Origin of the sequence: Rhodohalobacter barkolensis, from assembly GCF_002834295.1 — a bacterium.
Taxonomy (GTDB): Bacteria; Bacteroidota; Rhodothermia; order Balneolales; family Balneolaceae; genus Rhodohalobacter; species Rhodohalobacter barkolensis.
In genome coordinates this window covers 346,028-403,698 of record NZ_PISP01000002.1, presented here as the reverse complement: position 1 = coordinate 403,698, position 57,671 = coordinate 346,028, and the positions used below count along the sequence as shown (strand labels likewise).

Genomic DNA, 57,671 nt, shown 5'->3' with positions numbered 1-57,671 from the left:
GAACGATTGTCATCAATGGGTAAACTGCCGGCTAACTTCTCTACTACAGATCCTTCCGGCGGACTCCATTCTTCACTAGAGGAAATTTCATTAAAATACTCTTCGACGATTTCAGATATACTTTTGCCCATGGCTTTAGCGTGGCGTTTAGCTCTCTTTTTAGTCTCCTTATCTATAGAAAGAGTCAACTTTTCTTTCATGGCAATTCATCTGATCGGTTATGTTTACGTATTAAACGTAAATATTATACGTATCATGTGCAAAACTTTGCCTTTTTCCAAGGTCAAATAACGGGTTAAGGATTTGGAAGCCAAATCACTCAGTCGACCCCTTACTCCTTTTGGGCAATTCGAATACAGAAACGGAAATAACTACGATAATAACGGAAACAAAGCCAATGAAGAGTATCTTTCACATCAGAAACAAATTGCAGAGTTAGAGGAGAAGTACTGAGCCTCTGAAGAGATCCACACTATCATTGTGGTAGCATCTAAGGTTACCACATCGTCAAAGCTATCGAATCAGAAGTAGTTGATCCATCAAGGGTTCACCACAGAGGTACAAAAAGCTACATGGGAATGCTGTTTGATGATAATAATCGACAACCTATTTGCAGACTTCATTTCAATAGTGAAACAAGTAAGTACGTCACCCTATTTGATGAAAACAAAAACGGTCAGCGAGTAGATATTGAGTCTCTCAATGATTTATACAAGTACTCTAAACATTTAAAGAAGGCAACCAAGAGCTACTAAGTGTTTAACATCTCGCACATGTTTTATTCTCTCTTGGAGAAAAATTTAACAAGGGTAAATCAATTTCCCTTGTAACTACCTTGTAACCAATAAAAAAGTGCATAAAAAAACGGCTAAAAAATAAAGCCCTGAAAGTCTATAAATAATTGACCTTCAGGGCTTTACGTTATTGTACACCCGAGAGGATTCGAACCTCTAACCGCCTGATTCGTAGTCGTTACTATATATGCAGGTTTGTACCCTATTAACGTTGATTTTGGGGGTATTTGGTTGATTGGTGGCCCCCACACTGGCCCCCATAAACTTTTCCTAGAAAACCCCTGATCACAAATCAGGCGGTTTTCCGCGAATATGATATGTATTGAATGGTTACACATGTACCGGTTCAAATTAGTCCTAAAATCTTTTCCTTTTTGTTCCCTTACATTTTGTAAGTAAAAACAATTAATATGATTTACTTATATTCCACGAGATCAATCATTCAAATAAACATTCAGGGGTATGTTAATTGAAGAAAACTATACAGATATGGAGGCTATTGTTCACGACGTTCAAGAACTTTTAACAATAATCGAGTTAACTGAACCTCAACATCCTCAGGCAGCTCACTTTCTTTTATCTCGCTTGCTTTCGATTCTATCCGTTCTAAAAGTTTGAATGCATAGTCAATGTTTATCGACTGGGATGAACCCTTCTTTGGGTTCTCCCCGGTTTTAAACGGTTCCCCTTCTCCGGTTAATAACCACGTTCCCGAACAACCTGTCCCCTTCACAATCTGAGCAACAATATCCGCGCTTGGACTTTTAATTCTTCCCTTCTTCAGTTCTGTGATCAACGAATAGTTGCGGACACCGCATTTCTCTAAAAATTCTTTATCAGTTGAGAACATTGAACTTAGTTCAATTATCCTGCCAGATATATTAGTATTCACCAAAATTTATGTTGATTTAATTAGTAATTACTAATTATCATCCAATTAGCTCACTTACAAACTGTAAGTAATCTGTAATTACTAAAAAAAAATGTTAAATAAAACTCGGCACGAAGAATTTAAAACGGCACTTTCCCTTTTCAGGCTCACCATTAAGGATTTTTCAAGCCAGTTGGTGAATCCCAATTCAGGAAAAATTGGCGTCAGCCATGCAGCCGTTATTCAGGTTAGCAAATATCAAGAACATAACGAGTGGATCGATAAAGAGATCGACAAGTTAATTGCTAAAGCCCGAATACATTTCCCAGAATATTACCAGAAACGTAAACACATACTTAAAGCGATATAGGCTCATGAACACACAATTCACACAGCTTATTGAAGTCATAGAAAACTTAGAATCTCAGGTCAAGGAACTTGGAAAGCTTGCTAATGAAACACTCCCCAAACACGAATGGCTCACTACTCAAGAGTTTGCTGAATTGACCGGACTTAAGCGGAAAACCATCTGCAACTACATTGGACGAAATAAAATCAAGTTTGTTAAGAAAAACGAACAAGGCAGACACCTCATTCACATCATGGAGTTAGACAAATGGACAAAGTAAATCGATATCAACGACAAGCAGACAATACCGGCAGTAACTATCTCACTCTGCTTACCCATATTGTTCAAAGTATGAGAAAGTACTCCGGGTCAATCCACATCAATCAAGACTTAGCGGAGTTAATTGCCTGGGACATCGCGCGGCTTCTACCCGTTGACTTCTCAATTCCTGAATCGACTCAGCTAACTGTTAAGGAAGTGATGACGTTTGCCGAGCAGAGCCGAAAACACTCCGTATTATCGGAAAAGTTAAAACCTACAAGAGTCACGGATAACCGAACTGAAACAACCTAAAGTAACACAATCGATTTTTACCATGAATATGACCGATTCAAACATTGCCATTCGCAAGATGATGGCATGGCATGAGCTGCGAAATAAAATACTTACCAAAGAATCCTTCACTCATCGAGAGTATAAAATGATTGGCAAGTTGTTGGCTGCTTGTGAAGGAAGCATCTACCCATCTCTAAGGCAGATCAACAACTATAAGCTCAATTTCCAGCAAATGATCTGCACCGATCAGAAGGAAGCCTTTTCCAGTTTTAATGAGTACGCTGAAAAAGTCGCTGAAATGGAAGAGAAGTTTATCAGGCCATACGATAACATCTTTAGGCCCTCCTAACCAATAATCGCACTAAACATTCAGCCTGGGACGACCATAAATCATGATTTCTACAAGACTCCAACAAATACTCGATGAAATTGAGTCTAGAGGTTTAAAAGTTGAACACCGTGGAGACTACATTCAGACGCAATGCCCCTGCCCTTTTCATGACGATAGAACACCTTCTGTTACCTGGAAAAAGCAACCGGATGGAAAAATTTCGGTTACTTGCCATGCCGGTTGTGAAGGCAGTGAGATTTTAAAATCCCTGGGCTTCAACTTTGAAATTCTCTATCCGGAATACCGAAATAGACAGACGAAACCGCAGAAAAAAAGAATTGTCGCCACCTATCCATATACCGATGAAAACGGAGAGCTACTATTTGAAGCCGTTAGATTCCATCCAAAAAGTTTTCGCCAAAGAGTTAAGCAGCCAAACGGTGAATATACGTGGAGCCTGAAAGGTGTCAGAAGAGTCATCTACAATCTTCCGGATGTAATCAGAGCTATTGAAGAAAACCGGCCTGTTTTCCTGGTTGAAGGGGAAAAAGATGCGGATGCACTCGAAAAACGCGGACTTGTTGCTACGACTACCCCCATGGGAGCCGGTAAGTGGCAAGACTCCTATAACGAATTTTTTAAAAATGCAGATGTAATCATTCTTCCAGACAATGATGATCCGGGCCGTGAACATGCGGTATTGATTACAGAGAAAATTGGTGGAATTGCCAAGTCCATACGGATACTTCAACTACCGGGACTTAAAGAGAAAGAGGATGTATCAGACTGGCTCATGGAAGGTGGGACCAAAGATGAACTCCTGGAGCTTGCATTCAATACGGATGTAGTTAGCACAAGGAATGAAGCAGTGGCCATTGTTGGTGTCGAGAATAACAATGATGAAGGCCCTTCTGTAAGGCAACTCAACAATCATTTTTTTGAGGAGAACCACAGCATCTATTCAACCGGTGAAGATCAAAGATTGGTTGCTGATTTCGCCATTGATATAAACTCAATTGTAAAGGATGATCGGGAAGGACGGATCTTCTATATCAATATTCGGGAGTTGAATCGTGGAAAGTTGATCAAAACAGACACCATTGAAGTTCTTCCGGAAAGCCTGGATGATGTACGCAGTTTTTATAAAGCGATCCGGCCTTATACCATGGGGGAGATTATCCAGGCACGTAACGATAAAGTGAAGCCTCTTTCCATTTTTAAATGGTTGCTTTCTGGATTTGACAAACCAATTGTCCGCCGTCCGGATCACGTTGGATTCATCCAGCCTACTGACAATGACAACCGTCCTTACTGGCTGTTTGGTAACGCGCTGATCTGCCCTCCCTATAAAGATCAACCGGCCAAAATTATTGAGCCAAATGAATCCGATGAGTTCATCGTCAATAACCGAGTTGGTTTTACTCTGCCTCTCTATCAATCTATGAAAGAGAAGGAGCAGCTTGCACCAATCATAAACACCAACACTATGGAAGCTGAACAGTTCATGGGAGAAGTAAAGGCTAAATTGATTGATCTGATCGGAGGTGGAGATAATACCGGTCGAGCCAAAAATTATGCGAAGTTGATTCTAGCTTATGTAGTCTACCACCTCTATGAAAAGGATCTCTACTATGCCAATGACATGAACGGGCATACGATCATGCTTTATGTCTATGGTCCTAAAGGAACCGGTAAAACTACCTACTTCAATACCTTTTTGAGAGCCTTTTTTGGGTTGCATAAAACCAAAGAGATGAAGGGGAATTCCGTAACTATTGCAGCCATTGAAAACCAAATGGGCCACTTTAGCCAACTGCCGGTCTGCTATGATGAGTACAATCCAGAATTTTCAAAAATTGACTACCAAAACATCAACGGTTACTACCACAAAACAAGCCGCACTGTCTCAGATGTTGACCGGGCCGGGAGAAACAAATTCACACCGATCCGGAGTACTCTCTCTCTTACATCCAACTTTCGCATCAACCTGGATGTTGATCAGGCTGATGCGACCGAAAGCCGTGTTGTCTATTTCGAGTACAAAAAGGAGTATCGATCCAATAACTCAGATCTGTTTGAATGGTTTGAAGATAACCTGGACAATTTAAGCCGGATCACGACTCACATTCTATTGAATCAAACGGATGAGCTTCGAAAGACAGTCCGAAGTAATGTGCGACAATTGTACCAAGCTTATAAAACCGCCCTTGATAAGACTGTAGCAAAAGAGCCCAAAAGCTACATAGCCGAGCACCGTTTAACAGATAACTATACACGATTGTTGGGCTGTTATGAGCTGATTTTTGGTACCGATGAGAATTTACGGGCGTTTATATACGAGGAATTACTGGAACGTTTTGCTGCTGCAAAAGCCAATGAAAAAGAAAACGCGCTCATTAATCAACTGATCTACCTGGCATCATCCGGACGGATTAAAGAGAGCTGGCAGTACAACTACAACAATAGTCGAGAAGAAATGTATGTAAACATCAACCAACTGTACGAAGCGTATGCAGAGTACAAGCGTGAAAATGCGATCAACAGCAACCAGTTTAAAGAGATTCTAAAAGATTATTTCAAGCAGTGCGGTGGTTTTGAAGTTGGAACTCGGAAATGGTACGGACGATACTACCCCCGCGATAATGCTGCTCCGGTTGACGTTAAAAAGGCCGTTCACAGCTACATTCTTACATACCGGCAAATCGGTAAGTCGGACAATGAATTGATAAACCTTTTCCCTCCCGGACAGGATCACACTGCATCCTTGCAACAATTTATCGATGCTAATGAAAAAACAGAAACTTCTGTAAACCCAATCATAAAGGATGAAATCGCTCCATTCTGAACCTAAATTTTTTTACCCATGATTTTTGAATGTGCAAACGAATTTCTAAAAAGCCCAAAATTTTCTAACCCTGACCCTTTTTTATAGCCGTAAATAACTATATATCAATGCCTTATTTAAGGTTAGATACATGGTTAGAAAAGGGTTAGAACAAGGTTAGATCAAGGTTAGATTGCCTTTTTTAGGGTTAGATTTTTTTTGAGTTTCTAACCCAAAATCTAACCCTAATTTGAATAGTAAAATCAATTACTTACTAAAAAGGTTAGAAGGGTTAGATTTTACTGACCGAGGATAAAAAACACACGCATTTTTAGCGTGACAAAAAAGTGTCATTTTAAAAAATTAGTTCAACTGAGAATTTTTCTTAAATATCATTACCTACAAAAAACCATCCACAGACCATGAAAAGTAGAAACAGACTCACCATTGATGAACTCGTGCAACTGGAAGTGTTTACGATGAAAGAAGCCCAGGTATATGTAGAGGAGCTGACCGGAATGAAGAAGAGCATGTTTTACGACTGTGTACGTCCGCTGCTAAAACCCAAGCCCATTGCCCGGAATTTCAGAACCCAGCGGCCCGGCCATTTGGTAGTCAAAAAATCAGATGTGGATTGGATTATTGCACAGATGAAGAGTAAGGTTTTGGAGTAACGTTCTGGCGTTTAATCGGCGATTCTGGGCATTAAAATTTAGGATTCAGAATCCCATTCGAGTCCGCTTGAAACGCTTTTAAAGTGTAGTTTATGGAAAGATTAGAGATAAATTTAACGTTCTAATGGTATGATCCTATGCCTACGCTAGTTGTTTTTGTTAGCTTTACATAAAGTAGTTCTTTTAATGGATAAATCTTTAGACCAGGCACTGGTTTTATCATTTGATAGCAGCAGGATTCTAACGATTTTCTTTTATATATCTATTTAGTCTATTCCAAGTCTCTTATGCATTTCATCCATTTCTTTATTGAAATCAATTTTTTCAAATGCTGCTTTTCGTTTCTCTTCAGGCAAGCATTGAATACAACTTGGGTACTGTATACCTTTGTAGTATTCTTTACATTGGGGACATAATTCCATGCTGTGCATATCATAGCTGTAAGCACACCTTTTACATGCAGTAATTGTATCTTCAAGAGAAAGATATTTTATGTTGTCATCTAAGCTAAGCAATAATGTTTCTTTCCTAATTTCTTCGTTATATCTGGTTTTAGCCTTTTCTCTCTGGAACCAATACTTTGTAGTCGGTAGATGATGCTTATTTCTCCATTGATCTTTTGATATAAAACACTTGTCGCGAACTTCAGTTGCTTCTTCATTTTCAAAAAAAGTTGCAAGAAGGTTATCTACCGGTTTATATATTGTTTCATCAAATTCGTCTAGGCATACTGTGCAAAGATATCGAGGAGTTTTTCTCGATCTTTCGTTAGGATATCTGCTCTCACAGTTTGGACATAAAGGGACTGGTATATAGTCATAGTTCTTTTTAATGTGTAAGCTAAATTCATCTTTATCAACAGTGGGATTAGACTCAATAAAAGATCTAGTATATTCTTTGGTTACAACTTTTTTATGTTCGTTGTATTTTATTGGATGAGAAAGATGTTGTATCGTCAATGTTTCTTTGCTGCTGCATATTTCGCATTTGTCTTTGATTACTTTAGCTCTTCTTTCTTTCCAATCTTTTGTACGCCACGATCGTTTATCTTCTTTAAAGTCCTTCCAGAATAATTCTTCAGCATGTTCCAATGAAATCCCTCCATTAGCCAACTTCTTCCTTAATTCAATAAGTTCCTTATATGTTAACATAATCAATGATATAGCTAGCGAGGTTTAATTGCTGAAAGTAGGATAATCCACTATTGATATTGAGACAGCCCTATAACGGCCCAGCGTTTAAACGGTGCAGGGATTATGATTTCTTTGAAGTAGTGAAATTAATTCCTAGCAATCAAGTTTCCATCGAACTCCGTCTGCGTCCGATTTGAAGCGCCCGTCATTTACCGATAGTGAATCAAGTTTACCATCTTTTATTTTTCATCCGTTGACTTGATATCTTCAGATTGAAGCTTCTTGTCTAATGACTCAATGTTTTCAGGAAGTACAAATAGGTATTCTATAATTGAATCCAGTAGATCAAGTAACATTGCAGATACAGTTTCATCAATATCTAATGACTCATCAAAATGTGCTGCAATATTGCGCCCTTTTCGTATCCCATTAGTTAAATCTGATAGAGTTTTATTGATATCAATATGGTTTGGAAGTTCACTTAATTGTTTTGCAAATTTTCCTTTTCGTTTGTCTTCCGGGAGTAAAGAAAGTGTAATACCTTCGAGCGCACGTCCACACATTATTGCAGCAGGAATCCACTGCTTAGCATTATAGGCATCAATAGCTTCCAAGTATGCTTTTTTCACTCTTCCTGAAAAAATTTCGGAATTTTCAATTACGCCATGTATTGGTTGGCGAACAAGTTTAGGAGTCGGGTGGATGAATAATTTATAATTTGGCTTATCTTCTTCACCCACTTGAATAAATCGAGCCTTAAAGTCGCATGTTGGGCATTTACCACGCATGGAAACACCTTGAAGGTGCGATTCCTTCTGATCAGTCAAGTTCGCAATAGGTGCAATGCTGAAAGTACCTCTTTCACCACATTCTGGGCAAATAGTATTGATTGAGACGGGATACTTCCCAAATTTATTATTCTTTCGCCAACTCCGAGTTGTACTTTTTGATATCTGATACATTATCCAAATTTGTTAGTATCTGTTAGGTACATAGCGACCCAGCGTTAAAGCGGAGAGCCGAGTTGCTAAATTTAGGTCCCGAACCCTAAACGAGTCCGCTTAAAACGCCTTATTATAGGGCGATTTATGAATAGTTTAGAACTGATTCAAAAGTTCATTCCAAATATACACCAGCACACCCTTCAGCGGAAATGCAACCTTTCATTCTTACAGTTGTGGTATCTCCATCATTAAAATTTTTTTCTATATTCAAAGAAAATGAACGACCTGCTCGTCTATAGTTAACTATTATGTTTATGTCGCTATATCCACCTGGCATGCCATCATCAAGAGTGAATTTTTGTGAGTCACCAACATCGATTTCAAGATTATTAAACTCATAATTAACGAGGCGGACACCGGTAATTGGATAACTATCAGTATTTTGATTCACAACCTTCAAATAGGGAATTTGTGATTCTTCACTAATCTCTTCTTCGGTATCTTCATTGCTATTGACTGACGATTCACAGGCAGTGAGTGCTATAAATAGTCCTACAATGATGAAAATAGTCCGCCATTGAACTTTGAAATTTACGTGCGTCAAACTTATATCCATGATACTGTTCACATATTTAATTTTTGTTTCGCCCTATAACGGTTTGGCGTTTGTGCGGCGTGGCAATCAATAAAGCTATTAGCAACAATCGTTTAGACATCCACAGAAAACGCTTGTTAGCGGTCAAATAATTGTTTTTATTACGGATAAAAGATTAATGAACTCTTGCTTTAATTCTGCTTCTCAGCTGTGGTTCAGAAACTTCAAGAGCCAAGTCAATAATATCTTGAATATTTTTACGACTGTAATTAGTACCAAGCCACCAACCTGAGACTACTTCAACTGAATTATCTTCAGCTAAATCAGGACGTCCCGGATAAAGTTCATATTTATCTTTTGCCAAATACCTTCTTTTCCTTCCATGTTTTCTCGAAGCAAATCTTTCAAGAAAAGTATCATCTTCTTTTGCTAATAATTCAAATAGGGTGGTCATTACTTCACGAGCAGAACCTGCTGAAAAATCTTGATCCTTAAATGTTAAACTGTAGTCTTCAACTTTTCGAGTTCGAGATTTTTTGGATGATGGTTTACTACTTTTTGTAGATCGTTCTGATATGTTACGAACAGTTTTCTTTTCAACTCTTGGTGTTCCATGAGAATTTATTTGTTCATCAAGAAACCTACTGCAAACATCCAAATCGGGCTTATAACCACATAAATCTTCTACTTTTTCAGCTAATAACTCTAATAGTATTGAATCTTGTTCTTGAAGTATAGATTCCCATGCTTTAGGTAGATTATTTGCTATAACTCTAAACTTTGAGACATTTTGGTAATCAGATCGGGCTGACTTTAATGCTTCTCCCGATGTAACATTCTGGTATTTTAAGTATCGAACAAGTCGCTTTTCAATTTCATCAAGACTTCTTTCAAGCAAATCTATTTTATAAACTCTTCTTTCATCATAACGCCCTTGTTCACCAGGTAAGTAAAAACTCCATTCTTGACCATCAGTTAAAATTGCCATCGGAACTCCAAGATGAAATGCATATTCAAATAATTGGCGGTCAGCACCATCTGATAACCCAACATTCTTTACTTCAAGAAATACAGCCGGCTTATTTTTTGGATGACACAATGCATAATCAACCCTACGATTTTCTACCGAAAATTCAGGAACTACTATTGACGTATCAAAGACTGGCCAGCCAAGTTCATTTAAAGCTGGTAAAAGAATCCCTTGAGAAACTGATGCCTCTGAGGTAAATGATCCTTGTCGGAGCCCATTTTGCACTTTTTTTAAGTGATCAGATAGTCCCATGTTTTTATATAAACTTAGAAAAATTTGTGAATTAATTTATTGACCGCTTTAGACATTATTCATACGAGTATGCAAAAAAGCGCTGAACTTGTTTAAAATGTATTATTGAAACGACAATATCGATATCTGCACCCGATGATATATCACATCCGTATAGTGCGCAGATTAACACCAATGACACCCAATGACCTATCCGCGTCTTAGTTACAGTGCTTGTTAGCAGGCAGGTTCATTAGTTTATTTAAAGCTCTTATGGGCATTATTAAATATTGTTTTCCAAAAATTGTCTTGGTCTATTTGGGGATACAATTCTTCTATGGCTTTACTTACTTCATAAGCAATGACAGCTTTATAGAAATCATTTATTTCACCCGCCACCTTTTTATATTGTTGCCACATATTCTTCAAATAACTTTCTGCAACTTGTTGCATTATTGAAATATTTAAACTGTCAAATTCAGAAAGAACAGAATTTATCTCTGGTTTAAAACCTGTTCGCATCAAAATCCCCCCTGTTCTTTGTTTTGCTTCTGGACTGTCAGCAAACTGTTTTACTTCTGTAAAAAAAGTATCGTTAGAAGTTTCGTTACCATAAAGTTGCTTTAATGTAGTATTTGCCTGTTCGAATCCAAGACTGGCAGCTTTTTTCAAGTCTTTTTTTGCTTTTTCATGTTCTTCACTGTTATAAAAATAGACTCCTCGCAAAAAATAAGGTTGGGGATAATCTGCATTTATAGTTATTGCGTTTTCACAATCATCTAAAGCGCCACCCCAATCATTTAAACTCATTTTAACATTTGCCCTATTCCCATAAATTTTTTCCTTCGGAATGTTAAAATAATTACCATTTATATTTTCATTTTTGTGTAAATCTTCAGAAAGATTCTCAATTGTAGTTTTGAATTCTTTAAAGTATTCAACTGATTTGTTATAGTATTCTAAAGCTCTTTGAAAGTTATTCAAATGTTGAAGGCATAGACCGATACGAAAAAGTGCATTATAATGGTTTTGATGTATTTCCAAATAATATTCGAAATCTTTTATAGCATCTATATACATCTTTAAATTTTGCTTAGTGTACCCACTAAGATAGTAGAAATAAGGGTTTTTGGGATATACTGAAGTAGCAGAGTTGAAAATTGAAATAGCCTTTTCATTATTTCCTGCCTCAAGCTGTACCGTTCCTTTAATTTCTAAAGCAATTTCTTCTCTTGATGATTCATATATTTTATCTGTATTCATTGGTTTAAATAAGCTCATTTTTTATAGTTAATAAAAGATTAATCAATCCTGTTTTATAGCTTCTTTTTTTTCTCAAAAAAACATTACTAATCGCTACTCATTTCATATTAGTATCTAAAACTAACTTGAGAGAATGCGTATCAATAATTTCAAAAGTAGATTTGATTGTTAATTCTGCTTTAAGAAAAAACCAAATCTTTTCTCGAAGTAGGTTCTCCAATTTGTAAGCCTTGACGTCAACAACAACTTTATAATCTGGATAAGTGCACGGAATAATTTCCTTTTTCCCATTCAGCTTAGTTATTACAACTTTAGTACAACTTCCAAGTAGTGGGTCCGCTTCGCTTTTTATTTTGTTAAGCTCAGATATATGCATGTAGTAAATGAAAGGTTTTAAGCCAACTGATACTTAATTAAACAAACAGGCTCAAGTAACACGGCTCTCGTAGAATATCTGATTTTATTGTTTTATGCAATCAAAGCATTTCAGTAGGGAACTTATACAACATTGTTGAATTGGTTTATGTCCAAATTAGTACATAAAACATAAGTCATATTTATAAAGGCTCGATGACTTCGTTTCTTATACGAAAGGGGATCAATCCCATTACTAGTTGCTCAAACACTTATTTGCAAACCACTCATTAAGCAACAGAAATTCATAAAATAGAATCCAAATCTACCACCGATTAATAGATACCCCTTTCTTTTTTTAGTCAAATGATTCAAACCGTTCCGCATTAGTCATATAGTTCCGTACTGTTCCGATTTAGTCTATTTGTTCCATTTTATTCCGCAAATTTCCTATTTATTCCAAAGTAGTTTTAATCCTTTCGAAACAGTCAAAACCGCACTTATCTGTTGTTTGAACCTCTTTTCCTTGCCAATTTATGAGTGAACCTTTTTCACTTTCAATTCAATGGCCGAAACAGCTACTCACTTATTCGACAATATTGAGTCTCCTACCCTGAACGGTTCTTCACCTGAAATGAACGTTCGGCATATACCCGGTCGTGGCCGTCCAACCCTGGATGCCTACCTGGAACCGGAAGAGATAGAGGAAATCGCTGTAACATCGGATAAAATCCTGGAGAACTACCCTTTCTTTGGTACGCTGCTCAAACAGGAGCACGGACACTATCGCCGTAAAGAGGTAATCACACGGCAAAACCCTCAAACCATTGAACAGATTGAACAGGTGTACGGCCCCGGTAAGTATCAAGTGCGGTTAAAAAAAGAGAATGGAACCGAAGATCAGCTTCATTTCCACATTCACGATTCCGGCCCTGAGATACATTCGGTACAAGAGCAGCACAATCCTCAATCCTTGGATCAACAGTTTATTGAATCCATCCGCCGTGATATCCGGGAAGAGACACGCCGGGATTTTGAACAGATCATTGATACGCTCGAAAAGCGGCTAAAATCCAAAGACGGTGAACTTGATGATATGGTGAATAAGGTTCGCCGGTTAACCATTGAATTGACCGAATCTGAACGGCAATCGAATTCCCTGGTTCGCAATGAAACATCTGCCTTTCAGGAAAAGATTGAACAGCTCAAAGAGGAGATCCAGGAGTTGAAGTTTGAAAATTTTGAGCTCCAGCAAGAGTTGAAGTATGCCGATGTGGACACCGGATTTGACCTGAAAGAGATCCTGAATGATGCTCTGAAAAATCCGGAACTGTTTAACCTTATTTCGCCGCTGATCCAAAAATTTCAACCGGCCCAGCCGCAACCTCAACCGTTGGCCGGACTCAATCAGCCTAAACCTTCTGAAAACAGTCCCAAAGAATCTACACAACCGGAAAACAAAAGCAATCCGGCGCCTGAACAGAACAATCCCGAAAACAACATGCAGTATATCGTCAATCAATTTTTTAGCCAGCTTGTGCAAACGGTAACATCTGCCCTGGTGCAAGGCCAGCCCGGTCCGGAAACGATCCGAAGGATTTTGAACGAAGGGTTACGCACGTTTGAAACCCACAACATTAACGCAGAACCCGGATTCTGGATTCAGGTATCAAAAACTCTGATGGAAGTAGCAACCAACCATGATATTCCGGCCCAAAAAGCTGCCGATGTGATCGCTCCGGTACTTGAACAGTTTAACGGTGCTGCCGATCAGTTGAAGTATATACCGGCAAAAGCAGCCGCGGAGTTTGTAATCGGCAAGTACGGTGTTCAGCTTAATGAACAGCACAAAGCCTACTTCATTGAGCTTCTGAAAGAGTTTAAAAACCGTTTAAAAGCAGCTTAATTCTCCTTTGAATCTACCGACGATCCATACCGAAAGAGTCCCCAACAGCCCGATCCCAGGCAACAACGGCAGAGCCTCCCATCACAGGGATGGTTCTGCCTTTTTTACCCGTGTCGCCTATCCCGGACTGGACGGAGTGCTTTCCGAAATAAAACGCCTGGTGGATGAAGGTAAAGGAGATCCGGCCGTTCGGTCCAAAGCGATTGAGATCACCCAAAATATTCCGGCCGATCCGCGAACGGGCCTGCCGAATCGCCGCAACTATGGCAAAATTGCCGATGCGGTTTACTCTTGGATGAAAAAGAATATCGCCTATGTGAATGATCCGGACGGTATCGAATGGCTGCAAACAGCTTCAAAAACTCTGGAGCTTGGATTCGGCGACTGTGATGATCAAAGTGTGCTGGCCGGTGCCCTGCTTTCATCAATCGGCGTTCCGGTGCGGTTTCGTGTGGTAAAAGCCAATCCGAAGAAAAAAGAGGCGTACTCACACGTCTATTTGCAGTATCACGATAAGAACTCCTGGAAAGGATTTGATCCAACTTTGCATACCAAAGCCGGGGATGAGCTTGCGGATCATCAAATTTTTGGATCGCAAAAAGTTGATCTATCTGATGGATTGCCTGGAGTTCAAAACATCAAGCCCATTATCGGGCTTAGCGTGGTTGTTGGGATCACATATTTGGCCTATCGCCAGTATACATTAACCAACAAAACCAATTGATATGGGTGCTTTCCTCGGACAAAACGAAACGTTAGAACTGCGAAAATCGGGTTTTCAAAACAGTGAACTTGGCTGCCCGGATTGCGGCATGAGTGATGGACTTGGAGCAGATCCGGGAACAATCATTACCACCGCGGCAAGTGTTTTTAACTCTGTGAGTGGCCTCTTTGGTGGTTCCAGTTGCAGTTCCGCTCAAAAACAGCAAAAGCAGCAGATCGCAGAGGCCATTTCAACGTACCTCACTCCAACCGATATGAGAGATTTAGTGCGTGGAATGGAATCGAATGTTCAGCCAACGCCAACCAATATGGCTCACTTTTACTTAGGTGGCAGGGATTGTAAACACAAGAATGTTTCGCCGGGAGATCAACAATTCCTGGACAGGCTCCCACAGTTGATTGCCCAGCGTGAGCAGGAGTCCAAGGCCGCAGAACAACAGCAATCATCCGATAACGGCCAACAAACTGTTCAGGCGGGTTACGGTGGATTTATCAAAAATCCATTTCTGATTGGCTCCCTGGTTGTTGGAGGCGGGACAATCGCATATCTGCTAACCAATAAAAAGAAGAAGTGATGCAGACTGTTAAGATTCAACCACTCGGCGAGTCAGCTTGTGAGCGAATTCTAAATCGTGAAACAGACAGCCCGGAAGATCGAAACTTCATCCGGATCAACAAAGATCATCTGCCCTGGATCATTGCCGGTGTAGCAACATTAATGATGATCACAAAAAGACGAAAGAAGGACTAATGTCTCAACTACCGGTGTTACATACTGAGCCGATTGATCAGCCGACCGGCAGCAGATTGGAACGCTTCCTGGAAGCGGGAGAGGAGATCTACAACGAAATCCAGAAGATTCGCGGGGAGCAGCCAACATCTAACGAATCGCAAACCGATCCACAGCCAAAGCAAAACCTTTTACCGGATAGAGTGAAAGACTATTCCAACCTAACCGGTGCCGTAATATTAGCGGTGGCCGGTGCCATGTTAACCAAACGAATTTTGTTTTAATGGGCAGCCTTCCAAACATATCGCAACCGTTTTTATCGGATTCAGGACTATCAGATGCCATTAGCAGCGACTACGCCGATGTTCGCATTATTGAGCGTATTCCGGCCCGAGGTATGCCTCCATCTGGAGTACCGTTTTCGGTTCGTGTTCAAGTTCAAACCTACAAGACCGGCGGCCCTGCCCTGTTTCGCACACCATTTGCCTGCTTGGATGCCTTTGTAGCTGTCCGCGGACATGGTAAGTATAACAATCAGATTTTAGGCGGCGGGTTCATTCGTACGGATGCATTCTCGAACTGTCGAGGCAGCGCTATGATACAGTTCGATCCGGTATTCCGTCCAGGAACCGATGATTATGTTCAATTTGAGTTATATCCAGGGGGATCAACCGAATGGTTTTCTGATCAAACGACACTCCAAGATGTGAAAGACGGAAAACTTGAACCGATTGCCATATCGCAGCACATGAGGTTTTCGGATGATCAAAAAACCCTGGAGAACGCCGGAATCATACAGCATGAAGATCAATCGAATCTGTTCACGATGATTCAACCGGCCTTTGCCGATGTGCGAAAAACCCTGCTTACAGTTACGGCCCTGGCCGCCGTTGGGGTAACGGGTTATTTCCTTGTGTTGAATAGCGGAGCGGTTCGTCAAGTGGTAAAAAAAGCAGCTAACAGATGATAGGATCAAAGAGTATAGAGATCGAAGATGCACAGATCATTTCCGAAACTCTTGGAGATTCCGGAAGTGGTTTTATTGATTTTATCGCCCGTCAGGTGGATAAGCTTACCAGCCGCAATCGCGGTTCCTGGATAACCGAAACAATCATTCTTTCCGATTTAGCCCAGGACAATGAAGCACTACGAAATGAGTACCGGGCCAATAAATCACAGATCGACTCTTATTTCGACCAGGTAGATGTTCAAAAAGTGATGAAAACCATTGCTTCTGAACAGATCGAACGAATTCAATACACCTTTTCCGAACGCACGAAAAACAATCTGCCCGGCTTTATGATTGGCGGATTGACCGGTGCGGCCATTACAGCAATCATTCTTCAAAAGCGTAAAAAATGATTAGTAGTAAAGAACTTGCCAAAAAAGAATTTACCGGAATTACACTGCCGGAGCCGTATGCAACGGTACTGGGTAAGCTGCCCGAAAATTTCTCGATGGCCATTTGGGGCCCTGCCGGTTCCGGAAAAAGTACCGTTGCGGTAGATCTTGCCTGGGTATTGGCAAATACCCTGGGCAAAGGGATCTACTGCAGCAGTGAAGAGGGTGCCGGGCCTTCCATGCAGAATAAGATTAAGCGTCTGAAAGCGGAACACCCGGATCTATATGTAACCGACTTTGACGGAATGGAAGATCTAAAGTCTGCCATTAAATACAGCGGAGCTAAATTCTGTATTTTCGACTCTGCAAGCATGAGCCATATTAAAGTTTCCGATATGGAGGCGTTTCATGACTTCTGCAAGCAGAACGGAGTAGCGTTTCTGTATATCCTTCATGCGACAAAGACCGGTGATTTTAAAGGGAACAGCTACCTTATTCACATGCCTGATACGGTGCTGCAAGTTCAGGATGGAGTTGCTCAAACCACAAAGAATCGTTTTGCAGATACCCCGAAAGAGTTTGACGTAACCTTTGAAGCCGAAGAAAGATCCAATCCAACCGATAATCATCTGCCTGTTCGAAATAATCCCGGAGTGAATAAAGAGGATCTACACGGACTGGAATTGATCGAAAACCCGGCAGATGTAGAAGATCCCATTAGGGAAAACAAGGCCGTTTCCCCTGATGAAATCTACCAGATGATTACCGACCGGGTGATTGCTACGATTGAAAACGCCGGTGAACTTCCCTGGCATAAGCCCTGGAAAGGTTCCGGTTTGGGTAGCGGTATGGTTGCAACAAATTTTGTCAGCAAAAAACCGTACCGGGGAATTAACTTCTTTATGCTCAACACCGAGTGGGACGGCGAAAAACTTGTGATGCGAAAGTTTGACAACCCCTACTTTCTCACCTTCAAACAGGTGCAGCGATTAGGTGGGAAAGTCAAAAAGGGAAGCAAAGGAAACGAAGTTGTCTATTTCGTACAGCTGTTTTCCTACGAGCAGAGTGATCCCAAACTGGAGTATGGCACCTACTCTTTAGATAAGTTCAAAAAGTGGTTAACCGACAATGCCGACAGTATTCTTGGTAACAACAGAACCGTTTGGAGAGACGACATCCCCTACGCTACTCCAAACCCGAATACCCTTGAAGAGCTGTTAAGCCAGGCTGAAAATTGGTACGTGCCCATCCTGAAATACTACAATGTGTTTCACGCTTCCGATATTGATGAAATCGATTGGGGAGAGCTGCCAAAAAATGAGAATATTGAACGACCTGAATTTCAAAAGATTCAGATTGCAGAGGCCATTTGGGAGCATTTCCCCAACGCTCCGGAAGTTCGCCACCAGGAACAGAGTGCATTTTATCAGCCGGTTACAGACCATATCAACATGCCGGTTCCGGAAAGCTTTAATTCTGAGCAGGAGTATTATTCTACTCTATTTCATGAAGGTGTTCACTCAACCGGCCACTCCTCCCGGCTGAACCGGGAATTTGGCAGCCGATTTGGAGATGAGAAGTACAATTTTGAAGAACTTATTGCTGAGTTGGGAGCGACCTTCCTGTGCAGTGAATCCGGTATCCTCTTCCACACCATAGATAACAGTACCGCCTACCTTCAAGGATTCAGAGCGCGTCTGTTAAAACAACTCGAAGAGGATAACCGGTTCTTTTTCCGTGCATCGAGCCGGGCCCAGGAAGCCGCCGATTACATTCTTGACCGGGATGAAGAAAGAGTACCGGCCTATTTGAAAAATTTATCACTGACCGATCAGCCCGAAAAACCTACAACCGAAATAGAGAGTGAACCAGCAGATAAAGTAGAAACGACTGCCAATACGCTTCAAAAGCTAAAACCTTTCTTTTCCAACTCTCAATACAATACGGTTCGCGATTACCTGAAAGGAGAAGAGGGTTCAGCCTATGAGGATATTGTTCAAAAGCTGAACCAAACGATCCAATCTATGCCAGAACTCTACGAACAGGACGGCAAAGGTGATCAGGCCGTTGCCTATTTGCACTACTTTAAAGGTGGAGCCGATTGGTATATCACAGAGAAAGGAACGCCGGGCAATGAGGCCGAACGAGTCTTTGGTTTGGCCGATCTATACAATGACGGCGGCGAGCTTGGTTATATGGATCTGCGAGAGTTAGTCAATGCAGACGTTGATCTGGATATGCACTGGACTCCCAAAACTCTTGGAGAGATCCGCGGCATTGAAGAGCCTACCGGTTCAACCATTCCTCCGGAAGCCGGAGAAAAATATATGCTCAAAGGCAAGCGAATCAAAGTAGATGAAGTGGTTGATGTGGCCGGTGCCAAATGGGTGAAGTATGCAGAGCATGTTGGCAGCCGGAAAGATGGAAATACCATTGTTCACAATTACGAGGAGCGAATGATGCTGCTCAAAGATTGGGATAAGACCGCCAATAACGGTCAGATTCAGAAAGAATTTTCCGAAGAACCGGCACCGGACAAAACAAAATCAACTTTTGGAAAAATTGGTAAAAAAGTACCGGTTGACTTCAAAGCGGATGGATCAGAGAAGCACAACGGCCATTATCAACTGATTGAAGCAGCAGACCTCACTGCTTCCCACAACAAAGATTGCAGCGCAAATTCAAAGCATCGAATCAGCCGCGGCCAGCCGAGAGATCGAAGTCTGGACAATCTTTGTGCACAGCCTAAGTTTATCGCTAAAAATCTCAACCCCGACAGTATCACCCGTGGAAACTTGGCATTCCACGGCGCACCGGTTACAACCGCCGATGGAATGGTAATCCAGGGGAACGGACGATCCATCGCACTTAAAATTGCCTACGATGAGATTGAGAAAAGCGGCAGCAGGTACAAGCAGTTTTTAGCCGATAACGCCGATGAATTTGGTTTTTCTGAATCGGATGTAACCGCAATGAGCAAACCGGTTTTGGTTCGCATGTTGGATGTGGACGATGAAGAAGCAATCCGATTGGGTAACATCGTGGACACCAGCCAGGCAAAAATGAACCGGATCGACCAGGCCAAAGCGATGATCCGCGGACTAAAAGCCTCCCAGCTTCAAGCCATTGGGCGAATCATTGGCAGCAGCGAGGGCGAAACCATTGGAACCATTATTGATGATATTGGCATTCAAATATTTGACCAGGTGAAAGATTTGGATCGTACCGGACTGATCGAGAAAAACGAGCTTACCAGTGATGGAAAAGAGTTTCTGCGATCTGTTTTAACCGGAATCATTTTTGATTCGGACGAACACAAAACCGCACTCCGAGACTTCCTGGACAATCCGCGAACCATTCAGGCCGGAATTGAGCGAAGTTTCGGCAGCATTATTCCGCTGATCAACCAGGATGGAGATATTCGGATTCCATTACGGGAAGCGGTAAGTATCACTGCCGAGATCACGCGCAACGATGCGTTCGACTCTGTGGAAGATGTCATGAGCAGCCAGGATATGTTTGACGGTGCTAAAACACACAGCCAGCAAGGGCAAGATTTAGCGCGGTTCCTGATAGCTGCAAAAACACAAAAAGCGATCCGGGACGGATTCCGCGTATATGTGGATCACATTAAAGGCAGAGAGGATCTGTTCAATCCGATTGAAGCAACTTCCCAGCCGGAAGCGTTCAAGGCGGCATTTGTGGATCGAAAAAATCCGCCGGAGCATATCATAAAACTCTATACCCCGGAAGAGTTTGGCAAAGGTGATATCATTCGCGACTACTACGAAGATGAAAAGTATATCATCACCAGCAAGCGAAAAGATAAGGTTTACACCAAGCACGTGGATTCCGGAAAACGGGAGATTTTCCGAAAAACTGCCAAACGGTTCCTACCAAACCGGGAGGAGACTCCCACGATGGATCTGTTTGCCGATCTGCGAGTGAACGGCCCGTTATCCTATATGGGAATCACGGAAAAGATCACGATTGAACAGGGGCGTACGACCAAAGAGCTATCGGGTAAATTCCCAACCTTTTTGAGCAAAGATAAACTGTTCATTATCCCTGAATATCGTGTCCAGCAGGTGAAGAACAAAGTAACCAGCCGCCGGGCCGTTGAAGATTTTGAAGAGTTTCACAACTACAACGCCAGTGAGATTGATTACAAAATTGATCTGCCGGTTGAGGAAAAATCCGTACCGGTTGGAACGGCAAAAGCAATTTGGTACGCCTCGGATAAAGTGATCCAGGAAGGTGATCATAAAGGCAAGGTGAATCACTATGTTCACGAATTTGATGAAGGGAAACGACCGGCCATAGTGAAAGGTGATGTGCTCATCATCGGAAATATTGATTGGGATGCCAGGGGGCTGTTAAACTAATGAACGTACGAACGACCGGCCCGTACTTCGGGCCTAAACAGAAACCATAGTAGGAGTTCGCAAATGGCAACAGTTTACGCGAAAAATCCAGCAGAATTAGTAATCCAAAACCCTCATAAAAAACCACAAAAGAAGATGGCACGAACAAAGCGAAAGCGAAATAAAAAAGGCCGGTACACTTCAAAGCGAAAGAATCCGAGCGATTTTGTTTCCACAGGAAAGAATCTGTTTCTGCAATACGGACTTGCTGCACTTGCAAGCACCGGTGTTGTAAAAATGATTAGTGTTGGTTTGAAGAAAACCGGCCTTAACCAGTCCATGAAAGAAACTGTACTGATTGCAGGCCCAGCAGTGGGCGGTATTCTTACCAGCATGTTTGCAAGTAAAAATAACGCCATTGCCCAGGGTGTGGCAGGCGGTATGGTCTTGGCCTCAGTAAATAGAGCCAGTGATAAGTTTATAGGAGGCAATGAAGATGGAAGTATGGCAGATGCCAATCTGGGTGCGACCGACTTAATTGTCAAAGAAGATGGACTTTTATATGACCAGAAAGGCAATGCTATTGCCAAAATAGATCTTCCCGGTGCCACCGGTTCCAAAGTCACTCAAAAAGCATTGACCGCCGGATTCGATACGATGTCGACTCCGAGTAACATGCTTGGTGATTTTGAAGGATACAGCGGCTACGAATCCGGAGAAGTCTGGACACCATAATACATCAAAAGACAGGTTGTTGGGGAACAGCCCGGTAAAGGATTTCAGGTTGTTGGGGCAAACTGAAACCTAAGACTAAAAGGAACAACCATGTCTTTTAAAGCAAAAGTACCCTTACCAGCAGGCGTTGAAGTGCTTCGCCGATACGACCGAAGAGCCATTGATGGCAATACATCAAAATTGAGTCTCTTCACCCCTTCGCCTACCCCGAATGATCCCGACAACAATTACGTGAACAATCCGCTTCCGGGCGCGAAAAATCACGTAGTTCTTGCCATGTCGGTTGATTGTACGCTGCAACTGATCAAGTCTGCAGATAACATCGATCCGGTAGCCGTTGTGAACCGTCTCAAAGATGCGGTGATCAAAGTGGAAACCAACGGTGGACGTGAAGAACGTATCCTTCACCCATTGAAGGACTATATGAACTTCTCTCAAACCCGAGCCGCGGTAGCTGCAATCGCCGATGGCGGCACACCCGTTGGTGCTATCAGTGAATCGCTGATCACCCTCCAGGCAACCGGCCCGCGTACTATCGACAACCTCTTCTTCTTTGAGCCGAATGAGAGCTTTACCGTTGAAGTGCTCTTCAATAATGGAAGTTTCCCGGCACAGTCTGACTGGACATATGGCCGATTTGGCCTTGAAGTTGAGTTGTATCTCGGTCAGATGAACGGCCAGCAACTGCAAACCTACGACCGCCGCTTGCAGCAAGCAGCAGGGTAAAACTTGCAGCACACCAATTGTAACTGCCGGGCCAGACTAACACGGCCCGGCTTTTACCTAACCTTTGATTTTAACGCCGACGAAAATGAATCAAATTGATCAACTTATTGAAAACGGAGCCCAATACTTTACACCGGCCCGAACTGTGGAAATACCCGGTGGAGAAAGCCGAACTATTACTTTTTCCGGACTAAGTTCCCGCCGATATGGAGTGAACCGCTTTATCGTTGCCGGAACTTCTATGACAAAAATTTTAGCAACTGCCAAGTTCAACAACGGGAAAGACACAAAATTTGAAAACATTCAATTGGCAGCTATCCGAAATCTCTTTCTGAACCGATCACTTAGAGGCGCGTTTACGATAGATGATTCCACGGAGATGTATCTCACACTCACCAATACCGACAGCCAAGCACATACGGTGAATGTTCAGCTTGTGGGGTATGATGATGCACATTTGCAGCATAAACAGGAGGAATACCAGAATCGCGGCCTCCCCTTCCCTAATCCGGAGTTTGTATTTGTAAGCAAAGAAGTGGCCGCCGGAGCAACTGCCCAACGGATCTCTGTCGCTCTACCCGCATATCCGCTTCGTCTCTACCGAATTTCGGTGGCAAGTGATGCAGACAATCAACTACTGATGAGTTTTCGCCAAGACCAGGTACGCATCAAACCGGAAGTGTTTGTTTCACAGATCAACGATGAGTTTCAAAACATGGACATCATCTTGCCCCAAAATCTGCAAGCCAATGTTCCTTTTGATCTGATCGTAACAAACCTTGATTCGGCCAACGCTCACCGGTTCTCATTCCTGGCAGAAACCTATAAGATTTAATCATGGATCGACTATTTGAAATCATCTGCGTACTGATTGAGAAGATCGAAGATTTGGTTGGACAGATTGCACGATCACAGAATGGCCGCGTGAACTCTGTGATCAGTCCAACCGGTATTGGAGACGGTTCGCCACAACGCCTGGCGGCCCGTAATGATCGCCGAGTGGGTATGATCATTCACAATAACAGTGCCGCTATACTTTACATAGCTCTGGCTTCCGACCGTGTGGATGAATCCTATTACTCCTTTGCCATTCAACCCCAGGAGCATCTTTTACTTGATCAGGAAAGTATCAAAGAAACGTACAAAGAGGCCATCATGGGCGTGTGGGCAGAAGGAGCACCCGCAACCAGTGTGGCAATGGTAACAGAACTGTTTAAGGAGGAAGCATGAGCCGAATCATCAAACTACCGGGAGATGGGACCAGTAAGCCATTCGGGTTATACATCGTATCCGGAATGGTGAAAAACGGTTCACTGATCACCAGTTGGGCAACCGGCCAACCTGCTACTTCTCAAATAGATTGGGGTTTTGACTCCAATGTTGAAAACAGTACGCCGGTAAAATCACTGCCACCGAATGATCCACTGTATGATCCGGAAAGGGATAATCGGATCTACGATGTGTTCCATGAAATAGCATTCCCTCAAACCTTTATCGACCAAGAACACTTTTTCCGGGTTCGATCCACCGACCGCAACGGGCAAACACTTGTGAGCCCGGTGTATAGTGTGTATGTGAGCTCAAAAATCTTCCTTGCTTCTGAAATCGGTGAAGTATCGGTTGATTTGATTCCAATTAACATGACCCACGAAGAAGCAGCAAAAATTGGTGTAGGACTCGAATCTAAAGGGCAATTAACCAATGATCTTGTATCCACAAAAGATGTAACCATCGAACCTGCAAGTGAACCAATTGCTGTGAATCAGGAGCTCATTAGTGAACAGAAAACCACATTTGAAACCAATGTAACTCTAACAATTAACGACTAAGATGAAACGGATATCAAACAAATTAACAGTTGGCAAGGAGCATCACGGACTGGATCTCTACTGCTCGGTAAAATTGGATGGAGAAGAAATTCAACGTTTTCGGTCCAGGAGTTTCCTCGGGAGTTTTGCCTGGATGCTGCAATCGTTAATGCATGGCGGAAATACTGTTAAAATTGGACACAAATCAAGATATAGTGCAGCTAAAAATAGTAATCAAATTGGCAGTTCAGCATACGATATCACCAGCAGTAATGGAGGAACACCACTAAACATTAGAGTAAGCAGTAATTCACTTTTAGAAAACTTTGTTAATAAGGATGATGAATACCCTAATTATATCATTATTTGTGGTGCTCCTGAATTCAATGGTATTTATCACGGAGTTAAAACCGGTAGCTATAATGTAGATCTCTACCACTTAGACGGAACCCCTGTAGATGGATCAATCGGAACTGCAGTTGGAGGAAAATGTATGCCGAACATTGGATTTGTTACACGATCACTACGTTATACCGGCAGTAACGAGCCCGGCCCGTTTATGGCTTATGCTTATCAAAACTGGAAAGTAATTGTAGGCCGGAGCAACAAACCCGTTCAAGTTGATGATATATATCTATGGGATCGTATAATGCATGGATCTGGAGATGGTTTACTTGCACATGGAACTGTTTCTGTCAGCCCATTAACAACAGATAAACCCACAAGTAGATTTACCATATCGCAACCTTTCACGAATGCCGGTACAACTCCCATTGACGTTAATGAGATTGGTATCTCTTGTTCATTTGCTGATAATGGATATAGTAACGGCCAAGGTTATGCAATTGTCAGAGATACACTTGATACACCGGTTTCTATTCCGGTTGGCAAAACTCTTTCCGTTGATTATGAGCTTATTGTTCGTTTATCTCCCGACACACAGGATACCGATACAGATGGAACAAATAGCGGTTTTTTGCAAATGTTCATGAACCGTATTCGTCTGCTTGCAAACAGTGATAATTACGGCTATGCAAATTTCTTGAACTGCGCTTCATCTCCTGGCCTCGGCCACATGGTCGATAACTCCGGCCTGAATCCAAGTCTATTCGGAATCAAACTTGGAGATAATAATCAGTTCACGTCCATGACCGATGAAAAATTAAACATCAACGACATCACACGGAATGGATTTGACCACGGTGATCAAGATGGTCAGTTGTATCATTATGGTACAGATATCAGTTTGGTCAATTATGATTTTCAAAGTAATAAAGCCACGTTTTCAATAAAGCGAATATTTGAAAACAAAGGATCTGTTGCCACAGACGTAAAAGAGATAGGCCTCTTTGGGAATATCAACACATCTACAAATTTTAGTGCTCTTTCCCCGGCATTACTAGCACGAACAGCGCTTGGTCCGGCCGATCAGTTTACAATCAATCCGGGTGAGTTTGTTCAGGTTGAATATGTAGTTGAAGTGATTGCCTGATGATCTCTCCAATCCACATATCTAATCAGCTTAGTAATGTTGAACGGTTGGGATTACTTCCGACCTTTCGTCAGGCGGCTATCCGGCATCGGGTTCCGGTTACGCTGCTGCTTGCCATTGCTTCCAGAGAATCCGGAATGGGAACCGATCCGTTTCTGCTTGCCAACAACTGGACGGGACGGGATGGACATGGAAAAGGGATCATGCAGGTAGATGATCGCTACCACTCCATTATGCAGCACACTCCCGGAGATGATCATATCACAAACATTGAGTTTGCTGCAAAATTCTTGGCAGAACTGATGAACCGTTTTGACAAAAAAGTACATTCCGTGGCCGCTTTTAATGCCGGTGCATCCGGAGTACAAAGAGCCATTCAGCAAGGTATCAATCCGGATTCGGTAACAACCGGCGGCAACTATGCACAAGATGTTTTCAACCGGGAACGGATGATTGCGAAAGAGCTTGGGATAAATATTCAATCTGCCGGATTTGTTCAATTCATACCGGCTTTATTGCTGCTTAGCGGGGGATTGGGACTTCTCATTCAACAACTAAAAAGCAACTAATTATGGGTTCACTACTTGGACAACAAAATAAACAGTACGAATTTTTAGGAAGACTGGATGCTCAACTGTATGAATATTCTGACATCGAAGAATCGGCACCAACGATTACTCGAATCAGGGATACATCAACAGACACTTCATCCGGCAGCACTACGGAAACCACCTCAGAGCCTATCCGGTACCGGGAACCAACCCGCGAATCTGATCCAACACGTACCGCCACTGTTTCAAGAGATTATGACCCAATTTTAACTGTCAACGATCCAGAACCCGATCCATCCGATGGTTCCCGGTCAAGTTCGGGGACAAGTGAGTCTACCGGCAATGGTTCTTCCAATTCATCTTCATCCGGGGGGCAAACGAATGTAAAAGCCATTGGCCAAAATGTGATGGACAAAATGAATAATGATCTAATCCCATACTTAAAAAGCATTCCACCTACCTACTATGTTGTGGGCAGTGGCGTAGTGTTAGCCATAATTCTGTTGAGACGATGAGAACGCTCTATTTCAAATATCCGATGATGAGCGGCGATGATGTACGGCAGGTTCAACGAATCCTCGGGGTCGATGTTGATGGCCTGTTTGGTCCAAAAACCGAACTGGCCGTTCGCGACTTCCAGGCTGAAATGGGGCTGGCAATAGATGGAGTTGTGGGGCCAAAAACCTGGCAGGCAATCCAGGAATATTCAGGAGAAGAGATCGCAACTGTACCGGAAGAGAATAACACCGGGAAACCTGTAAACATACCGTCTGCGGTAAATATGCTTTGGATTGCGGGCGGTCTTGTAACCTTAATTGGAGTGGCAATAGCTGTAAAGAAACAAAAATGATAACCTCGAACATATATTACCCCCGTTCAATGAATACTGAAGTAACAGCCATCATTGCAACACTTATCGGCGGAATTATAGGTAGTATTTTAAGCTACTTTGCCACAAAAACCGAAACCGGTTCAGATGAGCGAACAGCCTTCCAGGAGAGCATACTCAAACGGATCGACTCCCTGGAAACCAAACAATCAAAACTGGAGGAGCAGATATCCGCATGGCGTGCCCGGTATTGGGCGCTCTACTCCTGGCTCGCTCAAATTTCCCGTGAAAAGCTGGATATCGAACCTCCGGAATTTCATACAAAGGGTGTAGATGAACTCGAAGAGTGTTTGCGTGAATCTATCGAAACTCATACACGTTCACGGTCATGAATTTAGCAAAGTATGGTGCACCAAGCTTTGATATCCGGGAGCTGGTACCACCTGAACTCTACAAAAAGCGTGGAAATGCATCCGTTTGGCATATCAATCCGGTTATGCTCAAACTGCTGCAATTCACAAAAGAATTTCTGTCGTGCCATTACGGTGAGGAGGTCTCCATTATCATAAATGATTGGCTCTGGGGAGGCGATTTTACCGAAAGCGGTTTTCGATTCCCGGATACAAAACTGGGAAGTGAATTGAGCTTCCATAAAGGTGGGCTATGCAGTGCCGCCGATGTAAAGTGTAGGCTGAAAGCCTCAAACAAATGGATTCCGGCAGACGATGTTCGCTCCTTCATTTTTGATCACGAAAAAGAGTTCATGGCCGCCGGATTGACCACGCTGGAAGCTAAGGAGTATACGCCAACCTGGGTACACATGGATTGCCGCTTTACCGGCCTGGGTCACATTTTGATCGTACGGCCGCGGACAGTTGGGGAAACTGAAACCTAAAATAAATCTGAACAGCCATGAAATTTATCAAACGCCTTACAAAACGAATCAGTTTGCCCACACCTCCAATCGGAAAAGCACTCCGTGCCATTGGTACAGCTATCGGGATCGGTTCCGGTACACTTCTTGGAACCGGTGAAATGACCTATGCCATTATGGTCGCCGCAACCGTCCTGGTATTCTGGATCTCTGGGGATTTGCAAGTTGCGAAGGAGTTTAAAGAGATTATCAAACAGCAGAAAGATTAAAATCTCAAAAAATTCTGTAAGGAATTTACAAATCCTGTTTCTTAAAAATACATTATGATTCACATGTAAGACTGGTAGATTACATGTTTCATACCCCCTAAGGCCGGTTCTCCCCTTTGTTAACCGGCCTATTTTATTTCAATAATTAGGTAACAGTTCATCTACTTTAAATAAAAAGGAATAGCGACTATCCATCGCCACGCCTTAATCAAGAGAGAATCAATAAATAGTAGACATATTTAGTTTTTTAGTTCGTATCTACTTGGTAGACTTGCGTTTAACTCAATATTTACCAGACCATCTGTTTGAGTTTCATTTATATCTCGTATTGAAGCTGAAATAGTCTCAACATCCTCACTTAAAGAACGTACTTTCAAAAATGCTTCAAAAGTCATCCCAGGATCAATGTTAATAAATTGTCTTTTCTCCCAAGGTGTATTTAAAGTATCAACAATAATTTCATTTGTTATATCTCTATAAGTTATCTCAACCTTTTGATCAGATCCATCAACTGAATATAGAGTTGGAGCACCATTTGCATAAGCAATAGTAATCGCGCCATCAGTGGGGTTCATAAACCTATTACTTAATGATACATTTAAATTTTTGCCAAACTGCATTTCTGCTACACTATAAAAATCGTGTATATCACTAATAATAAACGATACCAGCTCCTCTTCTTCATTACTAAGTGATTCAATAGAAAAGAGTGCATGAAACTCTTCATCCGGTTCCAACGTCAACGAGCCAAAAGTCTTTTTCCAAGGCACATTTGTTGTATCTGAAATAACATTGTTGTTGAAATCACGATAAGTAACAACAATTTCTTGATCTGAACCTTCAACGGCGTACCCAATATTTGAAAAAGTTTTAGGCTCCAACACCTCAGCATTATCACTACAACTAATTAAAGATATAAATGTTAAAAAAATTGCGAACGCAGTGATAAAAAAACGCATATAAATAAACACTTTTAGGTTTCAATTTCTGCATTTAAAAATAAGTAGATTAGCTCATTTCACTAATCTATTCTATTCAAAATATAAATTTCTGTAAGGGTTTTATAAATCCTGTTCCATATAATTAGTTCAGAATAGGTTCATGTATTTTGAGCAGAATACATGAACCTATTCCCCTTTGATAAAGCCGGTTGCGGAAGCGACCGGTTTTTTTGTTTTAAATATGCATTTCCATTTCATTCAAACAAAAAATGAGTAACAACTATCAATCCCCCTTAATCAAGAGAAATTCAATTTATTTCTGTAAGGAATTTAAAAACCCTGTTCCTTATGAATATATTATAGTTCACATGTAAGACAGGTAGATTACATGATTCATACCCCCAAAGGCCGGTTCTTACCAACCGGCTTTTTTGTTTACATTTTGAGACTCTTACATATATGCACTAATTCATTGTAATGCATCCATTTTGGGTAATTGAAAATATTAACACATTGTCGGCGACTATCTTAATCATTAATTAAATTATCTATGTTATAAGCTTCCCTATTTTCGGAAAATTGTTACTTGATTTGTTTTGATAATTCTCCAATGAGATTCGATTAGATCTATTTTTACTTTGAATATATCCTTCAATTTAGGCCATCTCTAGGTATTTGTTAAAAAGAAAGGAATAGAATATTCTTGTAAAACTTAATTAATTCCTCAATTCTCTAAACTTCCAAGTTTATACCTATCGATACTTTAGTAGCTTTTTTACAACTATATTTAATAGAAAACCAAAAAATTTTACTATGAAGAAGATTGAATTTTTAAAGCAAAGTGTTAACCAAATTAGAAAAAGCATTCGTGATATTGACGATAGTTATAACCACGAATGGGATATAATAGCTGAACTATGTCAAAATTCCATTGACGCAATTAAAGAAGCAAACCCATCCAGTCCAGAAATCTTTATTCGAATTGATGCTTTAAATAAAACTATTGTTATTAGGGATAATGGAATCGGTATTGACTCGGATAAGCTCCCAAAATTATTGGCTCCTTTTTCAACAAATAAGGATCTAAATGAAGAATTAATTGGTGAAAAAGGAGTTGGTTTAACATTTGTGATATTTTCCTGTAACAACTTCAGGATAAAAACTACATATGATGGAGTTACTTCCGTTGGAAGCATTATTGATGCATTTAACTGGAAATCTAGAACTGATGAAGAGTTGCTAAAGCTAGAATTTGATCAAATTGATGAAGACTTTACTGGAACTGAAATTATATTACGTCAAGTAAAAAGTTCTCCCATATTTGATTTAAACTTTGCCCAATTACAGTATGTTTTAAGGACAAAAACTGCACTAGGAAATACTAAAACACTTTGGAATGACGGTGAATCACTATCAATTAACTTGGAACATGTTGACATCAATGGTATTGAAAATTCAACTAAGCTACCTTACAAATATTGGGCACCCACTGATGGTTTAGATAAAAACACTAAAATTTCACTTGAAGAATACAAAGAATACGCAAATCAAGCTCATAGAGATGATAACGATAAACGGCGAAAACTAAGAGACAAGATTATATACGACATTGGCCGTTTCGATCATAAGGGAAGGGTTATTAATTATTACGCCTGCCTTGTACCAAAACGAAGTGTTTGGAATTTTCTTTCCATTCACAATCATCTAGCGTTAGAAGAAAATTTTGAAGATGATGAGTGGATGGAAAAATTTTACTATTCTGTTTTTCAAAATGGGATTTATACATCAGTCAAAGGTATGCCAACTGGAGTTTCTGTAGATCATCCAATTACTGGTGCACAGGGTTCTTGGGCTCAAATATTTATAATTTTTGAAGACAGACAACTAACTTTTGATATCGGAAGAAAATCTATACATGGTGCACAAGCAAGAATCTATAGAAAATATTCCAAAAGCATATTTTCTGAATTTAGAAAGTTAGCTAAGTACATTTCTGGAGACATAATTGTTGAAACTGATTGGGACAAAGAAGAAACCTTCGCCGATATCGAAGATATGTTGGATCTAAACTCTGAAAATACACGTTTCCAGAAAACTCCTAGACATCAAGAAGCTAGCGTTGCTGCAATATTCTATGAGTTAATAGGTAGAGAAATTATCACTGAAATTACTCCACTTGTAAGCGGTTATAGAAATAAATATGATTTATATGCAAAATGGGGTAAGAAAAAGGTTGTTATTGAATTCAAATCAAAGCTAAGAAATGTCCTCAAAGATTTTAGTGATGAACAGAAAATGTTTAATGAAATTGATGTAATTGTTTGTTATGACGTCAACGAAGAAGATATACAAGCTATGAAGAACAGAAATCTTGATGTTGAAAAAATTAACAAGAGCGTTTTAGGTGGTAATAAAATATTTCCAAATTCAACTCATCAAATTATACTATCTGGATTAATACCACCCATTTTTGTCATTGACATTAAATCGATGCTATAAAAATTCACCGAAATTTATAGCCTGCAAAGAATATTTAATCAATAAAGTCTAATAATTCATGAATTCTGGACTCATTATACTCTCCGTAATTCGTTGAACCAGTCTTAAATCTTTGTTGATTAAATTTCTTTCTAATTTTGGTATTAGTAGAAGATTGTACTTTCTTGACATTTTTTTCATTTCGAAATTGTGCTTCTCTGTATAAATGCCATTGTTTCAATAAGCGATCATATTCATCATTTTCAAAATTTAAATACAACACATCTTCGTTTAACTTTCTCAGCTTTTTTTTAAAATCAGGTTTTGCTATATCATTTATAATTGAAATGAGCTCTTGCATGGTATTTTCTTCACCTGATAAATAATCCCATAAAGCTGGTCCTAATAACACCTCTTCTCTATCTAAATACTTATTACCATCAATTACATGATTTAAAAATCTTTGCACATCGTAATCATAATCTGACTCACCTGTTGGATCAAAAGGAAATCCAAAATAAAACTTAATATCTTTGTCTTTATAAAGCTTACAAAGTGATGCTTTTCCTTCTAGTATTTTCCTTTTTTCACCTCTTATCTCTCCAGCGTTAGGTTTCACAGATTTCAATTCTATACATACAACCTTGTTATCTATTTGATAAAAAACATCAGCTGTGAAATCAACGGGTTTACCATCACTATTTTGGTACTTCTGAAATATCAAATCATTCTCATCAACTAAAGAAGGTGTTTTTTCTTTGTTTTTTAAATCAGTAATAATATCTGAAATAGTCTCAGTCTGATACTTTGAAATAGGCAATCTATCATCACCTGTAAATGACCTTTTTTCACCGTCAGATAAAATATGTGCAACCTTTTCAAAAAATGATTGTCCTAAAGTTGTATTTAAACCATGCAACCAGCTGCTTAAAGAAATAAAATATGGAGTACCTTTCTCTAGTTCCTTAAAATTATCTTTAAATGCATTTAAGAAAGCTTTATGAAAAGGTGCATTCCTATTTGAATCTGAATTCTCAGGAAAAGAGTCAAACCTACCTGCAAGAGTTCGAATTACCTCAATAGCAATCTTTTCTTTTTTTACGTTATCCATAGATATTTTTTTAAAAACCTTCTCTTAATTGAGACTTTTTAGATGAAAAATTATTTCAGCATAAGCTGATCGGTTTTTTTCAACTCGATTCAATACAGGTCTTTTATATTGATTAACAATTTTCATGCCGGCCTTTTCAGCAATTTCAGGATAGAGATTGTTCTTATCATTTGCCACTAAGAATATATCGTAGTCCTCTTTAAGATATTTCTTACAATTATTTAAAACAGCAGCAATACCCTCCACATACGAATCTCTTGCCTCTTGTCCTTTACCTTTGTAGAGAGGACCAATTTCTAATTCATCCTTTCTTTCAAATCCAAAAAGATCGTATGCATATGCGTGTTGTTCATGATAATCTATCAAACCGACGTAAGGTGGGCTTGAAAATATACCATCAATTTTTTTTTCTTTTACGATTTTTGCTAAATCTGGACTTTTCTCACTCAGGGAAGTAACAATATTTATCGTTCTACTGTCACCTGTTAAACATTTTTGTAATGTATCAGTCCTCAAATCATCAAATTGCGATAGACGCTTTACTGTATCTTTAGAATATCTTTTCCACCAACTTAAAATTGAAAAAAGTGGTTTACAGATTTTACCGTGCTTCTTGCAATAGTACGTAGTAAGCTGAGGCTTCTTCAAGGTACCCAAATCTGAATGAGTAGTAGCTCTACAGGATCGAATTGTACGGCTTAATACTATACTGAGTATCTCTTTGGTTCTTGGATTTTCAACCTCTTTTAATTTTTGAAATACAAACTCAATCTCATCTCTTACAACTTGGAGGTACCATTTATCAAGAAACCCCTGGTTATCCTTTTGTAACAATTGAATATCATACTCTTCAATGAGCTTATGATAAATTGGTAAAAATTGCTTCTCTTTTTCCTTTCCATATTTCTTTTCATCAATTTCTCCATTTCTGGCTTTTCTCTTGAATTCAGGAGAAGGAAAGTGTTGATCGTTAAAACTCTTGAGTTCATCTAAAAGCTTGCTTTCAAACTCAATATTATTTCTATCTGATAAAAACTCTTTTAAATCTTGAGTAATCCTGTCAGCTGTTTTTTTAATATCAATTAGATCATATTTGCTAACTTTTGAATTACTTATAAGAGCATTAAATAAGGAAACATCAATTCCTACAGCATGCATTCCTAATTCATTTGCTTGAACCAAAGTTGTGCCTGAGCCACAAAAAGGATCTAATATTACATCACCTGGTTTAAAAAAAACATCCTTTTTAAACTTATCTGTATGGTCATCTATAAAATACTCCACAAGCTGTGGTATAAATTTCCCTTTATAGGGATGTAAACGATGAACATGTTTTGTCGTTTCTGATTCTTTGTATTCTGAAAACGATAAAGCCCAGTTTAAGTCATCGCCTAATTTTTTCTTCCATTCTTTCTCTTTTAAATCGCCATTTTCCTTGTAATACTTTTTTAAATCTTCTTTAGAAACTAATGTATTCCCGTTGTCTCCAACTTTAGGGACGCGACCATACTGGATTAAGTATGAAATATTGGAAGTAGTAACGTCCTTCTCCAAAAATTTTGAAGCCCATTTACTAGCTTCTTTGATAGTTAGTAGTTCTGACATAATTTAAAAATTTAGATTACCTTGCTTAATATTTTTACTTTTTAAATACTCAATTTTTTCTTCAGCTACTTTTAAAACTTCTTCTGTATTTTCTTCTTCGAATAATTCGTTTGCAATTTTGTCACTTAAAAATGACACTAATAATTCGTCTGAGTCAATTTCAAACAATTCAGCGAGCTTAAGTACCATAACTTTATTTGCTGATCGTTCATTTCTCTCAATCTTGCTCAACGTTGATGGATCAATATCTAGAACAGCCGCTACTTTCCTTATAGGTAAGTTTCTCTGTTTTCTCATCTCCCTAATGACGGCGCCGAATGTTGATTTAAATTTCATGACAAAATTTTCAGGACAATTTGTGTCAAAGTAATACAGGTGAAAGTTATTCCAAAATTATTTTTATAGAGAATCCATCTTTTCCTTCAACCTCTTCGCCGTTAAATGCGTGTATTTTTCCGTTACACGCTGTGAAGAGTGCCCGGCCATATAACCGGCCTCTGCTGTGTGAAATCCCTTCTCTATCCATGTGGTAACAGCCTGGTGCCTCATTCCGTGAATGGTTCTGGAGCTTGGTAAATCAGCGTCATCCAAAAAGTCCTTAAAGAGTTTATAAGCACGTTCACCGGTTACCGGCCGTCCGGCATGTGCCCCGCCGAGATAGACAAATACGTACTCTTTGCGCTTTACTTTTCCCCGGAGTTTCAAATACTCTTCCAGGCTCTCTTTCAACTCCTGGATGATTGGGATCTGTCGCTCCTTCCTGCCCTTGGTTGGCGGTAGATAAATATAGCTCAACTCTCCATTCTCATAAATCAGATTCTCCCCTTTCAGTCCGGAGTATTCCAGGTTGGGATCATAAGCCGCTTCATTCCGGCGGAGTCCGGCATAAAAATAGACCATCATCAACGGTTTGAACCAGTGCTGCGCTTTCATAAAGCAGAAATCATCACGTTTCGAAACCTTTTCATAGTGTTTGTCATACGCTTTAAAGAGTTTCTGCAGCTCTTCTACTGAAATCATCTTAGGCCGGGTATTCTCCCGCTTCTCGGGCATATCGGGCCGGATTTGCTCAAACAGATTCTCGTCAACAAATTTCTTCCTCAGCATCCAGTTCCACCACGCTCGGAAGTGTCTGAAATAGTAGTGCCGGGTATTTGTCTTAATTCCCGGCTTAAAAATGATCTCCTCAAAATGTCTTGCTGTGATATCGAGAGGATCTGCTTTAACAAGATTGTTGTGATCAATAAAATGATCGATAGCCCATTGATACGCTTCCTTCGTAGCCTTCGATTTGTGTTCCTTGGTTGCAAGAAACCGGTCGGCAGCTTCCCGAACGGTTTTGCAACTTACATGGTGTGGCTTCTCAAGCTTCTTAAGTTCTCTGATTGGATCAAAACTTCGCGCTAATGGATCGATCTTTCCTAATGATTCAAGTTTATTAAGTTCTCGAATCATTTTTTCTGCAACATCTTTGTGACGTGTTTTCAGAGATTTTTGCACTGAAAAACTTTTGCCATTTTCTGATTTATGCCATTTAGCATAGTAGATTTTTCCGCGTTTTTTTAAGTAAGCCATAATGCTCCTCCATAATGATTAAAAAATGAAGGGTACATATACCTGATTGTTGGCCCCCAAAGTGACCCCCAAACTGACCCCCAGAATCAGAAATTGACCCCCAAAGTGACCCCCAAAGTGACCCCCAAAGTTGGGAATTGAAGGGAAGAGATTTGCGAATTTTGTTCCCCTCTGTTCCCTTACAAAATGTAAGAAAACGTACAAAAAAAGGCCGTAGATGCGTTTTTTTAACACATCTACGGCCATATTTTTAGTTGTACACCCGAGAGGATTCGAACCTCTAACCGCCTGATTCGTAGTCAGGTACTCTATCCAGTTGAGCTACGGGTGCATTTCAGTAAAAAATCTGTCTTACGACTTTAAAATCGTATTTATAACAGACCCCAAATATAGGGAGCTTTGCCCGTAAGTTTCAACCAATTTTGTAAAGTTTATCTGCCCCTCATTTCTGAACAGGAAACATCAATTCCATAATTATCGTTAAATTACCAAGAGTTACAATATATAAATAACTCGCATGCAGGAACTTCACGATATATCACTTTCACTTTTGGTTGCTCTATCCATTGGCCTTCTGATTGGTATCGAGCGGGGCTGGAGTGAGCGCAAAGAGGAAGAAGGGGATCGAATGGCCGGTATCCGCACTTTCTCAGTTGTGGGGCTCTTAGGTGGTGTCTGGGGATTACTGGCTCTTGAAATTCACGAATGGGTAATGGCCGCAGCTTTTCTGGCTGTAACGGCAATGATTATTGCAGCTCACATCATGGATGTGAAAAGAGATGAGGATGTCGGAGCCACTACGGCATTTACCCTCATGCTTGTTTTTGCACTGTCTGCCTGGTCCGTGTTTGGGTATGAGCTACCCGCACTGGGCGCTACGGTTGTCGTTACGGCACTATTAGGATATAAACCCACACTCCACCGGTGGCTGCGAAATATCAACCGCAAGGAAATCTACGCATGGACCAAGCTGTTGGTGATCTCCGTTGTGCTTCTACCGTTGCTGCCAAATGAAGGATATGGACCCTGGGAAGCTTTTAATCCCTATTGGGTCTGGTGGATGATCGTCCTCATCAGCGGACTCTCATTTGTGGGTTATGTAGCCATCAAAATAGCCGGTAAAAATCTTGGGACTTTGCTCACATCCTTTGCGGGCGGACTCGCATCTTCTACGGCTGTCACCATCAGTCTGGCACAATTTGCCAAGAAGAGTAAAACAACGTTTATCTTTATGGCCGGAGTGCTGCTGGCTTCTTCCATTATGTTTATTCGAGTCCTGATTGAGGTCAGCGTGGTTAACTATCAGCTGCTCGATCAACTTTGGCTTCCCATCAGTTTGATGTTTGCCGGACTGATTTTTGCCGGCCTATGGCTTTGGCGGTTTAAAATTCACACGGAAGAATCCTCACCCATCAAGCTCAAAAATCCCTTTCAGCTAAAAACTGCCATACAGTTCGGACTGTTACTGGGAGCTATTCTTGTTCTCTCTGAGGGAATGCAGGAGTGGTTTGGGGATCAGGGTGTCTACGCTCTCTCTGTCATATCCGGACTGATGGATGTAGATGCAATCACTCTATCACTGTCAAAGATGTCGGCTGAAGATTTAAAGGAAGAAGTCGCCGTGATGGGAATTATCCTGGCTTCCATCACAAACACGCTGGTCAAAGGTTTTATCTTCTCATTTTATGTCGGCATCAAAAAAAGTATCACACTTATTTTGCTGCTGATCACTGCCGTTACACCCGGTTTCCTGCTTGCTATGTATATGCTTTGGTTTTGAGTTCTATCGGGTTAGAAAATCATTCAATGAACTAATCAGCAGGTTTAGATTAGCCCTCTCAATAGGATGAGGTGTATCCGGCAGCACCATAAGTTCTCCGTTTGGCAGCTTTTTGCAAACATCCAGACTCTGCCCAATGCCTGCGGTGGCATCCCGGTCGCCGGTGTGTATACGAACCTTATGACTGATTGAGCTCCACTCCGAATCAGAAATGCGTGGGTTCTTCCCCAGATCGAGCAACAGATCTTTTGTCTTCGCTGCAACATTCTCCCATCCGGCCGGGTGACGATTTTCCAGCTCTGCCGCAAATGCAGGGACCTTCTCCCTGATTTTATCCGGATTCAGAAATTTCACTTCCCGCTCTGCCACTTCAGAACTCCACTTCAAAACCGTACCCAATGTTGCAACCTTTCCAACTTTCCCGGGATGATCTTTTGCCAGCATCATGGCCACATACCCACCCATGCTGTACCCGAAAAAATCTGCTTTTTCTATTGCATGTTGATCCATAAAATCGATCACATTCTCCACAAAATGCTCCATGCGGAAAGGGCGATCCGGTGTGGATTCGCTGCCGTGACCTTCAAAGTTCATCAGATGAATCGATTGTTCAAGGTCAAGACGTTCAGCAATGGGTTTCAGTTGATCGGATGTTCCAAGGGCTCCGTGCAGTAAAATGATTGAGTTCATTGTTCTCTTCTGGATTGATATTTGATTTGCGCTAAGGTTAGCCAAAAAAGAAGAGAATTTGAAGTGACTTAATTTCAATCAATGCTGACAGAAAAGTTTGCGGATCATATTTGCCAGTTCAAAATATAAAAGCAATGTAATTCAATTGCTTACAAGGCTTTCATGTAAGGAAGGAATCAAAATAAAAGTTTTGCTTGCCGGATTTTTTAATATTCTATCTGAAAATTTCCGCTGATGTCCTTACCTATACTTATCATCCAGGTTCCCATGCCTTTCAATCAGCATCTCATGCATCAGTACGGCGTGAGGCAGGTATTTTGTTGTGAGACGCTCGTCAGTGTTGTGATGTCCTCTGCTTGCATTTATACCCCACAATATCCCCTCATGGTTGAATAGAGATCCCGCAATATCAGCGTAGAAGCGGGAGTCGGTGGCTCCGGACATAAAAACAGGAACAACACGCAAAGGCCCGTGAACCTCACGGAGTACATTTTCCAGTTCAAGAAAAGCAGGGCTGTCACTGGAGGTTGGTGAACTTGCCGGGAAAGTAGGATCTATTAACTCAACATTCACTTCATAAGGTTCAGTAATTTTCCGGATATGATCTAAAACGTCTTCAGGAGCGTCCCGGAAGTGCAAGCGTGCACTGATTAAGGCCGTAGCTTGTTGTGGCAACACATTTACCTTGAAACCTCCCTCAATAACTGTAGGCGCTATAGTAGTGCGTATTTGTCCGCGGGTGCCCGGACTGGATTCCAAAATGTGCTCGGCAACAGGCTCAAACAGCCAGAGATTTGCTGCCATAATCCGGTGGTGCAGCTTTCCACCGGCTGCTTTACGAATCAAACCCTCTCTCGCAACTCCTTCAATACCACCGGGCATAGGTGACTCTGCAACGGCTGCCAATGCTGTAGTCAGTTGCGTAATGGCTGTTTTCTCCACACCTGAAGCGCTGTGTCCACCTTCAGCCTTCGCCATCAATTTCAGTGTTGCATGGCCCTGATGGCTGACACCAACGCTGGCCTGGGGCGGATCTACTCGGCCCGACCAATCTGGTCCCAATCCGCCACCCTCATCAAGAAGCCAAGCGAAGTGAACACCGCGACTTTTCAAAAGCCGAGCCATTGCGGCGGCTCCGTTTTCCCCACCGGTCTCCTCATCGTGGCCAAAAAGAAGGTAGACATCACAAGCCGGGTTGAAACCGCGTGTGGCCATCCGCTCCACCGCTTCCATCGCCGCGATCAAGTTGTCCTTGGTATCAATTGCACCTCGCCCCCAAACAAAACCATCCGCTACTACACCTTCGAAAGGAGGATAAGTCCATTCTCCCTCAGTCTCTTCTTCAACCGGCACCACATCAAGATGGCTTACAAATCCAATTGCAGGACATTCCGTTTGTCCGGGCCATCGATAGAGAAGGGACAGTTCATTGACAACCTCCCGTTCCATAACCTGATGCGCGGTCGTATAGGTTTCTTCCAACCAGGTATGCAGCCGAAGAAAAGCGGAAGAATCTGCGGGACCGGTATCATATATCACTGTTGGAAAACTCACTGCCTCACCAATCCTACGGGCAGTAAGCCGCTCGTTGATTGATTGCAGGCGTTCGGCAATGTCAGGCTTAACGTCTTCACCTGCAATTCCTGTAGGAAACATAGCAGTGCGAATCACAACGATAACTGCTATGAGGATAAGCAAACCCATTATAATGGTAAGCGAAATTAGATGGCTTCTCTTTTTCATATAGTCCATCCCATAGTATGTTTAAGAATAAAGTGACATAACGGCCAGGTGCTTTACCCCGATAGTTTTTGAAAGAAATGCCTTCGCGGGACTGAACAATGAATAAAAGGTGAAAAATCTGAAATAAGCAACTCTGTAAAGAGAATTAACCCTACAAGTCTTTCCTGCTTAAGCCAGTAATGATTTAGGTTTGATGAGAATGAGTTTTACCTAATTGATCCCTGCTCATATTTAGTAGGCAGTTCAAATAAAAGATTTGTTTGCAGGGTAAAATTCAATATCTCTAAATTACATTAAACGCAGCCTCCATTAAACGGCGTTGAACCAATGGAATTCCAATATTGGTAGCTATCTCTTCCCATTTCGATACTCTCTCTTGTACTTCCTCAATAATAGTATCCATTTCTTTTTTATTGAGGTTAAAGTATACCCCTACAGATTTAGCAATATCATAGTCCAAGGTATTCAATTCTAAATCTATGTTTAAAGCAAGTCCGGCTTTGTCTATTGACGGATTCATATCATAAGCAGGAGATAATCGCCACCCTTCATCTGTAATAATGAAACCGTGATTTCTCAAATGGTCATCTGTGTTTGAAATGGCAATGTTAAAGACAATTCTACGCCACAATTCGTGAAGATCATCATCGGGAGAAGCCCCATTGAATTGAATAAACTCAGCCAGCTCCAAATAACTTGGGGTTTGATCTCTGATCCCACTTTCAAAATGACCTGTCATCGTCATTGCGGAAGCAAAATGAACTCGTTCGTCACCAGTCCGGTCGAATCGTTTTGAGAAAAAAGTGTGATACTTCCCGGTAATTTGTTCAACCTTGGCTTCAGGAACCGTTATACCTGCGGATCTTGCCAGACTCCAAGCAACGTATTCCCATGCACCCATGTCAGTCGTATCCTGACGTGAAGGAAATTTAGCAATCCACAGTTCTCCGTTTTCATCTAATACGGATGATTTGGGGCGGGCTCCACCTAAAGAAGATCCCGGAGCGAGTAATATTTTCAACCATTTGCGGACGACTTCTGAATCTTCATCCGATTCTACAAGATCAGCACCTACCTGCAACTCTCGAATATCTGTAATGGGAGGAATTGACTTCTCTTCATTATTATCAAGAAATGGACCGTCCTCCTGCAATTTAAAACGTAGACCACCCATCCGAGCCGGATCATACACTCCCAACAAGTAATCAATGTCTGTTAATCTGCGGGCTTGTTCGCCCTCCGGTTTCAGCAGGGCCTCTCGCTTTTTCATGAGTGTTCGGCCCCAGGTATCAGGCATGGAATCAAGAAACATTCCAAAGTTGGGTTTGTCATCTTTAGAATATTGAGGACCGGTAAACCACTCTAGATCGGGGTCTACCAGCAACTGAGACCGTGTATTCAGCCACTCTTCATCATAAGCAAAACTCCAAGCTAAATGACCTCGTGCTTCCTGCGCAGAAAGTATGCCCATTTTCACAGGGTTTGACATACCTTGCCAATGCGCATATACGATAATATCTGTTTTTTTCGAATCCATATTTACAGATCCATGTCTTGCAGTTTCCGGCCAAACTCATCGTCAGCAGCCAGCTTCAGAAAATCTTCATGTAAATTGAGTACTCGCAAAACATTAAAGTACGCCCCAATTGATACAGATGATTTCCCCTTCTCAATATGATACAAGGTGGTACGGTTGATATTAGCTCGTTCTGCAACCTGAGTAGTCGTAAGCTTCCGGCGTTTGCGGGCAAGCTTAATATTTTCACCAAGCTGTTCTAAGATCCTGCGGTGCTGTGGGAATATTTTTTGCTTTTTCGACTTCATAATGTTTATTTATTTCAACAAAAATAATCTTTTTGTTTATAATAAACAACATATTTGTGGTTGTGTGATATTCAGGATCAAAAAGAAATGGTGGAAAGCCTTCCTTTTCAGAGCTTATGCTCCACAAAGGCGATACAGACTTCGACCTTAAACAAAATCTTTCGTTCTGTAAGCCTTCTACAAAACATTAGCTTTTTTCAAGTACGGTCGATCCGTTTTTTATTCTTCCGTTTAAAGAGTGCAGAATGATCTGTTGAGTACAGCTCCAATAAAGAAAATTGGATGTCTACAGATCTTCCAGATTATTGTTACGGTTTTCTTTTACTTCTTTAAAGTAGGTAGGGGTTAACCCCGTAACTTTTTTGAACTGGTTCGATAGATGAGCGACACTGCTGTAATGTAATCTGTGAGCAATTTCGGTAAGAGTGAGCTCATCATAGATTAGAAGCTCTTTCACCTTTTCGATCTTGTGCAGAATAATGTATTGCTGAATGGTAATTCCCTTCACTTCCGAAAATGTATTGGAGAGATAGGTATAATCGTAATTCAATTTCTGGCTGATATAGTCCGAATCATTCACATTTGGTACTTCATCGGAGTAATGTATCATTTCAATAATTAAGGTTTTGATCTTCTCAACCAGGATATTCTTTTTATCGTCCAGAAGTTCAAGACCTAATTTCTTCAGGTTTTGATTGAAAATCTCCAACTGTTCATTTGAGACCTCTTCCATTATTTCAACCATGCCTAGTTCAACAGAAACACAAGTCAGTCCAAGTTTTTCAAGCTCGCTCTTGACCACCATCTTGCAGCGCAAACTAACCATATGTTTAATATATAGTTTCATGACGTACCCTTTACTTGAACTCAGCTTTCATTTAAATATGACGTTAATCGTATTTAAAAAAAGTTGACCTTGACTGCCTTATTTTATCTAATCATCACCACAAATGAATTTAATTAGAATAGACGTAGCTATTCTTGATTTAAAAAATTCATTTACCACTCTTGTATTTAACAAAATTGGAACTACATTAATTTTGAAAATGCTTTATTCTAATAAAATTTCAATGATGTAATGCCATGAGCAACAACATGCTGCGCTTTCATTCGGAATTAGAATCACTTTGTATGGATGCTTTTTGAAACCGTTGCAAGAGCTTCTGAGTAAGTGGTTTTTTTAGTTAATCATAAATCTACAGTCAAAATCTGACCTTATCATAGCTGACGGTAATCAACTTAGTTTTAGCGAGGGACTTCATTCCAATCTGCAGAAAAACAGTGAAATTTCCTAGAACCCGGTAAAGCTCGGACAAATCATTGAATGGCACTCATTGGTCCAAAATATTTCGATCATTGATATAACCGATGGTAAAACCGGTGGAGGGCCTCGCTAAAAATAGCTTTGCGGTTCACGTTGATTACTTCGGGGGGTAGGCATTTGCTATAGTGTGTCGCATCTCAAATGGGGCTCTGCGGATCAACTATTATATTGAATTCACATTTAAAATATAATGTCAGGAACTTACACCGCCGACACCGGAAGTGGGTGAATGACTATAGTTCTTAGAAATGTTTTGGCGTTCTTTTTTTAAGCGCATAAAATAGCGCGGCGTAAGTCCTGTTGTTTTTTTAAACTGGGCAATCAGGTAGTGCTTGTTTTTGTAATTAAGCACTTCTGCTATGTCATCGATAGGCATATCTTCATACAGCATCAACTCTTTGGCACGTTCTATTTTTTGTATGACGATAAACTGAATTACCGACATTCCATTCACGTCCGAAAAAATTTTGAAGACAGAATCTTCTCCCGAAATCACATGTTTATTGACCAGATCATGAAAACTCAGTTTTGGTAACGTTTCCGAATGATGAATGACTTCGACGATGGTATGTATAATTCGATCAATCAGCGTGCTCTCTTTTTCAGTAAGTAAAATCATACCTGTCTCTGATAAACTCTTTTTTAATTCATCATATTGAGCATCCGTGTACTCTTCGAGAAAATGAATGGCTCCGTGGAAGGTGATTTCATAGTTAAATCCTATATCATCTAATATAGACTTCAGAATCCTTCTATCCCGCAAACAAACCATGTATTTCACATACAGTTTTCTTGTACCGGACGTATCTAACAGCTCCAAATTTCTATTTTGACCGTCATTATTCGCTGAACCTGACATCTATTGCCTATGCGTTAATTTATATATATTTCTATTTATTCAATTCGTCTGTATATAAATGCAATATACAAAGTTTTTTAAGCAAGAGGATGACAGCTCTCTCATTCTGCCACCTTCTCGGTTTTGAATAAATGAAAATACCCTGGTTATCGTTTTATTAAGTTAATTTTACACCATCTAATTCATTCAGCCTCTTTGCAATTTTTCCTGGCGTGAGGCGTGTTCCGGTTACATAGTCTCGAACATTTTTGTTTCGCAGTTCCATAGTTAATGAATCATTCGATTGAATGACATTTATGGCAAAAATCAGGGATCTTTTTTCACCGGTTTTATTTCCTTTTCGATAATACTTTTTTGCATTATTGTACTGAATCATAAAAGTTTGGATATAGATTTTTTTCTGAATGTCATCTACATAACTGTCGTAATCCGACATCACATCACGGCATTCTTCTGCATTTACAGCTTCCAACTCCGATAGTACTTTGTATAAATTATTTATAGGGGTCATGAGCTTACCTCTCTGGATACTCTATTGATTCTTAATTTCGAATGAATAAATTGCAGGTTTTCATGGGTGATATTTTTTATTCCATGAGAAACCGTCTTTCATTTTTCAGGAATGATTTGTTATTCCTGCACCACTTATAACATTAGAAAACTCTACTTCACATGCGTTAAAAACGTAACATGTAATGTTGTATAAATTAAAGTTTTGTGATGTTACAGCTTTTTTCGGTAGGTAATCTATCTGAATCTTGTTTAGGGAAGCCGATGTAATGAAAGCTCTATTTATTAAAACTGGAGCTGCTTTGGTTGTAATTAACCGATCTTTGAACTGTGTAAATCTTTAAAGGTTCCGGCACTAAACATATAAGTTCAGTTCCAAATGAGACACCATTTGGAAAAAGTAATGTTTGAACGGATTATTAGTTTAGAGTCGTAAATGTTTGATAAATTAGAATATTCATAAGATTCGAAGGGGGGGTCTTCCCTTACAGCGATAGCCGTCTGATTACGAAAAAGAGCGAAGTCACTTTCAGCTGTCAAAGGGTGCCGATTTCAATGGATGTACTCGTCCTTTTTTTAAAAAGATCGGTTCTCCGATTTATCTTCAATAACCATTTTTTAATCTAAAAGAAAAGGCAGTGAGACTTGTCTTTCTAATATAGTTCGGATTTACTTAAAAGTATGGAAATGAAAAAAATGTTGGACAGATTATACTCTTGCTTATAATGAAGTGTTAGTTATTTGTCTGTAGTAATCGAAATAGTTTACTCCATCCCATTTTAGCATAATTCTTGTCAAAAATTACTTTATCAAATCAGGCATATAAAAGCTTTTGGTTTTAGCCGTCCAGCACCTATTTTGATCCTGTGATTAATTTAAACCAAAAAATAGCGTTTAAGCAGACGGCTTGGCTACTGATTGTAGCCAGCATGGTATGTGTATTTTTTGGAAGCGGCGTACATGTCCATGCCATTTTTGATCATCTGTTTGAACACGGCGATGTCCACACGTTTGTGCACTCCCATTCAGATGACCATGATCAAAACCATCATCACACCGAAGAATTTGACGATGAAGAGGATCACCAGCATCCAATCGCTACTGTTGATCTGTCAGGAACGCACACGCAGAAAACCACAAATAATGCTTCTACAAAATCTGATCAGTTTTCTTCTCAAGGAGTATTAAGCAGCTATTCAGTATCTCAAACTCCACTTCCACTTTTTTTCGATTTGCCACCGCCGGATGATCTATATCAGTCCAACCCTTTCTCTTCTTACTCCCTTCGCGGCCCACCCCTGGGATAATTCTATCCCTTAGGCAGATAGCATCTTTTCTCAGCTATCTCAATTCGTATTTCACAACCATTAATACATATTTCATATGAAATCATCCAAGTGGTGGATCTTGTTTTTGGTATTCCTTTGGATACCGTTACAGGTACACGCCCAATCTCAAATACTCTCTCTTGAGGAAACTGTTGAGCTTTTCAAACAGCACAGTCTTCAACAGGAACTGGCCAAACTTGAAGAACTCCGAAGACAGGGAGCGGCTCAACAGTACAAGTCGTACATGAATCCCGAGGTGAGCATCTTCAGGGAACAGCTTAACGCCGGTACGCTTGATTATGACGAAACCACCTATCAGATTTCGCAGCCGATTGAACTGCTGGGACAGCCGTTTCTTCGAAACAGAAGTGCCAATAAAAGCAGTGAAGCTGCTACTCTATCCTACCAGTACGATCAGTCTGTTCTTATTGAACAGGTGAAATCCCTGTACGTAGAATACTGGTATTTACAGCACAAGCTTGAGGTGTATGACCAGGCCTTGGAAGTTATTGATCAGGTGTTGGCATCGGCCAGAAACCGTCAGGCAGAAGGCACCGAGTCAGGACTTCAGGTACAGCGTTTTACCATTGAAAAGAACCGGTATCTGCGCGAGCGTAATGAAGTAGAGCTGGAGATGATACAGTCTCAAAAACAATTGGCTGCAATGATCACTTCATCAGAAGAATCCGGTTTTGAATTTCAGGTTGAACCCGATTTACCGGTGGAGCCGATTCTGGAAGATCCGGAGATACTTCGGCAATATGCCCTTGAGTACAGAGCTGATTTACAAGCCATGGAACTGGAAACGGAGGCTCTCGGACTTAAATACAGAGTGGAAAAACGAGAACGCCTACCTGACTTAAAAGTCAATTTCGGCTATAAAAATCAGTCGGACGGCTCGGAAGGATTTGTCATTGGCGGGGGAATTCAGATTCCCATCTTCAACCGAAACAGCGGAAACATCAGGATGGCGGAAGCCGATCAGCGGAGCATGGAAACATCTGTGCATATTCAACGGCGAACTATTCGCAATCAGGTAGATGTTGCCTACCGCCGAGTGCAGAATTTGTACGGTCAGTGGCAGGAGATGCAGCAAAATCCACTAACCCAGGAGATGCTGGAGACGTCGCGATCCGCATATCAGGAAGGACGTTTTTCTTTAGTAGAACTTTTGGATGCCACCAAAGCATTTGTTGACGGGCTCAGCCTTCAGCATCGTATAGTCGCAGATTTCCAACAAGCTCTTATTACACTAGATACCCTCACTTCAGGAAAAATATCTTCAACTCAAAACCACTCAGAACAATGAAAAAATTCATAACACTTTTAGCACTTATCACAGGATTAGTAGTAGCAGGATGCGCCTCAGACAATGAAGATCATTCACACGGATCCGATGGCGACCACACCCATGAAGAACCCGCCCAACAATCATCAACAGGTGATAGTGATGCCGTGCGTATTGGAGGTGGTGCAGATTCTGTTGACGTAGAATCAGATCACTCCCATGACGAAGACAGCGACCACAGCCATGAGGAAGAGCATACTCATGATGATGACTCAACGCATTCTCACGGGGATGAAGAACACGATCACTAATACTCTGGCATCCAACTAACTAATCACGAATAAATTTCGACGCAATGAAACAGCTTATAACATATATCATTCTGTGCTCATCCCTGCTTTTGGTGGGGTGTGGTGGCGGATCAGATCAGGAAGGCCATAGCCATGAAGAAGAGGGCGATCATACCCACGAGCAGCCTGCACAACAAGCACAAGATCAACAAGGCCACTCCCACGATGGAGATGACGCCCATAGCCACGATGAGGAATCCCAACTGGAAGGGGCCGGGGTGATTACCCAGTGGACAGATAAAACTGAGCTGTTCATGGAATATCCGGAACTGATTGTTGGTCAGGAAGCTACCTTTGCGGTGCACCTTACGCGCCTTTCGGATTTCAAACCCGTTTCCGAATCGGAAGTGGAGTTTGTGTTTAGTTCAGAGCGGGGCAATGAAGGCTCCATTACTGAAACGGAAGTTCAGGTTCCGGGGATTTATGGCCCGGATGTTATCTTTGAACGCGCAGGAAGGTATGATCTGGCCATTATCATCAAAGGAATGGTAGATGATACACTTCAGGTAAATGGCATTCCCGTTTATAGCTCAGCAGAAGAGGTTCCGGCAACTCACGAGGACGAGGATCCCAATTTGATATCCTTTCTAAAAGAGCAGCAGTGGAATATCCCGTTTGGCACTGAGCCTGTCGGGAGACAAACACTTTATCGAACGATTGAAGCACACGGGGAAACACACCCGGTTACTCAAAAAGAATCGATCGTGTCAGCACCTTTTGCAGGAATTGTTCTGAGCAGTATGAACCGTGATTTACCGGTATCGGGTCAGCAGGTTTCAAAAGGACATACGCTGCTGAGACTGAATCCGGCTATTCAGTCTGAAGACGGCGAAAACTATGCAGAACAGTTTATCAACGCACAATCGCGGCTCGAACTTGCGGAAAATAACCTTCGGCGATCTGAGCGCCTGTTTGCCAATGAGGCCATCCCCGAAGCGGAACTGGAGCAGGCCCGGATGGAGTACCGTCAGGCGCTGATTCGCTATCAAACCATTCATGAAACACTGCAGATTGAACAGGATGCGATCGACGGGTACGGTGATGATTCCGAATCGTACCGGTTTGAGCTCAAAGCTCCGATAGCCGGTACCATCACAGAGATGTTCGTCACACCGGGGATGCAGGTTAGCGCCGGTGACCCACTGTTCCGTATTGCCGACTTGTCAAAAATCCGATTGAATGTTCACCTTCCCGCTCATCTGAGAAACTCCCTGGGCAATCCGGAGTCGGCCGTGTTTTCGATACAGGGTAGTGACAGACAAATTGCACTGAATGAGGTGGAGGGAAGGCTGGTGAGCCGCGGAGCAAATGTTGATCCGCAATCGCGCACTGTTTCGCTGATCTACGAGATCAATAATGACGATCAAACTCTGCAAACCGGACTTTTCACAACTGTAGAAATCGATACCGAGCAAAAAGAGAACGTACTGTCCGTTCCCGAATCGGCACTGGTCGAGGAAGAGGGAACCTACTCGGTGTTCATACACCGTTCAGGCGAATCATTTGAAAAACGGGAAGTGGTCACCGGCATTCGAAACCGCGGCCAAGTGGAGATTGTCTCCGGGCTTGAGGGAGGTGAACGGATTGTTACCGTCAACGCCTACCGTGTTAAAATGGCCTCCCTTTCTTCAGAAGCTCCCGCACACGGACACTCCCATTAATCCTAAACCTGTACAACTATGTTAGATTCATTAATCAGAGGTTCGATCAGGCACAGGCTTGTGGTGTTGGTCAGTTCCCTTGTCATATTAGTAGCCGGGATATACATCGTTCAAAAAATGCCGGTTGATGTATTTCCCGATCTTACCGCCCCAACGGTTACCGTAATGACCGAAGCTCACGGAATGGCATCCGAAGAGGTGGAACGGCTTATAACCCTTCCCGTGGAAACCGCCGTCAATGGAGCGACCGGTGTTCGAAGGGTACGCTCTTCCACGTCTATGGGAATTTCGATTGTTTGGGTGGAGTTTGAGTGGGGAACCGACATTTTCCAGGCCCGGCAGATCGTAAACGAAAAACTTAAAATGGCGGCAGGGAATTTACCCGAACAGGTTGAACCCCCGGTTATGGCTCCGATATCATCCATTATGGGTGAAATTATGTTGGTCAGTGTAAACAGCGACCAACATTCCGAATTGGATGTTCGAACAGCCGCCGACTGGGAGATCCGCCGCAGGTTGCTGGCCATTCCGGGTGTGGCGCAGGTGATACCGATCGGAGGCGGGAAGAAACAGTACCAGGTGCGTGTTCACCCCGACCGCCTAAAAGAGTACAATGTTACTCTTAATCAGGTTTTAGATGCAGCCGAATATTCAAATGAGAACTTTTCAGGCGGTTTTTTTAATCAACACAGTCAGGAGTTCACCATTCGGGGTATTGGCCGCGCGTATGCGGTAGAAGACCTTGAACAAGCCGTCATCACGGAGCGAAACAATATCCCAATAACCATCGGGGATGTGGCAACCGTTGAAATAGCGGCAGCGCAAAAGATCGGGGACGCGTCAGTCAATGCGGAACCGGCCACGATCATTTCTGTCCAGAAACAACCGGGAGCCAATACCCTGGAGCTGACACAGAGGATTGATGAGACAATGGCTCAAATCGAGCAAACGCTGCCTGATGGGTTTACCATAAATACAAAGCTGTTCAGGCAGGCTGATTTTATCGACCTGGCGATCGACAATGTGGTGGAAGCTCTCCGCGACGGTGCCTTCCTGGTTATTGTGATTCTATTTCTATTCCTGGCCAACTATCGCACCACGCTGATTTCGCTCACGGCCATCCCGTTATCCCTGGTATTTGCCGTATTCGTTCTCGAGTTTTTTGATGTCACCATCAATACCATGACTCTTGGCGGCATGGCGATTGCCATCGGGGTGATTGTGGATGATGCCATTATTGATGTGGAAAATGCGTTCAGGCGACTTCGGGAAAACCATCAGCTTCCGGCAGCGCAGCAACAATCGGCTTTTGATGTGGTCTTTGAAAGCTCAAAAGAGATTCGGACATCCATAATTAATGCCACACTGATTATTATTATCGCATTTGTTCCGCTTTTCTTTCTAAGTGGTATTGAAGGTCGCCTGCTTCAGCCACTGGGTCTGGCGTATATCGTATCCATTGGAGCATCCCTGCTGATAGCTATGACCGTAACCCCTGCCCTTTGCTACTACCTGCTGCCAAATCAGGCCGCAAAGGGAAAACTGGAAGAAAGCTGGTTTACCGGAAAGCTGAAAGCCGGTTACGAAAAGGTTCTGGATTTTGTCCTGCGGTTTAGAAAGTCAGTATTAGCCGGGGCGTTATTGCTCTTCTTAACAACGTTGATCGTTCTCCCTTTTTTAGGCCGATCATTTTTACCAGAGTTCAACGAAGGAACGCTTGTGGTTACCGCAGTCACCATTCCCGGAACATCGCTGGATGAATCGAATGAGATCGGAAACCAGGTGGAGCGAATTCTGCTGGATCACCCGGCTGTAACTTCCACATCACGACGAACCGGTCGAGCCGAACTGGATGAGCACGCCCAGGGCCCCAATTCTTCCGAAATTGATGCACGACTGGACCTGCCAGAAGGCATGACAAAGGAGGAAGCTTTGGCCGATCTTCGTGAAGATCTGACTGTTGTACCGGGAACCAACATCTCCATCGGTCAGCCGATCAGTCACCGTATTGATCACATGTTGTCCGGCACTCAGGCTAACATTGCTGTCAAAATTTTCGGACCTGACCTGTTCAGGCTCAGAGCAATGGCTGAAGAGGTTAGAGGGCAGATGGAACCGGTGGACGGGATTGTAGACCTTTCTATTGAGCAGCAGCAAAATGTTCCGCAGATACAGATCAGGCCCAACCGGCGTTCACTGGCCCGGCATGGAATGTCCATCCGCGACTTGTCTGAACTGGTGGATGTTGCATTTGCCGGAGAAGTGGTATCACAGATTCAGGAAGGCGATCAAATGTTTGACCTGCTGGTCCGGTTTGATGAAAATCACAGAGGCAGTATCGAAGCGATTCAAAACGCTACCTTTAACCTGGAAAACGGAACGATTGTGCCCCTTGCTGAACTTGCAACTATTAAATCCCGAAGCGGACCGAACACCATCAGCCGTGAAAATGTACAGCGGGCGATCACGGTTTCAGCCAACGTTGCCGGACGCGATCTGAGAGGAACCGTTGATGAAATTCGATCAAATGTTTCAGAAAACATCACACTGCAGCAGGGCTACTTTGTAGAGTATGGGGGGCAGTTTGAAAGTGAAGCCAGGGCAACGAATATTATCCTGCTGCTCAGTATTTTTTCCATCCTCGGGATTTATCTTCTGCTCTTCCTTGAATTTGGATCGCTGAAAACTGCTTTGGTGGTCATGGTAAACCTGCCTTTCGCTTTGATTGGCGGAATATATATGGTTCTGTTTACGGGCGGGATTGTGACCATCGCATCATTGGTTGGGTTCATCACCCTGTTCGGCATTGCCACACGAAACGGTATCCTGATGGTTTCCCACTATCAGTACTTGAGAAAAGAAGGAAAAGAGTTCATACAGGCGATCCGGCAGGGAGCCATGGAGCGACTCAATCCAATTTTGATGACGGCATTAACTGCCGGGCTTGCTTTGATTCCCCTGGCCATTGCAGTCGGTGAACCGGGTAATGAGATACAGTCTCCCATGGCACAAGTCATTCTGGGAGGATTGCTGAGTGCAACGATGCTCAATATGGTAGTAATTCCTGCATTGCTTGCTCAGTTTGAGACGCAGTAATTTATTGGCTATATGGCCTCAGGTTAAAATGAAGAAAGAAGAACAGCGGCTTTGTGGCAAAGCAAGTCGCTGTTTTTTTATGATACCAAAATGTTTTTCGGAATATTTATAAAGCACATTTGAAGCAATCAGGCACGCTTAAAGAAAAATGTTGGACCAACCCAAAAATAAAAAAGCCATAAGATATTATAAGTAAATACATTATGGCTTTGAAATCGTGCGTCTATGTACGCCCGGAAGAAAGCAAAAGTCTTCATTTAGATACTTTAAAATGCACTTTAATGATGTTTAAAGACCAATTCTGATTTCTGTTTAAGCGGTTGAAAGGAAGGGAAATGAAAGTTTTGTTTGCCGGAAAATTCATTAAACAAATAATGGAATATTTAGCCCTTTAAGTTTATCACAGACTATAAAAAAACAATATAAAATCGATTCAGTATATTAACTTTATATTTACTTATTCTATCTTTTACTCATTTAATTCAAGTGGATTTCTTACAAAAATTTCAGCTAAAGCAACCGTACCCCTTTTATTACGATTCAATAAGAAGAGTATTCAATATAGCTTTAGTGCTGGCGATTATTATCCCCCTCTTCATGTATCTTTTTAAACCGTTCGATATTAACTATGAAGAGCACAGGTTTTCATTCGCGGTTATTGCTTTAATATTCGGAGTAGTCGACAGTATCGTTTTTTTCCTGAGTATTATTTTAATTCAGAAACTTTTGCCCAAATTTGTCGAGGAAAGCAAGTGGACAGTGCTAAAAGAGCTGGGATTGTGGGCTGTTATTTTATGTAGTATTGGTATCGCTAACTTCTTTTTGCGAGAGCTGGTATATGTTAATCCACAAAATTTGTCGCTCGATTACCTGCTGGAAGAAATTACCCATAGCTACTTGTTTGGTTTTCTTGTAGCCAGCCTGCTCACACTTGTTAATTTGGTTTACCTGGTTCTTTCTACTTCCCACAAAGCTTCTGACTGGGATACTGTGGTACACGAAATTAATACCTCAATACGCCAACCCAAATCACAATCGGTAACTATTGAAGCTGAAAGCGAGCAAGATATAATCAGTTTTGATATTGCGGATTTTATTTTTGCTCGTGTTGATGGAAATTATGTGGAATTTTACCTGAAAGATGAACAGAAAAATATCAACAGATATATAAAACGAAACACACTCAAGAGAATAGAAAAACAGCTCCGCCCGTTTAAAAATGTTATACGGGTGCATCGTTCTTTTCTCATTAATATTGATTATATCACTTCTGTACAAGGCAATGCCCAGGGATATCGATTAACAATTGACGGTTTGGAAGAAGTTATCCCGGTTTCGAGAAGTTACATCCATTCCTTTGATGCTGTGCTGAGTAGCTAATCCTTGTTATTTATCACAAAAGCTTGTGTGGCACCCCAAATCGTTGTCATACATCCCATTCTCCTTTCGCCCCATTTGGTCACCTGATACCTTTCTACAGACGAAATAAAAGAGTCTGAATTTTCGTCTTTTCAAACATTGATTCGTCTCTATTTCGAATCATGACCAAATATCTACAATAATATATTACACGCATGTTATTCTCTTTCAGATTTATGTTTTTTGTATTAATTCAACTGCTGGGATTCATACTAACTGCATCAATCCAAGCAAAAAATGATCCGCAAACAACTTCCATACCGTATGTCAGTGATGCAGTTACTATTGACGGAAGTTTGGATGAGCGTTTTTGGAAATCAGCTCATACGCTCCCATTGAAAATGAGTCAGCCGATTTATGGAAATCCCCCTTCGACTGAAACTACCGTTAAAGTAGCCCACAGCGGCAATGCTATATACGTAGGCGGATATTTTAAGTATAACTCGTCTGATATAAATGACCGACAGCTTAGCCGGGATGACCTGGATTACAGTTCTGATCTTTTTGGGGTGGTAATAGACGGGTATAATGACAAAAAGAGCGCGAACGTATTTATAACTTCTCCTTCCGGCAATAAAACCGATCTTGCCGTTACTGATGATGCCGAATTTTCCAAGAATCTGAATTGGAATACCTTTTGGACAGTCAAAGTAAATCGAGAGGATACGTATTGGTCTTTTGAAATGCGCATACCGCTGAGCAGTTTGCAATATCAAAAGAAAGATGGAAAAGTTGTTGCAGGATTATCAGTGTGGAAGTATTCGGCTGATAACAACGAATTTGATACGTACCCGTTGATCAGCAATGATTATGGCAATGACAGCTATTTTAAACCCTCGAAAACGGCTGCCTTTAGCTTCAATACAGATATCGGCACTAAATCAAAGCCGTTATTTGTTACCCCTTATTTTTTAGGCGGGTATGACCATGAGCAGTTAAACAGTGGTGATAATCATGGCCAGTTTTCGCCGAATATTGGTATTGATGCCAAATACAAGTTATCCTCAAATTTTACACTCGATGCTACAGTCAATACCGACTTCGCCCATGTCGAAGATGACAATCAGCAAATAAATTTGACCCGCTTTCCGCTCCACCGGGAAGAGAAACGCACCTTTTTCCAGGAACGTGCCGGACTTTTTTCCTTCAATACCGGCGGTCCAACCAATCTTTTTTACAGCCGGCGTATTGGCCTAACGGATGAAGGCAGAGACGTGCCTATTGATGGCGGAGTTCGGCTGACAGGACGTGCCGGGCGCTGGGATATCGGCGCACTGAGTTTGCAGTCGGCCCCAAAATATGGTAACGAAGGCGAAAGCTTCGGTGTGATTCGGGTCCGTAGAAATTTAAGTGACGATCGTTCTACTTATGTCGGTTTTATGTCCACTTCCCGGGTATCGCAATCGAATGTTTATAACCTGGCTTATGGAGTGGATATGGTCTGGGAAGGAGACCGGGATCTGTTCATTACCGGTCGATATAGTCATACCTTTGATGATCCAGATTCATCCGGTTATACGCGTGGTTGGCTCAACAATACTAATATGCTGATTAAAGCTGAACGCAAATCCTACATCGGCTTTTTCTACAAGTTTTCAATCAACAGGATGGGACAAAGTTACAATCCTGGACTGGGTTTTGTTGATCGCACTGATTTTACCCGATACGGTGATCGTATCGCCTACGGCTGGGAGGCACCGAAACATTCTTTTATCCAAAAATCCCAGCTGATAACAGATGCCCATATATATGTCGGAAATACGTCTAATAAAATGGAAAGCTCGTCGATTTTAATCAAAAATTATACTTCGTTCAAATCCGGTTTTGTGATTCAGTTTGGCGTCAAACATCAGACAGAACATCTGACAACCGGATATAACCTTTCTGAACGGGTCTCTATCCCCGCCGGGCAATATGGATTCGAAGAGGTATTTGTCAAATTTTCTACCTCAAAGGGCAGTCGCTTACGTCTGGACGCTTCTACATCGGTGGGAGGTTTTTTTGACGGCAAAGGAGTAGGCACGGTCATTTCTCCGGAATGGAGTATCAATCCTAATTTTGAGCTATCCGGTGATATGGAATACTACAACATAAACTTTGAGGAGCGCGGCCAGTTATATCGCAGCCTGTTGTTACGTGGAAGACTGGATGTTAAACCGGCACCCAATATCTCAATATCAGGATTAGCCCAATACAACAGCTTAACCAATGTAACCTCTTCATTTGCAAGATTTCGCTTCAATATTGCAGATGGCTCCGACTTATTTCTGGTCTACAGGTTTGGACAAAACAATACACCTTTTGAACAGCTCCACTTGAATGATCCCGTTGAAATTCACTCCCTGCAAGCCAAGTTCAATTATACTTTCCAGTACTAAGTACTGCTAAAAAAAGAGGGGTGGAGTCATTTATTTCATCAAAACGTTCGTCCATTAATCGTAACAACAATACATCATCATGATATTTCTTTATGCTATAAGAGATCATAAAATTTTTGCCCGGTTCACCCTCTTGTTAATGTGTTTGTTATGCTCGTATTCCGCGCAATCGCAAACTACAGATTCAGCGAAATCTGTAATCATTCCTGGTTCCGGGAATCTGGATTATACCAAGCTCCGGCAATATGATATTACTTTCAATATTTATTTACAGGTCCATCAGAAACGCGATTCTTTAGGCACTTTGCATGACCGGTTAAAATTCCTGGAAAGAGAAGGGCAAGTAGAAAGAATACAAGTGATGAGACTAATTAATCAACCGGTGCATTTTGACAGCGTTAGAGCAACAAACCAAAGCTTGAAACCGATATTTCATTATTCAAAAAATAAAGCCAGAAAAATCGAATTGTACTATGAAAAAGGAATTGTAACAGGAAAGTACACTCCTTCATCAGGAGATGTTATAACCATTAACAATTCCTTCAATCTCCATCATTTTGATTCTAACTGGTTAGATATCATTCTTCAATTACTACCCCTTGATGAAAACTATCACACCTTAGTACAAACCCACGAAGTAAACGCTAACGGCAAATCCGGGTTAGTAAACTATGAAGTAGAAGTGGTGGGGCAAACCCAAATTACTGACTCACAAAAAAATACGTTTGATGTTTGGAAAGTTCTCACCCGAAAAGAAGATCAGGAAACAACTTTTTTCTTAGAAAGAGATTCTAAGGAAGTATTAAAAATAATAAGTCCTGTCAGTAGTCAGCAGATGATGATTCTGGAGCGAATTTTTCGACAATAATTTAAAAATTAACCTAAATAACAGAAAAACGTGAAAAAAATATTCCTCATTGTCCTTTTGATTCTAACTATTTTTCCAGATCTATATGCTCAAAAAGCGAGCAGGCAACCGGCTAAAGTTGCAGAGTTAATTGCTCAATTTAGGGGAGAATGGAGTTGTAAAGGAGCTTTTACGAAAGACAATCGCCCACTTGAGGCGAGTATCACTTTTACACCTGCAATGGAAGGTAAAGCATTGGAATATGAGCATAAAGACCTGCCTCCAAATTCATTTCATGCGTTGGGACTCTGGAATGTAGATTCAGCCAGTAATACGCTGACATATACTTTTGTTTCTACACTAAAAGGAAGTAAGGAAGCGAACTCACGATACTTTGTTGGTAATGTCAAGGATACTAAAACTTTGGTGCTAACAGCTGATACACTTGCTGCAGCTCCTTTCAGGGAAAATCGCTATGTCTATGAAATTAAATCAAAAGATGAGTTTAAGTATCAATGGCAGGTTTATGCTGATGGGATCTGGAATACTGGAGATTATCTTAATTGCC

The 57,671-nt window shown here is 41.3% G+C and carries 57 protein-coding genes and 1 tRNA gene (2 of these 58 running past the window's edge); 38 read left to right on the top strand and 20 right to left on the bottom strand.

The window, feature by feature from the left end; translation table 11 throughout:
• Nucleotides 1-200, bottom strand: partial view of a DUF6364 family protein gene (locus tag CWD77_RS09455; protein ID WP_101073317.1) — the 5' portion only. 64 nt of this gene lie to the left of the window's left edge; the window shows 200 of its 264 coding nt (coding positions 1-200); the start codon lies at nt 198-200; its stop codon lies off the left edge, out of view.
• Nucleotides 201-303: 103 nt separating this feature from the next.
• On the opposite strand from CWD77_RS09455, the gene CWD77_RS15555 reads away from it, so the two are divergent.
• Nucleotides 304-453 (top strand): hypothetical protein, encoded by a 150-nt coding sequence (locus CWD77_RS15555; RefSeq protein ID WP_165779122.1) that lies wholly within the window; start codon nt 304-306, stop codon nt 451-453.
• A gap of 837 nt (nt 454-1,290) precedes the next feature.
• Here CWD77_RS15555 and CWD77_RS09450 read toward each other — a convergent pair.
• Nucleotides 1,291-1,644: a helix-turn-helix domain-containing protein gene (locus tag CWD77_RS09450; protein ID WP_101073316.1), complete on the bottom strand. Its 354-nt coding sequence runs from the start codon at nt 1,642-1,644 to the stop codon at nt 1,291-1,293.
• Nucleotides 1,645-1,777: 133 nt separating this feature from the next.
• Between CWD77_RS09450 and CWD77_RS09445 the strand changes: the two genes are divergently transcribed.
• The 6 genes from CWD77_RS09445 to CWD77_RS09420 all read left to right on the top strand — a co-directional run bounded on the left by CWD77_RS09445 (nt 1,778) and on the right by CWD77_RS09420 (nt 6,398).
• Nucleotides 1,778-2,035, top strand: a complete 258-nt coding sequence (locus CWD77_RS09445; RefSeq protein WP_101073315.1) for a hypothetical protein — start codon at nt 1,778-1,780, stop codon at nt 2,033-2,035.
• A 4-nt stretch (nt 2,036-2,039) separates the two neighbouring features.
• Nucleotides 2,040-2,294: a helix-turn-helix domain-containing protein gene (locus CWD77_RS09440; RefSeq protein ID WP_101073314.1), complete on the top strand. Its 255-nt coding sequence runs from the start codon at nt 2,040-2,042 to the stop codon at nt 2,292-2,294.
• Complete coding sequence (locus CWD77_RS09435) at nt 2,282-2,587, top strand: hypothetical protein (protein ID WP_101073313.1); 306 nt, start codon at nt 2,282-2,284, stop codon at nt 2,585-2,587. The genes CWD77_RS09440 and CWD77_RS09435 overlap by 13 nt, the downstream gene beginning before the upstream one ends.
• 28 nt (nt 2,588-2,615) lie before the next feature.
• Complete coding sequence (locus CWD77_RS09430) at nt 2,616-2,918, top strand: hypothetical protein (protein WP_133120209.1); 303 nt, start codon at nt 2,616-2,618, stop codon at nt 2,916-2,918.
• Between the two features lie 43 nt (nt 2,919-2,961).
• Complete coding sequence (locus CWD77_RS09425) at nt 2,962-5,745, top strand: hypothetical protein (RefSeq protein ID WP_101073311.1); 2,784 nt, start codon at nt 2,962-2,964, stop codon at nt 5,743-5,745.
• 401 nt (nt 5,746-6,146) lie between these two features.
• Nucleotides 6,147-6,398: a hypothetical protein gene (locus tag CWD77_RS09420; RefSeq protein ID WP_101073310.1), complete on the top strand. Its 252-nt coding sequence runs from the start codon at nt 6,147-6,149 to the stop codon at nt 6,396-6,398.
• Nucleotides 6,399-6,664: 266 nt separating this feature from the next.
• Here the strand turns inward: CWD77_RS09420 and CWD77_RS09415 are convergent, their stop codons facing one another.
• The 5 genes from CWD77_RS09415 to CWD77_RS09395 all read right to left on the bottom strand — a co-directional run bounded on the left by CWD77_RS09415 (nt 6,665) and on the right by CWD77_RS09395 (nt 11,594).
• Nucleotides 6,665-7,549, bottom strand: a complete 885-nt coding sequence (locus tag CWD77_RS09415) for a hypothetical protein (RefSeq protein WP_101073309.1) — start codon at nt 7,547-7,549, stop codon at nt 6,665-6,667.
• A 221-nt stretch (nt 7,550-7,770) separates the two neighbouring features.
• Complete coding sequence (locus tag CWD77_RS09410; protein ID WP_101073308.1) at nt 7,771-8,493, bottom strand: DUF4145 domain-containing protein; 723 nt, start codon at nt 8,491-8,493, stop codon at nt 7,771-7,773.
• Nucleotides 8,494-8,647: 154 nt separating this feature from the next.
• Nucleotides 8,648-9,091 carry a hypothetical protein gene (locus CWD77_RS09405; protein WP_101073307.1) on the bottom strand — a complete coding sequence of 148 codons (444 nt, stop codon included), beginning with the start codon at nt 9,089-9,091 and terminating at the stop codon, nt 8,648-8,650.
• Between the two features lie 154 nt (nt 9,092-9,245).
• Nucleotides 9,246-10,352, bottom strand: coding sequence for a hypothetical protein (locus CWD77_RS09400; protein ID WP_101073306.1), 1,107 nt, complete (start codon nt 10,350-10,352; stop codon nt 9,246-9,248).
• 237 nt (nt 10,353-10,589) lie between these two features.
• Entirely contained in the window at nt 10,590-11,594 is a 1,005-nt protein-coding gene (locus tag CWD77_RS09395) for a tetratricopeptide repeat protein (protein WP_101073305.1), read from the bottom strand.
• A gap of 919 nt (nt 11,595-12,513) precedes the next feature.
• Between CWD77_RS09395 and CWD77_RS09385 the strand changes: the two genes are divergently transcribed.
• From CWD77_RS09385 to CWD77_RS09295, 20 genes are all read left to right on the top strand, one after another.
• Nucleotides 12,514-13,854, top strand: coding sequence for a hypothetical protein (locus CWD77_RS09385; protein WP_101073303.1), 1,341 nt, complete (start codon nt 12,514-12,516; stop codon nt 13,852-13,854).
• A 7-nt stretch (nt 13,855-13,861) separates the two neighbouring features.
• Complete coding sequence (locus CWD77_RS09380) at nt 13,862-14,578, top strand: transglutaminase-like domain-containing protein (RefSeq protein WP_101073302.1); 717 nt, start codon at nt 13,862-13,864, stop codon at nt 14,576-14,578.
• 1 nt (nt 14,579) lies between these two features.
• On the top strand, nt 14,580-15,152 hold the full coding sequence (locus CWD77_RS09375; RefSeq protein WP_101073301.1) for a hypothetical protein: 573 nt from the start codon (nt 14,580-14,582) through the stop codon (nt 15,150-15,152).
• Nucleotides 15,152-15,328, top strand: coding sequence for a hypothetical protein (locus CWD77_RS15550; protein ID WP_165779121.1), 177 nt, complete (start codon nt 15,152-15,154; stop codon nt 15,326-15,328). The genes CWD77_RS09375 and CWD77_RS15550 overlap by 1 nt, the downstream gene beginning before the upstream one ends.
• On the top strand, nt 15,328-15,591 hold the full coding sequence (locus tag CWD77_RS09370; RefSeq protein WP_101073300.1) for a hypothetical protein: 264 nt from the start codon (nt 15,328-15,330) through the stop codon (nt 15,589-15,591). Before CWD77_RS15550 ends, CWD77_RS09370 begins: the two co-directional genes overlap by 1 nt.
• On the top strand, nt 15,591-16,274 hold the full coding sequence (locus tag CWD77_RS09365; RefSeq protein ID WP_101073299.1) for a hypothetical protein: 684 nt from the start codon (nt 15,591-15,593) through the stop codon (nt 16,272-16,274). Before CWD77_RS09370 ends, CWD77_RS09365 begins: the two co-directional genes overlap by 1 nt.
• A complete protein-coding gene (locus CWD77_RS09360) occupies nt 16,271-16,669 on the top strand; it encodes a hypothetical protein (RefSeq protein WP_101073298.1) in 399 nt (132 codons plus the stop codon). Before CWD77_RS09365 ends, CWD77_RS09360 begins: the two co-directional genes overlap by 4 nt.
• Nucleotides 16,666-21,033, top strand: a complete 4,368-nt coding sequence (locus tag CWD77_RS09355) for a zincin-like metallopeptidase domain-containing protein (RefSeq protein WP_101073297.1) — start codon at nt 16,666-16,668, stop codon at nt 21,031-21,033. The genes CWD77_RS09360 and CWD77_RS09355 overlap by 4 nt, the downstream gene beginning before the upstream one ends.
• 135 nt (nt 21,034-21,168) lie before the next feature.
• Nucleotides 21,169-21,747: a hypothetical protein gene (locus tag CWD77_RS09350; protein ID WP_133120208.1), complete on the top strand. Its 579-nt coding sequence runs from the start codon at nt 21,169-21,171 to the stop codon at nt 21,745-21,747.
• A gap of 132 nt (nt 21,748-21,879) precedes the next feature.
• Nucleotides 21,880-22,473 carry a hypothetical protein gene (locus CWD77_RS09345; RefSeq protein WP_133120207.1) on the top strand — a complete coding sequence of 198 codons (594 nt, stop codon included), beginning with the start codon at nt 21,880-21,882 and terminating at the stop codon, nt 22,471-22,473.
• A gap of 85 nt (nt 22,474-22,558) precedes the next feature.
• Entirely contained in the window at nt 22,559-23,308 is a 750-nt protein-coding gene (locus CWD77_RS09340) for a hypothetical protein (RefSeq protein WP_101073294.1), read from the top strand.
• A 2-nt stretch (nt 23,309-23,310) separates the two neighbouring features.
• Nucleotides 23,311-23,703: a hypothetical protein gene (locus tag CWD77_RS09335; RefSeq protein ID WP_101073293.1), complete on the top strand. Its 393-nt coding sequence runs from the start codon at nt 23,311-23,313 to the stop codon at nt 23,701-23,703.
• Nucleotides 23,700-24,302, top strand: coding sequence for a hypothetical protein (locus CWD77_RS09330; RefSeq protein ID WP_101073292.1), 603 nt, complete (start codon nt 23,700-23,702; stop codon nt 24,300-24,302). Before CWD77_RS09335 ends, CWD77_RS09330 begins: the two co-directional genes overlap by 4 nt.
• 1 nt (nt 24,303) lies before the next feature.
• Entirely contained in the window at nt 24,304-25,773 is a 1,470-nt protein-coding gene (locus tag CWD77_RS09325; RefSeq protein WP_101073291.1) for a hypothetical protein, read from the top strand.
• The gene (locus tag CWD77_RS09320; RefSeq protein WP_101073290.1) at nt 25,773-26,342 is read left to right on the top strand and encodes a transglycosylase SLT domain-containing protein; all 570 of its coding nucleotides are present in this window, start codon (nt 25,773-25,775) and stop codon (nt 26,340-26,342) included. Before CWD77_RS09325 ends, CWD77_RS09320 begins: the two co-directional genes overlap by 1 nt.
• Before the next feature lie 2 nt (nt 26,343-26,344).
• On the top strand, nt 26,345-26,839 hold the full coding sequence (locus CWD77_RS09315; RefSeq protein WP_101073289.1) for a hypothetical protein: 495 nt from the start codon (nt 26,345-26,347) through the stop codon (nt 26,837-26,839).
• The gene (locus tag CWD77_RS09310; RefSeq protein WP_101073288.1) at nt 26,836-27,174 is read left to right on the top strand and encodes a peptidoglycan-binding domain-containing protein; all 339 of its coding nucleotides are present in this window, start codon (nt 26,836-26,838) and stop codon (nt 27,172-27,174) included. The genes CWD77_RS09315 and CWD77_RS09310 overlap by 4 nt, the downstream gene beginning before the upstream one ends.
• Before the next feature lie 29 nt (nt 27,175-27,203).
• Entirely contained in the window at nt 27,204-27,545 is a 342-nt protein-coding gene (locus tag CWD77_RS09305; protein WP_101073287.1) for a hypothetical protein, read from the top strand.
• Nucleotides 27,542-28,048 carry a hypothetical protein gene (locus tag CWD77_RS09300; protein ID WP_101073286.1) on the top strand — a complete coding sequence of 169 codons (507 nt, stop codon included), beginning with the start codon at nt 27,542-27,544 and terminating at the stop codon, nt 28,046-28,048. Before CWD77_RS09305 ends, CWD77_RS09300 begins: the two co-directional genes overlap by 4 nt.
• A gap of 17 nt (nt 28,049-28,065) precedes the next feature.
• A complete protein-coding gene (locus CWD77_RS09295) occupies nt 28,066-28,296 on the top strand; it encodes a hypothetical protein (RefSeq protein WP_101073285.1) in 231 nt (76 codons plus the stop codon).
• A gap of 239 nt (nt 28,297-28,535) precedes the next feature.
• On the opposite strand, the gene CWD77_RS09290 is transcribed toward CWD77_RS09295, so the two are convergent.
• On the bottom strand, nt 28,536-29,255 hold the full coding sequence (locus CWD77_RS09290; protein WP_101073284.1) for a hypothetical protein: 720 nt from the start codon (nt 29,253-29,255) through the stop codon (nt 28,536-28,538).
• A gap of 795 nt (nt 29,256-30,050) precedes the next feature.
• Between CWD77_RS09290 and CWD77_RS09285 the strand changes: the two genes are divergently transcribed.
• A complete protein-coding gene (locus tag CWD77_RS09285; protein ID WP_101073283.1) occupies nt 30,051-31,736 on the top strand; it encodes an ATP-binding protein in 1,686 nt (561 codons plus the stop codon).
• Nucleotides 31,737-31,770: 34 nt separating this feature from the next.
• Here CWD77_RS09285 and CWD77_RS09280 read toward each other — a convergent pair whose 3' ends face one another.
• The 5 genes from CWD77_RS09280 to CWD77_RS09255 form a co-directional block, all read right to left on the bottom strand.
• Nucleotides 31,771-32,826, bottom strand: a complete 1,056-nt coding sequence (locus CWD77_RS09280) for a TdeIII family type II restriction endonuclease (protein WP_101073282.1) — start codon at nt 32,824-32,826, stop codon at nt 31,771-31,773.
• A 24-nt stretch (nt 32,827-32,850) separates the two neighbouring features.
• On the bottom strand, nt 32,851-34,431 hold the full coding sequence (locus CWD77_RS09275) for a DNA methyltransferase (RefSeq protein ID WP_101073281.1): 1,581 nt from the start codon (nt 34,429-34,431) through the stop codon (nt 32,851-32,853).
• Nucleotides 34,432-34,434: 3 nt separating this feature from the next.
• Complete coding sequence (locus tag CWD77_RS09270) at nt 34,435-34,767, bottom strand: helix-turn-helix domain-containing protein (protein ID WP_101073280.1); 333 nt, start codon at nt 34,765-34,767, stop codon at nt 34,435-34,437.
• Between the two features lie 63 nt (nt 34,768-34,830).
• Nucleotides 34,831-36,006, bottom strand: a complete 1,176-nt coding sequence (locus tag CWD77_RS09265; RefSeq protein WP_101073279.1) for a tyrosine-type recombinase/integrase — start codon at nt 36,004-36,006, stop codon at nt 34,831-34,833.
• A 257-nt stretch (nt 36,007-36,263) separates the two neighbouring features.
• A tRNA-Arg gene (locus CWD77_RS09255) sits at nt 36,264-36,337 on the bottom strand.
• A 186-nt stretch (nt 36,338-36,523) separates the two neighbouring features.
• Here CWD77_RS09255 and CWD77_RS09250 point away from each other — a divergent pair.
• Nucleotides 36,524-37,786 (top strand): MgtC/SapB family protein, encoded by a 1,263-nt coding sequence (locus CWD77_RS09250; protein ID WP_101073277.1) that lies wholly within the window; start codon nt 36,524-36,526, stop codon nt 37,784-37,786.
• A gap of 3 nt (nt 37,787-37,789) precedes the next feature.
• On the opposite strand, the gene CWD77_RS09245 is transcribed toward CWD77_RS09250, so the two are convergent.
• The 7 genes from CWD77_RS09245 to CWD77_RS09215 all read right to left on the bottom strand — a co-directional run bounded on the left by CWD77_RS09245 (nt 37,790) and on the right by CWD77_RS09215 (nt 44,737).
• The gene (locus CWD77_RS09245; RefSeq protein ID WP_101073276.1) at nt 37,790-38,476 is read right to left on the bottom strand and encodes an alpha/beta fold hydrolase; all 687 of its coding nucleotides are present in this window, start codon (nt 38,474-38,476) and stop codon (nt 37,790-37,792) included.
• A 240-nt stretch (nt 38,477-38,716) separates the two neighbouring features.
• Nucleotides 38,717-40,228 (bottom strand): M20/M25/M40 family metallo-hydrolase, encoded by a 1,512-nt coding sequence (locus CWD77_RS09240; protein ID WP_101073275.1) that lies wholly within the window; start codon nt 40,226-40,228, stop codon nt 38,717-38,719.
• Nucleotides 40,229-40,502: 274 nt separating this feature from the next.
• Nucleotides 40,503-41,756, bottom strand: coding sequence for a type II toxin-antitoxin system HipA family toxin (locus CWD77_RS09235; RefSeq protein WP_101073274.1), 1,254 nt, complete (start codon nt 41,754-41,756; stop codon nt 40,503-40,505).
• 2 nt (nt 41,757-41,758) lie between these two features.
• Entirely contained in the window at nt 41,759-42,043 is a 285-nt protein-coding gene (locus CWD77_RS09230; protein WP_101073273.1) for a helix-turn-helix domain-containing protein, read from the bottom strand.
• 286 nt (nt 42,044-42,329) lie between these two features.
• Complete coding sequence (locus CWD77_RS09225; RefSeq protein WP_101073272.1) at nt 42,330-42,890, bottom strand: helix-turn-helix domain-containing protein; 561 nt, start codon at nt 42,888-42,890, stop codon at nt 42,330-42,332.
• Nucleotides 42,891-43,560: 670 nt separating this feature from the next.
• Nucleotides 43,561-44,226: a helix-turn-helix domain-containing protein gene (locus CWD77_RS09220; protein WP_101073271.1), complete on the bottom strand. Its 666-nt coding sequence runs from the start codon at nt 44,224-44,226 to the stop codon at nt 43,561-43,563.
• A gap of 157 nt (nt 44,227-44,383) precedes the next feature.
• Nucleotides 44,384-44,737: a hypothetical protein gene (locus CWD77_RS09215; RefSeq protein ID WP_101073270.1), complete on the bottom strand. Its 354-nt coding sequence runs from the start codon at nt 44,735-44,737 to the stop codon at nt 44,384-44,386.
• Nucleotides 44,738-45,602: 865 nt separating this feature from the next.
• Between CWD77_RS09215 and CWD77_RS09210 the strand changes: the two genes are divergently transcribed.
• From CWD77_RS09210 to CWD77_RS09170, 9 genes are all read left to right on the top strand, one after another.
• Nucleotides 45,603-46,043: a hypothetical protein gene (locus CWD77_RS09210; protein WP_133120206.1), complete on the top strand. Its 441-nt coding sequence runs from the start codon at nt 45,603-45,605 to the stop codon at nt 46,041-46,043.
• 76 nt (nt 46,044-46,119) lie between these two features.
• A complete protein-coding gene (locus CWD77_RS09205) occupies nt 46,120-47,373 on the top strand; it encodes a TolC family protein (protein WP_101073268.1) in 1,254 nt (417 codons plus the stop codon).
• On the top strand, nt 47,370-47,663 hold the full coding sequence (locus CWD77_RS09200) for a hypothetical protein (RefSeq protein ID WP_101073267.1): 294 nt from the start codon (nt 47,370-47,372) through the stop codon (nt 47,661-47,663). The genes CWD77_RS09205 and CWD77_RS09200 overlap by 4 nt, the downstream gene beginning before the upstream one ends.
• Nucleotides 47,664-47,707: 44 nt before the next feature.
• Complete coding sequence (locus tag CWD77_RS09195; protein ID WP_101073266.1) at nt 47,708-49,363, top strand: efflux RND transporter periplasmic adaptor subunit; 1,656 nt, start codon at nt 47,708-47,710, stop codon at nt 49,361-49,363.
• Nucleotides 49,364-49,381: 18 nt separating this feature from the next.
• Nucleotides 49,382-52,459, top strand: a complete 3,078-nt coding sequence (locus CWD77_RS09190) for an efflux RND transporter permease subunit (protein WP_101073265.1) — start codon at nt 49,382-49,384, stop codon at nt 52,457-52,459.
• Nucleotides 52,460-53,056: 597 nt separating this feature from the next.
• A complete protein-coding gene (locus CWD77_RS09185) occupies nt 53,057-53,839 on the top strand; it encodes a LytR/AlgR family response regulator transcription factor (RefSeq protein WP_101073264.1) in 783 nt (260 codons plus the stop codon).
• A gap of 215 nt (nt 53,840-54,054) precedes the next feature.
• A complete protein-coding gene (locus CWD77_RS09180; RefSeq protein ID WP_165779120.1) occupies nt 54,055-56,256 on the top strand; it encodes a carbohydrate binding family 9 domain-containing protein in 2,202 nt (733 codons plus the stop codon).
• Between the two features lie 79 nt (nt 56,257-56,335).
• Nucleotides 56,336-57,124 carry a DUF3108 domain-containing protein gene (locus tag CWD77_RS09175; protein ID WP_101073262.1) on the top strand — a complete coding sequence of 263 codons (789 nt, stop codon included), beginning with the start codon at nt 56,336-56,338 and terminating at the stop codon, nt 57,122-57,124.
• A gap of 30 nt (nt 57,125-57,154) precedes the next feature.
• Nucleotides 57,155-57,671 carry the 5' portion of a hypothetical protein gene (locus CWD77_RS09170; RefSeq protein ID WP_101073261.1) on the top strand. Its footprint extends 14 nt past the window's final position, so 517 of the gene's 531 nt are visible here — the first part of the coding sequence; it begins with the start codon at nt 57,155-57,157; its stop codon lies beyond the right edge, outside the window.

Excerpts from the sequence above, each read along its gene's own strand:
- CWD77_RS09450 (WP_101073316.1), bottom strand. The coding sequence starts at position 1,644 with ATGTTCTCAACTGATAAAGAATTTTTAGAGAAATGCGGTGTCCGCAAC.
- CWD77_RS09445 (WP_101073315.1), top strand. The coding sequence starts at position 1,778 with ATGTTAAATAAAACTCGGCACGAAGAATTTAAAACGGCACTTTCCCTT.
- CWD77_RS09440 (WP_101073314.1), top strand. The coding sequence starts at position 2,040 with ATGAACACACAATTCACACAGCTTATTGAAGTCATAGAAAACTTAGAA.
- CWD77_RS09435 (WP_101073313.1), top strand. The coding sequence starts at position 2,282 with ATGGACAAAGTAAATCGATATCAACGACAAGCAGACAATACCGGCAGT.
- CWD77_RS09430 (WP_133120209.1), top strand. The coding sequence starts at position 2,616 with ATGACCGATTCAAACATTGCCATTCGCAAGATGATGGCATGGCATGAG.
- CWD77_RS09425 (WP_101073311.1), top strand. The coding sequence starts at position 2,962 with ATGATTTCTACAAGACTCCAACAAATACTCGATGAAATTGAGTCTAGA.
- CWD77_RS09420 (WP_101073310.1), top strand. The coding sequence starts at position 6,147 with ATGAAAAGTAGAAACAGACTCACCATTGATGAACTCGTGCAACTGGAA.
- CWD77_RS09415 (WP_101073309.1), bottom strand. The coding sequence starts at position 7,549 with ATGTTAACATATAAGGAACTTATTGAATTAAGGAAGAAGTTGGCTAAT.
- CWD77_RS09410 (WP_101073308.1), bottom strand. The coding sequence starts at position 8,493 with ATGTATCAGATATCAAAAAGTACAACTCGGAGTTGGCGAAAGAATAAT.
- CWD77_RS09405 (WP_101073307.1), bottom strand. The coding sequence starts at position 9,091 with ATGGATATAAGTTTGACGCACGTAAATTTCAAAGTTCAATGGCGGACT.
- CWD77_RS09400 (WP_101073306.1), bottom strand. The coding sequence starts at position 10,352 with ATGGGACTATCTGATCACTTAAAAAAAGTGCAAAATGGGCTCCGACAA.
- CWD77_RS09395 (WP_101073305.1), bottom strand. The coding sequence starts at position 11,594 with ATGAATACAGATAAAATATATGAATCATCAAGAGAAGAAATTGCTTTA.
- CWD77_RS09385 (WP_101073303.1), top strand. The coding sequence starts at position 12,514 with ATGGCCGAAACAGCTACTCACTTATTCGACAATATTGAGTCTCCTACC.
- CWD77_RS09375 (WP_101073301.1), top strand. The coding sequence starts at position 14,580 with ATGGGTGCTTTCCTCGGACAAAACGAAACGTTAGAACTGCGAAAATCG.
- CWD77_RS15550 (WP_165779121.1), top strand. The coding sequence starts at position 15,152 with ATGCAGACTGTTAAGATTCAACCACTCGGCGAGTCAGCTTGTGAGCGA.
- CWD77_RS09370 (WP_101073300.1), top strand. The coding sequence starts at position 15,328 with ATGTCTCAACTACCGGTGTTACATACTGAGCCGATTGATCAGCCGACC.
- CWD77_RS09365 (WP_101073299.1), top strand. The coding sequence starts at position 15,591 with ATGGGCAGCCTTCCAAACATATCGCAACCGTTTTTATCGGATTCAGGA.
- CWD77_RS09360 (WP_101073298.1), top strand. The coding sequence starts at position 16,271 with ATGATAGGATCAAAGAGTATAGAGATCGAAGATGCACAGATCATTTCC.
- CWD77_RS09355 (WP_101073297.1), top strand. The coding sequence starts at position 16,666 with ATGATTAGTAGTAAAGAACTTGCCAAAAAAGAATTTACCGGAATTACA.
- CWD77_RS09350 (WP_133120208.1), top strand. The coding sequence starts at position 21,169 with ATGGCACGAACAAAGCGAAAGCGAAATAAAAAAGGCCGGTACACTTCA.
- CWD77_RS09340 (WP_101073294.1), top strand. The coding sequence starts at position 22,559 with ATGAATCAAATTGATCAACTTATTGAAAACGGAGCCCAATACTTTACA.
- CWD77_RS09335 (WP_101073293.1), top strand. The coding sequence starts at position 23,311 with ATGGATCGACTATTTGAAATCATCTGCGTACTGATTGAGAAGATCGAA.
- CWD77_RS09330 (WP_101073292.1), top strand. The coding sequence starts at position 23,700 with ATGAGCCGAATCATCAAACTACCGGGAGATGGGACCAGTAAGCCATTC.
- CWD77_RS09325 (WP_101073291.1), top strand. The coding sequence starts at position 24,304 with ATGAAACGGATATCAAACAAATTAACAGTTGGCAAGGAGCATCACGGA.
- CWD77_RS09320 (WP_101073290.1), top strand. The coding sequence starts at position 25,773 with ATGATCTCTCCAATCCACATATCTAATCAGCTTAGTAATGTTGAACGG.
- CWD77_RS09315 (WP_101073289.1), top strand. The coding sequence starts at position 26,345 with ATGGGTTCACTACTTGGACAACAAAATAAACAGTACGAATTTTTAGGA.
- CWD77_RS09310 (WP_101073288.1), top strand. The coding sequence starts at position 26,836 with ATGAGAACGCTCTATTTCAAATATCCGATGATGAGCGGCGATGATGTA.
- CWD77_RS09305 (WP_101073287.1), top strand. The coding sequence starts at position 27,204 with ATGAATACTGAAGTAACAGCCATCATTGCAACACTTATCGGCGGAATT.
- CWD77_RS09300 (WP_101073286.1), top strand. The coding sequence starts at position 27,542 with ATGAATTTAGCAAAGTATGGTGCACCAAGCTTTGATATCCGGGAGCTG.
- CWD77_RS09295 (WP_101073285.1), top strand. The coding sequence starts at position 28,066 with ATGAAATTTATCAAACGCCTTACAAAACGAATCAGTTTGCCCACACCT.
- CWD77_RS09290 (WP_101073284.1), bottom strand. The coding sequence starts at position 29,255 with ATGCGTTTTTTTATCACTGCGTTCGCAATTTTTTTAACATTTATATCT.
- CWD77_RS09285 (WP_101073283.1), top strand. The coding sequence starts at position 30,051 with ATGAAGAAGATTGAATTTTTAAAGCAAAGTGTTAACCAAATTAGAAAA.
- CWD77_RS09280 (WP_101073282.1), bottom strand. The coding sequence starts at position 32,826 with ATGGATAACGTAAAAAAAGAAAAGATTGCTATTGAGGTAATTCGAACT.
- CWD77_RS09275 (WP_101073281.1), bottom strand. The coding sequence starts at position 34,431 with ATGTCAGAACTACTAACTATCAAAGAAGCTAGTAAATGGGCTTCAAAA.
- CWD77_RS09270 (WP_101073280.1), bottom strand. The coding sequence starts at position 34,767 with ATGAAATTTAAATCAACATTCGGCGCCGTCATTAGGGAGATGAGAAAA.
- CWD77_RS09265 (WP_101073279.1), bottom strand. The coding sequence starts at position 36,006 with ATGGCTTACTTAAAAAAACGCGGAAAAATCTACTATGCTAAATGGCAT.
- CWD77_RS09250 (WP_101073277.1), top strand. The coding sequence starts at position 36,524 with ATGCAGGAACTTCACGATATATCACTTTCACTTTTGGTTGCTCTATCC.
- CWD77_RS09245 (WP_101073276.1), bottom strand. The coding sequence starts at position 38,476 with ATGAACTCAATCATTTTACTGCACGGAGCCCTTGGAACATCCGATCAA.
- CWD77_RS09240 (WP_101073275.1), bottom strand. The coding sequence starts at position 40,228 with ATGGACTATATGAAAAAGAGAAGCCATCTAATTTCGCTTACCATTATA.
- CWD77_RS09235 (WP_101073274.1), bottom strand. The coding sequence starts at position 41,756 with ATGGATTCGAAAAAAACAGATATTATCGTATATGCGCATTGGCAAGGT.
- CWD77_RS09230 (WP_101073273.1), bottom strand. The coding sequence starts at position 42,043 with ATGAAGTCGAAAAAGCAAAAAATATTCCCACAGCACCGCAGGATCTTA.
- CWD77_RS09225 (WP_101073272.1), bottom strand. The coding sequence starts at position 42,890 with ATGAAACTATATATTAAACATATGGTTAGTTTGCGCTGCAAGATGGTG.
- CWD77_RS09220 (WP_101073271.1), bottom strand. The coding sequence starts at position 44,226 with ATGTCAGGTTCAGCGAATAATGACGGTCAAAATAGAAATTTGGAGCTG.
- CWD77_RS09215 (WP_101073270.1), bottom strand. The coding sequence starts at position 44,737 with ATGACCCCTATAAATAATTTATACAAAGTACTATCGGAGTTGGAAGCT.
- CWD77_RS09205 (WP_101073268.1), top strand. The coding sequence starts at position 46,120 with ATGAAATCATCCAAGTGGTGGATCTTGTTTTTGGTATTCCTTTGGATA.
- CWD77_RS09200 (WP_101073267.1), top strand. The coding sequence starts at position 47,370 with ATGAAAAAATTCATAACACTTTTAGCACTTATCACAGGATTAGTAGTA.
- CWD77_RS09195 (WP_101073266.1), top strand. The coding sequence starts at position 47,708 with ATGAAACAGCTTATAACATATATCATTCTGTGCTCATCCCTGCTTTTG.
- CWD77_RS09190 (WP_101073265.1), top strand. The coding sequence starts at position 49,382 with ATGTTAGATTCATTAATCAGAGGTTCGATCAGGCACAGGCTTGTGGTG.
- CWD77_RS09185 (WP_101073264.1), top strand. The coding sequence starts at position 53,057 with ATGTATCTTTTTAAACCGTTCGATATTAACTATGAAGAGCACAGGTTT.
- CWD77_RS09180 (WP_165779120.1), top strand. The coding sequence starts at position 54,055 with ATGTTTTTTGTATTAATTCAACTGCTGGGATTCATACTAACTGCATCA.
- CWD77_RS09175 (WP_101073262.1), top strand. The coding sequence starts at position 56,336 with ATGATATTTCTTTATGCTATAAGAGATCATAAAATTTTTGCCCGGTTC.